Here is a 56735-nt window from a genome sequence, read left to right on the forward strand (position 1 = left end):
GGGAGTGCTATCCATTCCTCAAAAATTGAGCTGCTGTGAGACGACATGCAAAGGTTTTGCTCTTCCGCAAAAGCTTTGAGGAGTCGAATAGCAGTTCAATTTTTTAGAAATGGCTAACTCCGCCAGATACCACCAACTTCATGGCATCCGCCGCGCTCATCTTCAAAGGCTTTATCTTGTCCTTACTCACCACATACACCTGACCTGCAAAAGAATAAGAAAAAGGGAAATACACAATCGCTTCTCCAGGCAAATCAATCGCTGCCAGGTCACTTTGTGTTAAAAAACCAATCCGCTTCAGGTTACCTTCTACCTCTACCAATACCGGATGGTTAAATTTCTTTTCATCTCCAACAAAAGCTTCTGTTAAATCCTTAATGGAAGAATAAATAAACTTGATGATAGGGAGTTTATCGAGCATTTTCTGGAACCAGTTGTACATCGGTTCCGTTACAAAATTGGTTACAAAGATACCCGCAGCCAGGATGATCCCTACTACTAAAGCCAGGCCCAGTCCAGGAATATTCCTGCTGGCACCAGTTCTGGGGTCAACTCCAAGAATATTATTAACATTCAGCCAGCTGTCTACGGTAGTTACGCCCCATACGACAATAAAAATGCTTAATGCAATAGGCAAAACAATCAGCAATCCTTTAATCAGGTAATTTAATAATGCCCTTCCAATTCTGTTCATAACGTAATTCTAATCATCGTATAAACCTGCTTCCGGGTACAGATTTATTCCTGTTTATTCCTGCGGCAAAACTACTCATAAAAATAGATTCGTTTCACTCTTTGAGAAATATTCGTCAGGATCTCATAAGGGATCGTGTGGATTTGTTTGGCCAGCTCCAAAATGGGGAGTTCATGACCGAATACCATTACTTCATCACCATTTTTAACATCCATACCGGTTACATCCAGCATACACATGTCCATGCAGATGGAACCAATTGTTGGAACCAGTTTACCTTTGATCAGCATATGGCCAACACCATTTCCAAAGCCTCTGGTATAACCGTCGGCATAACCAATTTTTACGGTTGCAATTTGCCCGCCTTCCAGTAAGATGCCGTTACGACTGTAGCCTATGGTTTCCATTGGCTTAATCTGTTTCACCTGTGTAACCGTTGTTTTAAGGCTGGCCACCGTTTGCAACCGTCTGTTCTGTTCCAATCCGCCGTCATAACCATACAATCCAATGCCAAGCCTCACCATATCAAATTGAGCTTCCGGGTGTCTTGAAATCCCGGAAGTATTGGAAATATGTTTGATATAATCGTAATCCAGTTCCTGGCTGATTCTTTCTGTAATCTTTTTGAAAAGGTTGATCTGGTATCTGGTAAAATCATCATGCCGGGCTTCTTCACTGCCCACCAGATGAGAGAAAACGGACTTTATTTTGATGCCGTGAGCATGCTTCAAGGTCTGCAGTAAGTCGTCTACATCTGTTTCATCAAAACCAAGACGGTGCATACCTGTGTCTATCTTGAGGTGCACGGGATAGCCATGTTCGTGGTCAGGCAAAAAGTTCAGGAAACCTTTCAGGATATCCAGGTTGTACAGCTCCGGCTCCAGTTTGTATTTAACGATGGCTTCAAAAGCTGAGGGCTCAGGGCTCATGACCATAATTGGCATGGTAATTCCGCCCCTTCTGAGTGCAATGCCTTCATCAGCATAGGCAACAGCCAGGTAATCAATTTTATGGTACTGGAGCACATTGGCAATCTCAAAACTTCCGCTCCCATAAGAAAATGCCTTGACCATAACCATGATCTTAACTCCTGGTTTCAGCATGGATTTATAGAATTTGAGATTGCCGGCAAGGGCATTCAGGTCTACTTCCAGGACTGTATCATGTATTTTTTGGGTGAGCAGTTTACTGATCCTTTCAAACTCAAATTTTCTTGCCCCTTTCACCAGAATAGTTTCATTGCTGAAATGCAGACCAGGAAATTTTTCTATAAAATCAGGGGTACTGGCATAGAATTCTTTTTCCAGATCGAAAAGGGCTGCAAATGCAGAGATATTTGGTCCGATACCGATCAGCCGGTTCAGGTGTTTTTGCCGGATCAGGGAGGAGATCTCCTCATAAAGCACTTCATTGCTTTTTCCCGTTTCAGGAAGATCTGACAGGATCAGGGTTTTTCTGAGGTGCTGGTTCTGCAGGTTCAAAAAATCAAGGGCAATGGCGAGTGAAGAAATATCTGCACTGTAAGAATCGTCAATGACCGAACACTGATTAATGCCATTTTTTAATTCCAGACGCATTTTAACCAGTGTAAGTTTTTCCAGCCTGATATCTGCTTCGTCGGGACTGTACCCTAAGGCAAGCAGGGTAGCCCAACAGATAATGCCATTTTCCACTGATGCGCGGTCACGGAAAGGGATCAGGCATTCGATCTCTTCTCCTTTATATTTTGCCCGGATATAACTCCGGCCATCGATTGGCTCAATGAACATGACTCTAAGATCGGCTTCTGTAGTAGTGCTCCAGGAAAACTTTCTTTGTCCCGGCAGCTCTTTTGCAGATAGTCCCATGGTATACTCTGGTGCATAAATAAGGAGTTCAGCACCTGCAAACAGTTTTAATTTTTCCAGTAATTTTTCTTTCCCTGAAGAGAAACCTTCTGCATGGGCTTCCCCGATATTGGTCAGGATACCTATGGTAGGTTGTATAATTTCAGCAAGGGCTTCCATTTCTCCGCTTTTGGAGATTCCGGCTTCAAAAAGCCCCATTGTATGTTCTTTTCCCATCTGCCAAACCGATAAAGGGACACCGATCTGGGAGTTAAAACTCTTAGGGCTTCTAACGAGATTGTAATCTGTGGCCAGCAACTGGTACAACCATTCTTTGACGATGGTCTTACCGTTACTACCTGTAATCGCCAGTACAGGTACATCATACAATTTCCGGTTATAGGCCGCCAATTTTTGAAGCCCTTTGAGCACATTTTCTACCAGCAGGTAATTGGCATCAGAATAAACACCATTATAGTTCTGATCACTAATGACAAAATTCCGGATCCCATGCTCGTAAGCATCTTTAATATATTCATGCCCGTTTCTTTGTGCCGGTAAGGCAAAGAATAATGATGTTTCAGGGTCAATGACCGTTCTGCTGTCGATCAAAAGGTTCTGAATCTGGGTATCTGGCAGAGCAATAGCCGAAGTTGCATGCAGGATTTGGGAAATGTGCTGAATAGTGTAGATGAATTCCATTGTAGTCGTATAATAATGCCTTTTTGAATTGGATTATACACACGAAGGTAGCAAAAAGATGGCCAATGTTTGAGCTGCCAAACATCGGCCCTTTGTAAATAAATGGAATTAATAGGCTGCCGTGAAGCGCTGCTGAGGATGTTGATTGTTTTCCAGTTCATCGGCAATAACAACCGCTAAGTCTTCTACAGAAAGACTGCATCTGTTGTTCGCGTCGAATACAGGCTGATCTTTTCCTAAACGATATTTACCGGTGCGTCCGGTTGTAATTCCAGGATGCATTTCAATAGCGGGACTAAAGAAAGTCCATGGAAGGTCTTTTTCTTTTTTCAGGATGTCCAGGTAATCTCTCGCTGCTGTAGCGCCGGCTTTATATTCTGCAGGAAATTCAGGTCCGTCTACCAGTTGCTGGCCGTTAATTTCTAAACTTCCAGCGCCGCCGATCACGATCAATCGTGGTTTAGCCGCATCTTTAACCGCTTTCTGGATGGCCTCTGATCCTGCAAGAAAATCATTGTAAAGGTTTGGATTCGTCCAGCCCGCATTATAGGCGCTAATTACCGCATCTTCATCTTTAACGGCACTGGTTAAAGCATTTGTATCCAATACATCAATGGCTTTAACAGTCAATTTCTCATTTTTCACTGTAATTTTCTCTGGCTGACGAACCAGGGCCAGGACCTCATGTCCGCGGCTTAACAATTCTTTAAGGATACTGGTTCCGACAAAACCGCTTGCTCCTATTAATGCTACTTTCATAATCTTACTTTTATATGTAATTTAATTTGTTACAGTTATGAATAAAAAAAATCAATCGAACTTACGGCTAAAATCTGCCAGTGTCTGTACAGACAATTGTCTGATCAGCGCGTTCTCCGTATCAACATATAAGTTATCCAAATGTTTGTTAATTTGTTTACCTACCGGACATTGGGGATTAGGTGTATTTTTAAGGTTACCCAATAAGGAATTTTGTCTTACCGAGTTGTAAATCTCGCCCAAAGTAATATTCTGAGCAGATTTCGCTAAGTAACTTCCTCCATTTTTACCTTCTTTACTTAATACCATTCCGTGATTTCGAAGATTACTAAGTTCTTTTCTCACCAGTACCGGATTGATATTAATACTTCCGGCAATATAATCTGAAGACAGAACTTCTCCATTGGCTTTATCCAGCAAGGTAAGGATATGTAAGGAAATTGCAAATCTTCCGTTGTTCATTCTGTAATTTTATTTATTACAGTACAAAGGTAAGGCAATTATCCTAAAAACAAAAAAAATATCAAGAAAAATTTATCGGATCTGACCTTCTCCTCTGACAATCCATTTATAACTGCACAGTTCTTCCAGCCCCATCGGACCTCTGGCATGAAGTTTCTGTGTGGAGATGCCAATCTCTGCGCCCAAACCAAACTGACCACCATCTGTAAATGCGGTAGAGGCATTCGCATAGACCGCAGCGGCGTCTACCTGTTTCAGGAACAACTCGGTATTGAGCGGGTCATCTGAAACAATGGCTTCACTATGTTTAGAACTATGAGCGCTAATGTGGTCAAGGGCTTCGTCAATATCTTTTACTGTTTTTACAGCCATTTTATAGGAAAGAAACTCTGTACCAAAATGTGTTTCTTCTGCCAGCTTAAGCAGTTGTTCCGGATAATGGCCTTTTAAATACTGATAAGCGCTTTCATCGGCAAATATTTCTACCTGCTCCTTTTGTAAAGGCTCCACAAGTTTAGCCAGGTCCTTTAACCGGTCCTGGTGGATCAGCAAACAATCGAGGGCATTACAAACACTTACCCGTCGTGTTTTTGAATTGAAAACAATTCCTTTTCCCTTGGTCAGATCTCCTTCGAGGTCAAAATAGACATGCACAATACCAGCTCCGGTTTCAATAACCGGTATTTTACTATTTTCGCGAACGTAGTTGATCAATTGCTGGCTTCCCCTGGGAATCAACACATCTACATATCCTGTGGCATGGAGTAAGGCATGTGTTGCAGCTCTTTCCGCAGGTAATAGACTGACTACATTCATATTGATCCCCTCTGCCTCCAGCGCACTATGAATAACCTCCATAATCGCTTTATTGGAGTGTTCAGCATCGCTTCCTCCTTTAAGGATACAAACATTACCTGTTTTAAAGCATAAAGCAAATACATCCAGCGTTACATTTGGGCGGGCTTCATAGATCACGCCGATCACGCCAAGAGGTACTCTTACTTTAGAGATCAACAATCCGTTTGGCCTTGACTTTTCTTCCAGAACCTCTCCCAGCGGGCTGTTCAACGCAGAAACATTCCGTATATCGGCCGCAATATCAGCAATCCTTTCCGGGCTCAGTTTAAGTCTGTCATATTTAGGATCCTCAGGATCCATCTTGTCCAGATCCTGTTGATTGGCCTGCAGGATAAAATCTGTTTTGAGTTCAACAGCATCGGCCAGATGAAGCAGCAAGCTATTGATCTGAGTATTATTGAGACGGGATAAATCCCTGGTGGCTTTTAAACTGTTCTGAAAGTAAATCGTATAATCCATAAAATCTGGTGTATGTTCCTTAGATCAATAGCTAAAGAACGGCATAAAAATAATTGTAATGAACCAATGGCCGCTGACCTTTTTCTCCCACCCGTTCCTTCGCTTTATCTGATCCATATTCGGCAATACCCAAACCGATCAGGACATCGTGCTCATCAACCAGTTTAATGATATCTCCTTTCTGGAACTCTGACTGCACATTGATAATGCCTACCGGCAGTAAACTACTGGCCTTTCCTGAGATTAGTGCCTGTTTGGCACCTTCGTTCAGTTTAACGATCCCGGTTGCTGAATTCTCGGAATGCGCAATCCATTTCTTTTTGCCCGAAGTGATTTTTTCCGGCAGGAACTGCGTATGCACTGCCTGACCTGCAAATACGTCCAGAATGATATTCTCTTTCTTTCCGTTTGCGATATGTACAGGTATTCCCAGCTTTGCAATCTTCTGTGCCATGGAAAGCTTAGTGACCATCCCTCCTCTTCCGAATCCAGACTTGGAAGTGGTAATAAAGGAAGATATGTGGTTAGATCCTGGCTCCACCCTTTCTATTACTTTGGTGCCTGCCGCCTTTGGGTCGCCGTCATAAATACCATCTACATTTGAAAGAATGAGCAATGCATCGGCATTCAGCATAGAAGCCACCAGGCCGGCAAGTTCATCATTGTCTGTAAACATCAGCTCTGTAACAGAGACCACATCATTCTCATTGACAATGGGGACAACATGATACTGCAATAAAATCTCTAAACAGTTTTTGATATTGAGGTAATGCATCCGGTCTCTAAAATCTTCTTTAGTGACCAGTACCTGGGAACACAATAAGCCTTGCTGCTCAAACAGCTGCATATAGGTATTGATCAATTTGATCTGACCTATGGAAGCCAGAAGCTGGCGGGCAGCAACTGTATTTTGTTTTTCCTGAACTTTAATAAGACTTCTTCCGGAAGCGACTGCTCCCGAGGAAATTACAATGACTTCTACACCTTTCTTTTTCAGGCTGGACAACTGCGAAACTAAATGTTCGATCCTTTCCAGATCTGGCAAGCCATTCTCTCGCGTTAATACATTGGATCCGATTTTAATAACAACCTTCCGATAGCTGGTTTTCATGGAGGCTAATGTAGCAAATTTTGATAAAATGAGCGCGTAAGGATACTGTCATTTCAAAATAAAACGCAGTTGGCTGGGGAATAGAAAGTGTTGAGAGCGTTTTCTGTTATATTATAAGATCAATAACCTCGGGTTAATCTTCTTGGTAGAACGTACCGTAGCTTGTATCTTTTCTTTAATTTTTCCACCTAAATCTTTTGATTTTTCCAGGTCTTCTTCGTTTTTCTCTGCGGGCTGAATTTTATGTAAACTTTTCATAGGGTATAGTATTGTATTATTTTATACCCTGACAACAGCTGCTGTTATTAAAAGTTTTATTCGCTTTGTTTTCCTTACATTCTTTTTACAGAACTGTATAGAGATTCTGCAATTAATGAAAAATCGTCGTTAAAATGATGGTTCCCCGGGAGAGAAACGACCTTTATTCCCAATGCTGAAAATTTACGCTGTACTTCCTGGTCTTCTTCTGCTCCAAAGAAACAAACCGGGTTTAGGTTTTTGATCTTTTTCACTTCTGCGAGTACATTATAGGTATCCTCGTCAGAACTCATACTGAGCATATCACTGATATGGATTTCAAAATCGGCGGTCACATCTGGCGAAAGCACCGTAATTCCGGCAAGGTTTCCTTTGAGTCCCTGGGGCAAACGGGCAGCAATAAAAGGAACAACAGAGGCCCCGAAAGAATAACCTGCCAGCATAAAGGTTTTCTTATCGAACAATTGCATATAATGGACCAGTACCCTGGAAATGTCTGAAGTTACACCATCGGGTGTTTTTGCGTTCCAAAAGTATTTTTGTGCATCCAGTCCGATCACCGTAATTCCTTTCCTGGCAATAGATTCTGCAAGGGACTGATCAAAGCTCGTCCAGCCTCCATCCCCGGAGATCATCATCATCAGGGGCAGGTTGTTTTTTTGAGGAGCAGATTCTACTGTGAGCGCCATGTCTGAAGGTAAGGCTATGATGGTTTTGACTTCTGAAATCTGCAGACCTGACTTTGTGGCTTTGAGTTCATTAAAAGAAGGGGCGTTTAATATCTTTTTATAAGCCGCATTTAATTGTGTAAACCAGCCAGTTGAAGCCAGAAAGCCATGCCCTACTTTTGGAAGGGCGACCAGTTCTGTCATCGGCATATCTTTTAGAAAAGCCTCGGTAACCGCATAGGGACAGCTTTTGTCTTTCAATCCGTTTAATACGATGAAGGGCGCCGTTAAATTTTTAGTTCTTTCCAGGTAAATGGAGACACCAGGTTTTAATACGTGATAATTTAATCCACTCCCTTTGCAAAGTGGTTTTATGATGTCCATATCCGGAGAGAAGCCAATGCCAATTGCACCTTTAAAAGTATTGGCCGGTGCCTGTGCAAGAATGCCATATACATAGGTAGCTCCATAGGAATAGCCAATAAGTACCGGCTTAAAATAGGTCCTGAACTTATACTTCTTCTGGATCATGAGACTTAACTGTTCGAAATCAGCCGCCGGGTAATAACATTTGGCACCTGATCTGGCTAATGTCATATTATAGGTCTTGGCATCTATACCTAGCACCAGTGCCCCCTGGCGGGCTATGTTTTTGGCCATATTGATCACTCCGTGCTGCCATCCCCCATCACCGGATACAAAAAGCGCCACGGAGGTAGGCTCCTTGGCCGGATGATACAGAATGATCTTTCCGAATTTTCCGAAATGAATAGAATCCACAGTAATGGCAGACGCTCCCAATCTACAAATGAACAGAAAAATAAATAGCACTAAGAATTTCTTCATCAATGGTTTCATAAAAAATGTTTGGCTGATTTTTTTCACAAGGATACTAAATAATATAGGAACTGAGAAGATTTCGTACTATTGCATCTGTGGAAACAAATAAGAATAAACCTGTTGTTTTGGATAAGAAAGCTGCTTTGGCCAAAGCCGAGCATTACTGTGCTTATCAGGAACGTTCTCAATATGAAATCAGAAACAAACTTTACGACTGGGGTTTAAAAACAGCAGAGGTTGAAGAGCTGATTTCTGAATTGATCGTTACCAACTTTCTGAACGAGGAGCGTTTTGCCAAAGTATATGTATCTGGCAAATTTAACATTAAGAAGTGGGGCAAAATTAAAATTAAACAGTCCCTTAAAATAAAGCAGGTTCCGGACAAGATGATCACCAAAGCACTAAATACAATAGATTCCGGTGATTATCTGCAAACTTTGCTTGAACTGGCGGAGAAAAAAGCAAAGCTGATCACAGAGAACGATGCCTATAAAAAGAAATATAAGCTGATTACCTATCTGATGGGGAAAGGCTTTGAAAATAATTTAATCTCAGAAGTATTGAAAGACAATAACTTACCATAAATATTAAAATTTTATGAAAAAATAACTTGCAGAAAATATAATTGTAGCTATATTTGCAAACCCAAACGGAGAAACGGTCATTAAAACAACGATTTGAAGAATGGAAAAACGCATCGGAGGATGCATTAAAATGCGAAAGTAGCTCAGTTGGTAGAGCACGACCTTGCCAAGGTCGGGGTCGCGAGTTCGAATCTCGTCTTTCGCTCTAAAAGCCTTCTTCAATGGAGGCTTTTAATTTTAAAAGGTTTAACACCTGCTCAGATGGTGGAACTGGTAGACACGCAGGACTTAAAATCCTGTGACCTTAAAAGTCGTGCGGGTTCGATTCCCGCTCTGAGTACTGATATCCAAATAGGATAAAGTTTGTAAATAAAGCGTCATTCGTGTAGTCATGCTTTATTTGAATCTATAAAGGAATTGGGTTATAACTAGTTATAAAAATAGTTCGATTCCCGTACGTGGTACAAACTTCAATTACAAAACCTTTAAGAAGCCTGCAAATTAATGATTTGCAGGTTTTTTGTTTTTAGCCCACTGCTAACTTTCACAAAGATTCCCGCAATTAATTAGCGTCATTCGTGCGTCCTTAAAAATTATAAAAAAAGACGCACTAATAACTTATAACTATTTGATTTACAAGATGTTTAAACCTTAAACATCTTGTACAGTAAAGGCTCCGATCCGACATTTGTTTAACTTAAATTATTCAATCATGTTGGAAAAAAGCTTTGGCTTGCTTTTCTATTTAAAGCAACCAAAAAATCAGAAGGGTAAGGATCGTTATGTTTATTTAAGGATCACCGTTGACGGAAAATCAAAGGAACTGTCAACAAAAAGAATCTGGCAATGCGATAAGTGGAACCAGGGTATCGGAAAAGCTACAGGTAACAAAGAGGACGCACGTACTTTAAATGAATACCTCGAATCACTGACCGCAAAAGTCTACGAGGCAAAGAAAACTCTCATTGACACAGGCAGAAGGATAACTGCTGAGATTCTCCGCAACGTAATAACAGGTAGCGGACCAGAAAAGAGAACAGTGCTTAACATCTTCGCTAAACACAATAAGGTTGTAGAAAGCCTCATAGGTGTAGAGTACAAGCCCAGGACATTGCAGCGGTACGAAACTGCCTATAATCACCTTAAAAACTATATCAAGTTCAGACTAGAAACCGAGGATGATAATATTGATATGGAACTTAGGGATATCAACCATGAGTTTATAACAGAATATTACTACTGGCTCCGGGCAGAAAAAAAGCACTCTTATAATTCAGCAGTTAAATATCTCAGTCTGTTCAAGAGGATCATCATACAATGCAGAAAAAAAGGCTGGATTTATATTGACCCATTTGCTGATTTCAAGACAAGCCCTAAGGACATCCCGGTTATTCCTCTTAGACGAAGTGAGCTGGAAGCGATCCGAAGTAAAGTATTCCTGACAGATAGACTAAGTACAGTTCGAGATATTTTTGTATTCAGTTGTTACACTGGCCTGGCTTATGTGGATATTAAAAACCTGATGCGTTTCCAGATCACAGAAGATGATAATGGAAAGAAATGGATAGTTTCCAACAGGGAAAAAACAGAAGCCCCAATTAATATTCCTTTGTTGCGGGTGGCACAGGAAATTATGGATAAGTATGCAGATCACCCAAAGTGTTCTGAAAAAGGATTTGTCCTTCCCGTTGCAAGCAATCAAAGGATAAATGAATACCTCAAAGAGATAGCAGCGCTTTGCGGAATAAATCGAAGACTTACTTATCATATCGCGCGACATACTTTTGCCACAACGGTGACTTTAGCCAATGGCGTGCCAATTGAAACAGTTTCAAAGCTGTTAGGACATAGCACCATAAAGCAGACACAACACTACGCTAAGGTAGTTGATACAAAAGTATTGGAGGATATGGATAAACTCGAAAATAAATTGGAGCCTACACTAATAATAGAAGCTACCACGGTAATGGAAATAGATATTAGCGCTGCTGTGGCAGTAGCCTAACATTAAAAAATCATTGGATAATTAACTGCTTAAAACAATTCATATGAAAAAAGAAGAAGCGGATAAAATGGCCGCAAAATACAGGCACCTGGTTTACTATTTACATTACGATACCATAAATCAGATCCTAATGGATTTGTATATCGATTTTCAGGATAATAGCGACGACGCTTATGAGGACAGGATGGAATACAAGAAAGAAATATCGGCAGTTATTTCTCCATTCATTTCGACAACTATTGAGGATGGGGTCAACTACGAAGTAGTTAGCAATGCGAAAATATGGATTGACACGGAGGTTTTTATAGTAGAGAGCCTCACACGAATAGGCAAGGTATTGTCTATCGCCGAATTTTATCGACCTGGAAAATTTCCGGAATGTATACAGGAGAAACGCTATCTTCTTGAAGGATAAAATTCAATACCGGGCCTAAAACACCCACAAGTACTGAAGCAAACCTTGTTGTTCCTGGATGCACTCAAAAGGTGTGATTCCTGGGAGCAGCTAGATTACCAACCTCCTGAAAGAGAAAGCATAGATTTCGACCAACTAATAGATCAGCTATTAAAACAAAGCCTCTCTAATCAAGAGGCTTTGTTATTGCAATGATGTGCCAAAAACCTGTTGAGCGGCTTTTTAGTGTAGAGAATAGCAGTCAATTTTGTGAGATCAGTTCATCTTAACTAAAACATCATTTTTATGAAGAAGAAAATCGTAAGTGCAAAACTGTCTTTAAAGAAGAAAATTATTTCTCCCTTATCCATAGAGAGAGGAAATCAGGTTGTGGGTGGAGCGATAACAAACCAAGCGACCTGTGACGGATTAAGGACTTGCGGACCAGAAATCTGTCCCGTAACAGCTCCTATGCATACGTGTGAAATTACTTGCACTATTGTCACTACTACGCCTGGTCACCAAATATGTTAACCAAATTATAGGTGCAGAAATATTTTACAGCCGCCCTATTAAGGGTGGCTTTTTTCATTCACATTAAGATTATGGCACATATCCCCTGCGAACAGTTAGTATTATTTTAGAGGTATAGCATTTAAATTGTTTTATGTTTTCAGTATTCAGAAACTTAGAAATAGGACGGCTTCTATTTAAATTATCTTCTTTCTACACTTGCTTAAACTGTTTCAGAGGGGATATGTGCCTATTTTAATTATCTCGAAGTGGCAGGACCCTGACTTTAATAAATTCATTATTATTCTGATCACAAACTTAGAAGCACCAAACTCCCATCCTTTGGGTGATAGGAAGGGAAATACTTGATATAACCCATTTGTTCCAAATCCTTCAGGTATTTATGATAAGTTGCGAAACTGCTAATATGTGCCGTTTCCATCACCTTCCTCCTGGTAATATTTACCATCCTTTCTTTTCCCTCGTTTATAGCAATTTGCAGAATAGCAAAAACGATCGCCATATGCATTACTTTAACCTTCTTATCCCTTGACATAGATACCATATATTTTAGTACCAAATCTACCTTCACTCCCATTTTCATCCTCATTTGATTTTTATTTAAATAATGCATCTATTTCTTTCCTGTTATAATAATAGACCCCCAAAATTTTCTTGGGATTTACCTTCCCACTGATCCTTAAATTTTGCAGGGAGCTAAATGAAATCTTTAATCTTGCCTTTACCTCAGCGCTTTTCAGCCATTCCTCCGGGGCTTCTGCTTGCATCGGGACAGGCGTGTTCTTGAAAATTTGCTCTATATCGCTCAAAAGATCTTTTCGAAATTGCTCCAGGTCCTCTTTTGTAATTATTTCTACACTCATTGTCTTTTTTACATTTATTTCCGCTACACAACGGATCAAATAAATTCTACATCCCTTAGATGAAGTAGAATCTACTTCCTTTTGTCCTCTTGTAAGATCGCTCATACCCTATATAGCCAGACTCCTTCAACCCCTTTAACGCTTCATAATAAGTCTTAGGACAGGATATTTTTGCAATAGGCATCATCTCCCTGGCAAATACTATAAACTCGTCGCTACAGGACACCGATAGCCACTTATAATAAAGAGCCATAAATACAGCAATATGGACCGTTCCTATTCTGGGATTAGTATCAATTCCTTCAAAGAAATCTTTTAAAGGTTGGCTCGCTTCCATAACACAATTCAAATTAATGCGTGATTCCTTTTACCTTGGCAGTCTTTACTATTTTCATTTCGGTATTGGTCAACTCAGTTGAAACTACTTTTGCATTTTTGTCAACAGCATTCTCAATCTTCAATACACCTTTCTCATAGATATCCAGTTGTCTCCTTTGGGGATTGGCCTCAATTCCGATAAGCCGATTTTGACCCTTGGCCACATCGACTCTATCGCCGTTTTCAATAGCCTCAACAAGTTTCAGTTTTGAGATATAATCCAGCGTTTCCTGTACACCCAAATTTGTCAAACATTTGGAGAGATTAAACCCATAATCGGCGGGAAACACCTTTATTTTATAATTTCCTTCCGCATCTTTGTCGTTCAAATCCAATTGAATCCAATGGCGCTCTCCAGCCCCTTCCCCTACACGAACGGCTCTGCCTGCCAATAGGTTGTGGGCCTGCCTTGCTGTGACATCCGGTGATCCTTCATGATTAAAGGAACAGGTCCGGATTTCGTTATTGAGTGCCAGATTCTGATACCTGCCTTGATATTGTTCCAGATTGTAATTACCAGCTGCGTCTTTGACAAACTTCAACAGGAAGTCCATCTTTTCTTTTTCGTTGACGTAGTAAGAAACGGGAATCATTGACTCCTTCCTTCCGTGTCGTATCATGTGCTCAATGCGTTTGCCGCTGATCTTAAACCCGGAATCCGAAACCTTTTTTTGTAAGTTCTTAAGATTGCTTTGAACCGATTTCTCGTAAGCAAATCTTTTCCGGTCGGAAAACAAGACCTTCGACAACCGGTAAAGTAGCCTTAAGGTCGGGTTCGGATAAATCATTCGCTCCACCTTCTTCTGTTCCTGACGCAACAATATACTGCCTGTATTGCTTCCTCCTACGGCCTGAACGCCATACTTGGATTCAAGATGTTCATAGAACCGTAATTTTTCTTTCAGGTACGGGCTGCTCTCAAAATAAGAAGGCTCAAATATTCCTCTTAATCCTATTTCCATGGTTTCCCTGTCTGTAATCTCTTGAACCAGATGATCTAAACTGTTTTTCATACCCATCTCTATTTAAAACCTTAACTTCTTTAAATGCTATTCAACTTCTTTCTAAGTGACAGGGATTTCAAATTCCCTGTCACGCTGCTTCACTTTTTAGGAGACCAGTTTACCGATGGTTTTGTATCCAAGTTCATGAGCTGCGACCTGCAGATATAAGTGGTTGAAATAACCCGATTGATTAAATGATAAGCCTGCCGCAGCCTTTTTGCCAAATTGCATACCTGGTACAAAGTCCATTTGACGGGATTAAGATAGAATTCTCATTCCTTCCCGTTTTTAAATGCCTCTGGACCTTTTTTTACTTTTTTTTTCCTTTTGAACCGTAGCCCCAGGATCCCCGCCACCAGCCATGCCTTCCTTTAAAGTTTTCTTACTGTCCTGACTAGGTTGTTGTCCCGCCATCTGTATTTGTTCTGTTTGCGGTTTTACGTCAGTGGCATTATCCTTTTGTTCTGCAACGCTTAAAGTGTTGCTACCAGACAAGCTTTCATTAAAGGGAATATTACTATTGTCATTAACCTGTTGTCCTGATGTCTGTGTTTGACCTTCTTGCACTGTTACATCCTTGCTAACGTCCTGTTGTACATTTGCGTCTGAATTGTTACTAACAGACAAGCCCTCATTAACAGAACTATTGAGGTCCTGGCCGGTTTGTTGACCCGGCTGTGTTTGATCTGGTTGCGATGGTAGCCCTTCAGCAACATTTCTTTCGGCCTTGATCGAAAGAAGGATTTCATTCATATTCTTATCAAACACTTTCATTTCATTACCTCTCGGGTTAGCAAGGAAATAAACCAAATCCGTGCTGCCATCTGCATTGACATTAATAACACTTTGACAATTGCCTCTCTTAAGGGATGGTATGAAATTCTCTTCCTCATTCTTGTTAGCAAACTTAAATTGGTACCCTTCCATCTTCTTATCCATGTCAAAATCGTAAATCCTTTCAATAGGGTGCTTCCCATCTACGGCTGGCTTTGTATAATCAATGTACTCCCAGGCGTTAAACTTTCTGTTTTTTTTCGGATCATCCTTATTCTCGAAAACATAATCCTTATTAACTGCTCTACCCATCATCTGATTAAAGGCCTCCTTACGGGTAATCGTACTGTTAATCCAGTCAACCTTTTCCGAACCATCCTCATTCAAGGTATGCACCGGAAGAGATCGTTTAAATTCATAGTTCCTCGAATAAGACGGCTGACCTTCTGGATGGATGGTTAAATCGTAACTTTGCGGATAGTATTCCCCTTTCTTAGAAAGCTTTACCAGGGCATCTAGCGTCGTCATTACCTCATCAATTTTCCCCTTCAATCCAACATGAAAACTCGGTTGGCCTTCAATCAGATTTCTTTTCAGCTCCTCACGGGAAATATCCCCCATACCACTAAATTTAAAACGCTTTTCAAGGGGCAGCATTTTTTCTTCTATCGTTTTTTCTTCGGTTGTTTTTTCTATATTCTCACTCATAATACTTGCTTTTAATTTTTCTTTTAATTGATATTGTTCTACGATTAATGGGATATCAAAGGGAAAGGACACTGATCCCTCACGGCCTTCCAGCGCTGCAACAGACTGTTGCAGAACTTTTATCGCTTCCAGTACCGGAACCAGGGGCGCAATACTGCATTGATCTACATCTGTTGCTGTTTCGTAATAATACTCTCGCGCGTCGTAATCATTGCTGAACGTTTCGATCTCGTGTTTGTCAAAATGAGTATCCTCTTCGTAATAGCAGATCAGCCGGGCGCCCTCCATTTGTGCCTGTTCCAGGAAGGCTGACAGTTCATTGATAGCCCCTGAATTGATTTTCATTACCTGATTGCCTTTGCGCCAATGATGATTTTATTCTGCACCTTCAGTTCCAGGTGCCGGCCACCGTTCTGTTCCATCAGTTGGATATACAGCAGCTTCTTGTCCGGTATGGTAAACCTGGGCAGGGCTACGACAAAACTTTGTCTGGATTGTCCCCTGATAATTTCTGTATTTCCTGCCACTTGTTCCGGAGAGAGTTCAACTTCCTGGGATGCGGTACGTTTGGCTTTCTTTTTGTCTTTGATGTAAAAGCGGATGGTCTCAATTCCATAATCGACATTGGAGTTATTGGTAAGACCAAACTGAAAATAAAGTTTGTCATCCTTAATATATACCCCGTCAAGATTAATGGCCACATCAAAACGGATATCACTAATACCCCGGATCACCGGCTTTTTAACGCTGATCTGCTCGGTCAAATCGTTCACCCGCGCTTCATTTTCATTTTTGGAACTGAACAAAGCATCGGATTTAGGGAAATTGAGGTTACTGCCCATTTTGATATTGAGCACAACCGGTGTAGGTGAATAATTGAGGATATAGGAATAAAACTTTCCATCAGCGGTAACTACCGTGAGGTTGGTTTCGGAAAATCCCTGTTTGGCCGCTTTGAGCCAAAGGATGTTTTCCACATCTTTAACGATTTCCCCCAATACATCCCTGCTGCCAATGTTCACCCTTTTGATCGGGTAAGGGAAAATCAGGTTCGTCGTTTTACCAAAAGTTACCGATAAGGGTAATGAGGGTATGCTGGATTGCTGTACACCACTAAGTAGCGTTTGGGCCATAACCTGGCCGCTCATCAAAAAAAGGATAATTAACGATATCCATACTGCACTGTTCTTTTTCATCATCGTTGCTTTAAATTTATTATAGAAAGAGTATTACTGGTTCTCCATTTTTTGCTTTTCGTCCCGTAGCAGAACCTTATATCCCGCTTTTACAGTGACCTTGATCAGCTTTACCTTTTTACTAAAAAAGGTCTTTGCTGCCTCCACTCCCGCACCGGCAGCCTGTACCCCTACAGAATTGCTCATGGAGCCAAAGGAAAGATCCTGTATCGCCCTGTCGGTTGACTCCTTGGCTACATCCCTGGCAATAGCGCCGGGTATGTAAATTCCCTCCATCGCATCAATATCCATTACGGCCAGGTCTACCGGATAGATGGACTTCTTATATTTGATCCCGGTAACTTTGATCAGCAGCCGTTCCCCGGTCAGGGTTACGGTCCCGAAAACGAAATTATCCTTGGGAATCAATTTCCCATTGATAAATACATCACTCAGCAATCTTAGCTTCACCGTAGAACCGCTGACCAGGGTCTGCGTTTCATGCACCACGGCATCTATGGTATTCTGCTCATTAGTATCAGCCACTTCCCCAATAGAATAGAAACCGGTATCGCCATTACCGAGGTTACCTGCCTTGCTGTCTAAAAAGGATATGCCCTCCTTGTTCTTTGCCGTTGTTACGGCAAAAACCTGGTTACGGCGCTCAATTGAGGTCTTCCTGAGCTTTTCCTGTACCCGTTCAGGATGTTGGATGTCCAAAACCCGCTCCAGCATATCATTGAGCTGGGCTGTTTCTGGGTCTTGTTGTCCATTGCCGCTTTGCATCTGTTGCATCATCTTTTCCAGCTTTTGCACCGCGCTGCCATCCAGGTCAGGAGTAGCTTTTTGGCCTGGTAAAACGGCGTCGCCATTCTGGTTTATAGCCTGATTAAGCTGTTGCAGTTTTTGGTACACTTTCGCTTCGTTGGGATCGATATAACCGGAACCATTATAGGGTGTCGTATTCAGTCCACCGCTGCCTGATGGCGTATAAGGCGCAGGAAGCGGACCTGGTCCCGGTGCAGCAGCAACCGCCCCATTGCTTTGCTGATAATAAGGATCACTTTTGAGTTGCGCCCTCAATTGGGCGGAATCCTTTCCTGCCTGTTCATAGTAGCTCATCTTATCCAGGTCTTTGTCCTCTTTAAGGTGTGCATCGGGAAGGATATTATTAAAACCTGTCTTGGTGCCGGTACTGGCGCCCGCACTTTCCACTTTCCCACCACCTAATGACCAGAATATCATGGTCAGGAAAGGAACGATCAGGAGCGGCAGCACAGTCAAGAACCTGCGCTTCTTCTCTTTTTTTGAATTTTTAGCTGGATTTTCCATATGCTTAACTTGTTTTAAAATTCTTCTTCATTAAATAAATCAGATTGGGTGGCTTGCATGAAAGCATGGGCAACCCGTCTGCGACTGATGGAAACATAATCGACTACCTTTCCCTTATGACCAGAGGCCACATTTTTCTCAATCCCAATAAAATTCCTGCGTTCCAATATGGCCGCTACCAGGAAACTTCCGCTTCCACAGGCATTATCCAAAACCAGTTGCCCGGCTTTGGTATAGGTCCGGATCAGCCATCGTCCGAGCGACACCGGTTTTTGGGTAGGATGGTGCGCACCATCGGCCTGGCTGGCTACCTTGGTATAAACCCAATCCGCAATCTGCTCCTCTTCAAAAAAGAGGACATCGGTCGGGAACCGTTTTCCATGTATATTACGAATCGGCTGCGTCTTAAAAGCGTTATAATTCCCGGTTACATCTCCTTTTCTAACACCCTTATCATAAGGTTTCCCATTTGTTTTTTCCGGTTGGAACAAAGGTTGTTCCTGGTAAAACAGGCATACATCTTCATGCCGGCGCAGCGGCTGTTTTTGTGCATTGAGAAAGTTACCTGCACTGGCTTTGATCCAGACGATCTTATACTTAAACCAGGCCAGGTTACTCATGATCAACCTGGCTGAAAAGGCATGCTGGCCCGTCAATGCGATTACACCCCTCGGTTTGATGATTCTTTTATACTGCTCCCATAATTTTCCCAGGTCAATTACCGTATCCCACCGATTATGCGTAACTCCATATGGAAGGTCGCAAAGGATCATGTCCACACTTTGGTCTTCTATCCACGCCATCACTTCAAGGCAATCCCCCTCTATTATTTTATTCCTTAACTCCATGCCCTCTCACTTTCTATTGATATCGATAAAGTTGTTCTACCCTTGTTATACTGTCCATTAATCCGGGCCTGCTTTGCAGCAAACTATCCCGTTGCCTTCTTCCCTGTTCTGTCTGCCCCAGGCTGTCCAGCAGGGAACGGAAGGATGCAATCCGGCCTCTGATCCCTGCTGGCATTTTCCTATCCACCGCTTCTGATTGTTGCAGGATTACCTTTTGATTCCGATCATCCGGACCGGTACTCAGCCCGCCTGTTTTTCCGGACAGGCTGCTGATGATAATATAGGTACAAGCGCAAGCCATCATGACACCATAGAGAAAAAATGCAATTCCCTTTCCCCTTGGGGAAAGCCTGTTGGTCTGCCTGGTCATCCAGGCTGCCCATCCGTTTTGCATCTTATTAAGTATACCTGCCAAACCTTTAGCGATCCTATCCCTTGCTATTTCCCTGCCCGAATTGCGGGAAACCTTTCTTTTGTTGAACCACCCCATCGCTACCTGTTTTTAATACTGATGTCCTGATTTTCCAGAGTATGCCAACCCTCGAGCAGAAATCCGTGCGGATTGTTATCACTGCGGGATACACTTCTGAGTAACCCTTCGGTGACCAGGCTACGGGTAGCTATCGTAGTAGCCCTGGTAATTTCCTGCCTGCCAAAGAACCGGAAGGAATAAGGATAGGTATCTGTATTGACTTTGATGCTATCGACAAGGACAGTCTGACTGACATTGCCCGAAATCACATTGCTGTAATAGTTCTGTTCTTTTAAGTTATCATATTCGCGTTTAGCGGTGGCATCGGCCAAATAAAGGGCTTTGGTTATATTACCCGTGATCACTTTTTCATCTGGTGCGAGCGTAAAAAAGAGCTGATGAAATGTTTTTACGTGATCCTTTAATTCGATCAGTAAATTATCCGTCCGGTCAGATGTGATAGCAGAAACGACCTTCCCATTGAGCAGAATGAGTACTTTGTCCTCTGCTCGTTTCACCCGCTGCTCGCAGAAGTAAACGTAAAGGCCTACGGTGATAACATTGGCAACGATGAGTATGATGCTGAATGTTTTGATGTGCCGGAACGCCGAGTCTATATTTCTTGTTTTACTGAACATAAAAACTTTGTTTAATCTTTGTCTCCACTATTGTTTTTCTTACCTGATAATTTATCGGCCATATATGCACCGGACGAACCTATGATCCTGCCGATACCTCCAGTGACCCCGCTGCCGGACTGGCTGCCGCTCAAACCTTCGTTGAAATTCTTTTTCAAGTCGGCGATATTGCTGACGCCCTGTGCCATTCTGCCGGCAACCATACTCCCGGTACTGGTCGCCAGGCTGGTAATCCTTTGACCAAAGGCACCGCCACCACCGGAGTTGACAATAAAACCCGCCACCGATGGGACGGTGAAATAACCGATGATACCAATGATCATAAAAATCAGATAACCGGTATCTGTAGAGCTGAAAAACGTATCCCCCTTTTGATGCAGTTGGGACAAATCCAGTTTCAACATGTTTTCCTGGATCTTGCCGATGATGCTGCCGAAAATATTGGCTACAGGTAACCAAAGAAAAATATTGAGATATTTAGCAATCCAGGCTGTCAATGTATGCTGGAAACCATCAAAAACACTAATGCCGAAAACCAACGGGCCGATGATCGCAAGCACAATCAGTTGAAAAGTCCTAAGGGTATTGATGCATAAAGCTGCCGCTTCAAACAGGACATTGAGTACTTCGCTCATCCATTGCTTAACGCTGTTTCTGAAATTGTAAGAAGCCTTTGCCAAAGCAAAAGAAATATCATTACCTAAACCATCGAAGAAACCCTCTTCCGGTGCTGGGTCAGAATCTTTAAGGCCCTGAGTGTACTTGAGCCATTTATCTTTATCACCGCTTCCATTCTGGCCTATATACATCTGGTAGAATTTGCTTTCCTTTACCGCTTTTTCTTTTTCATCCAGCAAAACCTCTATAGCTTTATTGGAATCTTGCACCATTTGTGCCGTTCCCGCAACAACCGGTTGCATTACGCCATTGAGCACACCGATAACCGCGTTATTAAAAAAAAGGATACAGAATCCTAATACGAAAGGCCTGAACAATGGATAGAAGTCCACTTGTTCGGCATTGGCAATATGCTTCCATATTCGGGAGCCGATATACCAGAGGGCAGCAAAGCCGGCGATCCCTTGTCCTACACCAATTAGCTTTTCACACATCGGAAGCATTTCATCATATAATTTATCCAGCACACTTTGCATGCTTTTGATATCCTTTGCCACGCCCTGGGCATGACTCAGTAAGGGCAATACCCATCCCACTACGGTCAATAAGACCGTCCATCTCCACTTTGCCATTCTCTATTTATTTTATGTTATACAAATTTCCTATCTGCCCTATATCCTGTTGTTCCTTTTTGCGCTGGAGTGTCAACATTGAGGTGTTGCTATTGAAGCTTTTGAGAAAGGCAAGTTTGTCGGCCATTTCCTCGTAGATACCGTCAATGGCCTTTAACCGCTCGTCATCGCTCATCTGCAATTTTCCTGAAGTAATGACATTAGCCAGTTCTTCCAGGTTGCGCAGGCTATGGCCCAAAAGATTAGAATAGACGCTGCCGATATAACTTAGCTCTGATGGCCGCAGCAGGTTGCTGGCCCGGAACCGGTCATAGGCAGTCCTGTATTCCTTTACCAATACTATCTGGTACTCTATGATCTTACCAACCTTATAGTACCTTTTTACTGTTGGACTGGCTTCCATGAGGCCATCCATAAAGGTTTTATGAATGCTGAAATTCCCCTGGGACAGATCCTTGATGGTATTGTATCCTGTACTGACGATCGTATATCCTGTTTTCAGATCCTTTAAGATCTGTTTAAACTGAGCCAGCTTTTCGACATTAAGGAGCAGTTGCACTACCTCATCACTTTGCGCCCTGACCTGCAAACTACCTATGCCCGTCAGCACCAACAATGCAAAAAATATCTTTTTCATGATTCTTTATTTTATACCGTTTAGCTTTAAACTGTTTTCCGCTTCCCTTACATCAACGTTCCGATGTGTTACCAGTTCCATAGCACTGCTACTGAACTGTACTACGAAGGCATGTTTATCCAGCATATCTTCGTAAATCCTGTCAATACGCTGCAACCGTTCGTCATCTTTAAGGGTTAAAGTACCGTCAGTAGCAGTCTGGATCAGGTCGTCTATAGAATGGCCGCAATCCTCCAGCAACCGGTCAAAGACCTGTTCACAATATTGACGCTCCTTATCGGTAAGCAAGTCGCCATCCCGGAGTTGCCTCCTGGTTTTGCTTTGGATGCGGAGTATCCGCTGCTGAAGGGCCATAACTTCGGCTACCCTTGAATATTTTTTGATCTCCGGGTTGACGTTTACCAGGGATTGGAAGTAGCCCTTGTGTAAATTGAAATCACCATTTTTGATGTCCCCGATAAGGGTCAGTCCCTTCTTACCTATATCATATCCGGTTTTCACATAACCGATATATACCTGCAGCGCCGCTATCTGCTCGATCAGGTATTTCTTTTGCGTTTTCTTCTGCCGGAACCATTCCGAGAAGGTTTGTGCTTGTGTGCCCGTTGTTACCATAATCAGCAACAGCAGCAAAATCATTTTTTTCATATAAGCCATTTTAAACTGTCTGCTCAAATTCCCCTTCACTTTAACCCATAGAGCTTTCGGACCAGGTCAACCTCCTGTTCTGATTTCGCCCGCTGAAGGCTCAACATCCCGTTATCGGAATTGAAATCCCGTAAGTCGATATAGTTTTCGTTGACCTTTTCTGCGGCAGTATTGATCATTTCTATCCGTTTGGCATCTGTCATCTGTGTACGGAAGGAGTTGATCACCAGGTAGAGCTGTTCCATATTCGATACGCTCTGATCAAGGATGCCGCTATAGACCTTGCCCATGTACTCGATCTCCTGTGGCGTAAAATGTTTGTCACTACGCACAAGGGACCATGCCCGCCGGTATTCGGTGATGATGGATTCCTGCTTTTGAATGACCTCCCTGATCCGTTGGTAATAGGTGATGATAGTCCGTACCTTTTTGAGTTCGTCGAAATATACCTTGTACAGTTCCTTTTGCTTTTCCGTCCATTCCGATATCTCCCTGAGCTTTAATTTAGACATCGCGTTTTCAAGCACCTTCTGTGCGTTCTGCAACCAGATGATCTTATTTTGCTGCCGTTGGATCTGTAGGTCAACTGCCCGGATCACTTTTTTGACAGCAGCCTTTATGATATCGATTATCGGTATCTGGGCATGGCTTTGTTTTACAGGCACCAGCGTTACTGTTAATACCAGCAGTATCATCGTCAGTATCTTTTTCATGGCCTTCTATATTTGGGTATAGGTTTCCAGTGTCTTGATGTCTGCATGATTGTAGTCTTCGAGATATAATGTCTTTTGCAGCGGATCGAAGATGCAGTAGCGGTACCCCCCGATCTCGATAAGATGCCCGTTGGAGTGCCAGCCATAAGTAGCCAGCCAACAGTGTTCCTCTTGCAGTGTATTTCTCAGACAAACCACCTGTGTTACCTTATAGATACTGCCATAGGGGCTGATCTTCAAAGTAATATAATGGCCCTGTTCGGGTTTTTTTTCATCAAACAATCTCCTGATATAAGTTGCTTCCATTGCTTCCAAACTGGAAGTGTGCTGATCCGCGAACCTGGATGCCATACGCAGGATCATTTTTATCCTACTCCATAAACCCTGTTTTTTCATAATGCTTTTTTTTATCGTGTTATGTTATTTATCTTTTGCAAGCATTTTGATGCCTTCTTCCATGCTTCCGTACAGCTCTGCATATTCAGCTACCTTGACCCGTTCTTTACCTTCTGTAGTGAATGCGTAATACTCTTCGGGACAGAGTTCATTTTTATACACCTTCTGGATCTGGCCGCCCAGGTCAATAAAAATTTCCCGATGATCTTTATTGACGGAAAGGAGGATGGTTTTCGCCTTTTCGGACAGTCCGAGCGCATCCTGAAGTTTGTCGAATTTGTTGATGAACTTGCGCATGTCCATCAGGATCTTGATATCTGCATTATTGATAATGGCATCCTTGATCACAGGGGAGCTGATCAGGTCATCAAGTTCCTGGGTGATCACGATCGGCACCCCGTTGAATTTCCGGATGGTCTTGAAGGCATACTTTAAAAACTCCGCCATACCGGATTTGGCGATGGCCTTCCAGGCTTCGTCGATACAAAGGACTTTTCGCAACCCTTTTAGCTTTCTCATTTTAGAGATAAAAAGTTCTACAACGATGAGGGTTACTACAGGAAAAAGAATGGGGTGATCCTTGATATTGTCCAACTCGAAAACAATGAATTGCTGATTCAACAGGTCAAGATTCTCTGTTGCATTCAGTAAATAATCGAATTCACCGTTTTTATAATAAGGCCGGAGCACATACAGGAAGTTGTCTACATCAAAATCGCGTTCCTTAACCTTATGCTCGCGGAGCAGGGCGACATAGATATTTTGGAGGTACTCATAAAATGTGTTGAAGCAGGGGAACACATCGGCGCGCTGATCCAGATAGCCGTAATAACCGCTCAGTGCATTGGACAAAGCCACATACTCGCTACGGTTAAAGCTTTCATTCTCCTGTTTCCACAGGGAAACCAAAAGTGATTTAAGGCTCTCTTTTTTTTCGGTATCGAGCTGTTGCCCATCCGGGAGGTAAAAGGGATTGAAACGAATGGGGTTCTTTTCCTCATACGTGAAATAGTATCCCTTTAATAATTTACAAAGGCTTTTATAACTCCCACCAATATCAACTATAAGACAGTGTGAATCTTGTATATATAAAGAATTTAAAATATGATTTACTGTCATCGATTTTCCGCCACCACTGGTACCGCAAACCAGCATGCCCATATTACTAGTTACCCCAGTCTGACGTGGCTGATCGAACATGTCGAAATATAATGGACGGGAAGACAACCGGTCGCAGAACCGGATACCCTGATGGGGCAATACACTTTTGGGTTCGCCTTCCAGGTTCAGGAAGCACGTAGCCTGTTCAAGAAAGGTATCAAAGGAGTCATTAACAGGAAAGTCGGCCGCATTGCCCGGAATACCCGCCCAAAAGATCTGTCCTGCTCCAGCGGTTTCCTCTTTGGCAACCGCATCCATCTGTGCCAACGCCGAACTCACCTTGTTTTTCAGGTCTTTTAAATCCTTTTTATCCGTAGACCACAAAAGCACATTGAAATGGGCTTTTACAGGAAGCCTTTGCTGGCTGATCGTTTCATTTAAAAAGTCATCCACTGCGTCCCTGGAAATGGCATTCTCGCGGCTGTAAGCCGATAAGGATTGAAGCCGGAGCTTTTTACTTTCCAGCTTTTTGATCGTGGCCCGATCATCTTCAATAAAAATATACTGGTTGTACAGGTGGTCACAATCGAGTAGCTGCCCCAGCGAACTGGCAAAACCCATACTGAATTTGGTCCTGTCGGTACTGTATTTGTCATAATTGATACGGCTACCGCACAAGGCAGGCAGGTCAACAACATCGGCAAGCGTATAGAGCTGACATTGTTTATTGCCCACACGTATCCCTTCTTTGAGTTCTATATCCCGAACCAGGAAGTTATCCTGCTCATCGGCCAGGTAACAGTACTGTTCTATCACGCCATTCTTTCGCTGAAAACTGCTCAGGTCGCCGTCGCCCAACCGGGTCAGTGTTACAAAACCGGAATCTTCCATGATCTTCTTGAACTGGCCGCAGGCGTCCAGAAAACGTTGCAGCATATCCGGCCGGATCGTCTGTTCGGGAACAATACTGCTCCTAAGCAGGTTAGAGAACAAAGACGTACTCAGTTTCCTGCCTTCCGGTTTTTTAGTCAAATAGATATAACAGGTATGCTTCAGGTAAGGCCGTCCCTTAAAATGTTCGCCTGCTGCATGAGCCAGGAAGCTGTCATCTGCAGATGTCTCCGGTTGATAAGTCCTTGAAGCGTACCAATCCTGTTTATGGAACACGGTAAATTTAGGCAGGAGCTTGATCGCTTTGATCCAGGCCTGGTGAAACCCCTCGTATTCATCATTCGATAGGGTAAATATTTCCGGCAGTTCCGCTTTGTATGCTACAGTTATATCCCCCTGTTTACTCAGGATACAATCGTGCTCTATACCCATTATGGGCAGTATATCATCCATCCACTTTTCCATCTCACTGTTCTTTATGATGATTAATTATTGAAACTTACTTCAGTCTTTTGCCATGCCTTTTGGCAGGCTTTTCAAACCCATACTTGATATTGAGGTCTCTTGCTACCTTGGTCATCTTCCTGCTAATGGCCAACATATTTTTCATTTGCGGAGCGGAGAGTATTTCTGCTGTTTGATGTTTTGGTGAGATTGAATAATATTTCAGAAAACCGAGATCCGTTTTATACTCTTTCCTGGATGCGCCAACAGAATCAAGATTCATTGCATAGGGGATCTTAATGGGCAATACCTCAACTGGCAAGAGTGAACAATCCTCAGGTATTTTCACAAGTTGCTTACCAGTTTTATGGTAATATCCCAAAAGATAAAAGCCAGTTACATCCCGTTCCAGAAGGTTTAATGAAGTGCTTCCCGCTCTGGTCTCAGCGACCAACAGTCTATTCCCCTCCAGGTCAATCTCAAACCGGTCACCTGCAAGATCAATTGTCGGCAATGTGCCGCCTAGTAGCTGCCTTAGCCAGATGTAATCCTCTGCACCTATCAGAAAAGACAGATCATCACGTTGCATGACTTCGTTTAACGGAACACCATACTTAAGGCTCATGCCTTCAGGGTCCAGCACGTTCAAAGGTGGAATCTTAACGACTTTTACATTTTCTCTGTCCTGCTGCAATTCCAAGGGCATTGCCTTCCTGTCAGTATCATATTCAAAACGGTAATGCGTGCCCATGTTCTCCATATTTGAAAAATAAATGACGTTAAGGGGACTTCGCTGTTGATACAACAACATCCGCATAACATCGACCACGAACTTTGTCCCCAGAATATCGATCATTGGTTCTTCGCCCCTCATACTTCCTTATTTTATTTCTCTCAGTAATCTATTGTACATTTCTTTTTCCCGCTAGCCAACCCGAAACCATTCTTTAAAACTTAACCTTACAATCCTGGTCTAAGCTTCTTTTTCGTGATTCTATGTTCCATCCTATTCTCTTTCAACTGATTGCCTTGTGCCAGATTCCGTTCTATGATTTTGGGTAATTCGGTCTGAGATAAAGGAAACGCCCTTGCCTCCAGGTGAAACTGGAAATGGTAGACATCAAGCAGCAGCATGGGATCTGTTGAATACCGTTTAGCTGTGGCAACTGGATCTAACCAGGCTTCGTTAGGAATGGCCAACTGGACTATTTGTTTGGGAAGCTCGGTAATCGTATCAGGGATGTCGACTACTTTCTTTGTCCCAGTGTGGTAGTAATACAGGTATTTCAATCCATCAGGCGTCATTTTCTTTCTTTCGAGCTTAATGACCTTTCTGATATTACCGACCGCCCTCAACTCCATAGTGTTTACAATGATGTGATAGTTCTCATTGACCAGTTTTATGATTGGCAATTCATTTTGAAGTCTTTTTGCCAATAATTCTTGCGGGCATTTCAAAAGCATATCTTTCGGTGGAAGCCTTGAAAGTGGCAGGCCATACTTCATGCCGACGCCTACAGGGTCCAGATCAACCATCTGTGGTATCTTTAATTTCAGACTATGGGCGCTGCTGCTAAAAGAAGTAACAATATTTTTTCTGTCCCTGTCATAATGCAACATGTAATGGCTTCCCATATCAAGCATATCAAAGAAGCGGATCAGGTTCTGGGGCACGCCCTTTTCTCTCAGTTCAGCGAAAGCTACGTCCACATAGAATACCGTAGCATCAAGCGTTATTTCGGGTAGTTTCTTTTCCATCTTTTTCCTCCTTTTTTATAAATACCTTCCTGCTGTTTGATTTTACAACATGAGGGATGCTGCGCCGGGCAATCGCTTTCATCATACCATGTTCTCCGTATTTGTTGCTGAGTGCATAAACCTTGATCACCAGGCCTGTTCCGGCAAGCAGGATGATCAATACACATAGAATAGAATTTACGCCTAACATATACATGGCTGCAAAAAGGATCAGCAGTACCAACACACCAGCAGCGAAATACCAGATGTATTGTGCCCTAAGCCCTTTGAACTCTATACTTTTATTAATCCCTTTGTTGATTTGATATATGCTGTTTGCCATAATCAGATGCTTTTGCCTTTCTTGTGTTTCGCAATGTGTTTTTCACCTGGACGCTCAATCAGGTATTCGTTCTGTGCCGTGATCACATCCCGGAGCATAGTTTTAATCTCCATGCCAGAGGGTAGCCTTTCCACGGAGATATGGTCGGGTAGTTTACCTGGCGGATTCCGAATGTCGAATTCATGAGGGAATGGGACATTGCGGGCATTCTTATCAAAGTAAACCGTCCATGGATCATCACAATTCGTGTCGGTATAAAGGAGGACGTTCCATTTGTTGTCAACCTCCCTGAAGCCTTTACGGATCTCATCTATATAAAATTCAGTGCCGCCGATGTGTATAGTCGGAAGTGGTGTTAAGTAATGCTCGGCCCATTGGTATTTCCCTTGCTCAATAAGTAGTTCCATACCACCTGGGTCCAGGGCGGATATGGGACGCACCCATACATATTGTACATCTGCATCTGGTCCAACGTCCGAATAAAGGTCCTGATAGGCATTTTTTGTTTTGTGGTCAAACAGAAATTCCGAATGATCGGGGAAATGCATCATCTCCACAATAGGTATCCTGTTGTTGGTATTGCCAACCTCAATGAATTCTTGTGAAGCAGCGTCGGCGTAAAATTTTATCCCTGCTATATCGATTACCGGTTGTCCCCTGTTGATAAATTCTTCCATAACTTTTACATTTTTATTCTCTTGGTTTTGCGTGTAATTTCATTTCCTGTATCGTTAGTATGAATTGGGCGCAGTGGTATAATATTACCCTGCTCCTCTGTTGTTAAAGCAGGAAGGTTCAACACCAACGCCGATTGCGGAAGCGTTGCATCATCAGCTACTTCAGCAAAAGCAGTAAAGGTTTCCTGGCCCTGCACCTGTTTTTGCTTTTCGATCAGGTTGCTGTTGATCTCCTTCTCCAAAATGGAAAGCGTACTTTTCAGTTCCAGGATCTCGGCCTCTTTCAAAAAAGGTTTTTCAAGGATCTGTTTGACCTGCGGGATCTGTTCTTTGAGTTGGGCTAATTCTTTGCGATGTGTATCTTCCAATTGCCCCACCTGGTCAATGGCATTAAGCAGGTTCCTGGCGGCCAATTTGGGATTGTCCATATTGACGTACCCGTTATTATAGGTATACATGATGCCGTTATGACCTCTTTGCGCAAAAAAAGAATTGGATACGGCTTTTACCCCTTTGTTATCCCAATAGGTGTGTGGTTCCAGGAATAACTCAAAGCCGTAGAGCGTACCGATTGCAATAGACTCGTATCCCTTTTGTTCCGTCGCTTGAAGGTGGATCAGGTAGTTACCAATCTCTTCGGGGGCCTTACCTTCACAACCTGTCAGGTGGATAGGATTGGCTTTTACCCCATCCTTATCATGCCGGAGCTGAAGGTTGTAATGTGTATGATCGCCTGCCAGCTTTGCCACTGTTTCTTCCTTTTTTAGGCATTCCCTTTCCATAGCTTCCAGCCGACTGCGGCCCGCACCGATCTCCCGGAAATGTGCGGTTTTTAAATGCTCGAGCACGGCCAGCTTTTTTTCTACTTTGCTTTTTTCCAGCAGGGTCGTATCACCGGAAAGAATGGCAATGTATTCACTGAAATTCATCCCGCTTTTCTCATCCATAGACCCCTCATCGATATTTCTTACACTGAGTTGACTGTTTTTCATCTGGGAGATAAAGAGCTGTTTGTTTTTAAGCAGGTTGAACTTGTAATTGTCCAGGCTCTGCTCGACAGCGTAGATATAGTTCATCACGTTATTGCCATAGTACATCTTAGCAATATTATTCCCTTGCCTTGCTCCGCGATTTCTTTGTGTGAGGTCCGATGGTCGCCAGGGAATGTCCATATGGTGCATAGCAACCACACGTTCCTGTATGTTAACCCCGGTACCGGCTTTGTCTGTGCTGCCGATCAGTATCCTGATCTGGCCGCTGTTCATTTTCTTAAATAACCGGGAGCGTTTTAACCCTTTCCAGTCGTTGTCGTGGATAAAAGTGATCTCATGGGCAGGAATATTAAAGTCACGCACCAGTTTTTCTTTCAGGGCATCGTATATATTAAACTGTCCGGGCTTTGGTGTGCCGATATCGGAAAAGATGATCTGCGTTCCTTTTTGTTCCATGCTCTTTTCATACCACTCGGCCACCTTCCTGGCGCAAACGTTGACCTTATTGTCCGGATGGTCCCCATAACGGCCCGGATGGATCAGCCGCATATCGGCTGACATCTTTTTGGCATAATTGGTAGCGATCAGCATCCTGGCCTTATCTTCCTCGCGACTGAGTCTGTGCCTGCCGATCAGGCTGGCGTCACCGGTTTTGGCAAAGGCCATCAGCCGCCGGATAAAATCCTGCTGGTCTTCAGTAGGTTTGATGTTGACCAATACTTCTTGGAGTCCCGGCTTGTCAAGGCTGATATGCTCGGCTGTTTTATAGTCCGTAATCTCATTGTAAAACATGGCAAGCTCCGGCACTTTGATGAAGTGGCGAAACCGCTCCTTAGCAATGATCTCATTGGTGACACTGAATTCAAAGTCCGTTGTCTTTTTGGCAAATACGGCGGCCCATCCGTCAAAGTTTTGTATCCCCTGACGTTCCATCTCTTTCGGCCGCAGGTACTTAAAGATCAGGTACAGTTCAGTCAGGCTGTTGCTGATCGGCGTACCGCTCAAAAAAGTGGCACAGAGATCCGAATCAAATTTTTGCTGCAGCGTACGGATCGCAAAAAGCATATTGAGCGCCTTTTGGCTGCCTTCTGTATTGCCCAGCCCCGCGACACGGTTGTGCCGGGTGGTGAAGGTCAGGTTCTTGAACTTGTGCGATTCATCAATAAATAGATGATCTATACCCATTTGCTTGAAATCGATGCCGTCGTCTTTTTTGCCTTCTATCCTGGACTTAATCCCGCGAAGCTTACCGATCAGGTTATTTTTCCTGACTTCCAATCCCTTAAGCATGGCTTTGGAAAGCTCATCCGTACCGGACTTGAGCGTATCCAAATCTCTTTCCACGTCATCGAGTTCATTATTCAAAATCACCTGTTGTACTTCCTGAGATTGCGGGATCTTGATAAACTGGTCATGGGTCAGGATCACGCAGTCCCAGTTATTGCTTTTGATTTCATGAAAGAGACGAAGTCTTTTTTCCGGGGTATAGTCATCCTCATCCGGCGCAAGGATCTTAGCCTTGGGATAAGCCAGACGGTAGGTATCTGCGATCTCTCCTGCATTGGCTTTAAGCGCCAGGATCATCGGCTTCTGCACAATACCCAGCCGCTTCATTTCCTGAGAAGCGATGATCATCGTCAGGGTCTTACCCAAACCTACTTCATGGTCAATAAGAGCACCCCGGTTTTGAATGATACGCCAGGCGGCGTCTTTTTGCGAGGCGTACAGATCAGATATGCCAAGAGCCGCCTTATTCAGGCCTGGAAAAGTTAAATGGCTTCCATCATATTGCCTGAGCCGGTAACAATTGAATGTTTCGTTGTACAAGGTTTCCAGCGCCTTCTTTTCCACCTCCGGTAATTCCCCTAACCAGGAGATAAATGCCGTACGGATGGATTCGATCTTCTGATGGGCAAGCTGGGTAGCATCATTGTCGGGCAGACGGATTTTTTTTCCTTCAAACTCCGACTCATAGGTAAAATACGGAGCCGTATTTTCCAGGGCATGTTCGAGTAAAGTATTACCGTAAACATTTTTACCGCTTAGGGGCCTGATGGCATACTCCTGTTCGATCCTGGCGTTTCGTTTTCCTTTAATCTGTACCCTGAATGAATCCAGGGACGCCAGGTAATTTACCGTTGCCGGTAGTTCAAAAAGTTTCGATGCGAATTGCTCATAATAGTTAATAGGAATCCACCGCTCACCAAGATTAAAATCCAGCAACTCAAACGGGATCTTTTCCGGTTGCACCTTTTCGAGTGCCTCAATACTTCTACGGAATTGTCGATGGTCCGGCTCTTTATCGACGGCGCTTCTGCTGCGCTGCAGTTTATCTACCACATTGCCACTTAAAAAAGCATCTGCCGTTTCCCATCTGACCTGATCCGGGTTCAGATAGATATGGTCTCCCAGTTGCGCTATCGCTTCCTGCTGCGATTTGCCAAGGATACCGGAAATAAAATCAAGATCGACAAAGCCCCTTATGTTCAGGCAGTGCGCCAGCGCCTCGGCCGCATCTTCAGTTTGGAATTGTTCTGCCGGCTGGTTGAGGTTGACACTGAAAATATCAGACTTTACATACTGCTCCTTATCCCTGCGTTCCAGGGATGCCAGTACATTGATGCCAAAGCCTTCATCGGCCATAACCAGCTTCCGGCTCTTATTACTATTGAGCTGCCCGTAAGTAGCGGTCAGCGTATCATAAGCATCATTAAGTGATACCCGTAATATCGAATTGGTTTGCTGCTCATTGGCCTCGTAAGAAAACAATTCCAGGTAGGTATCCCGGACCTGGACATATTGCCGGTAGAAGTCGCCATTTCCCTGATCGGCCAATGGATCAAATAATGGATGCTCCTTTTTGTGATCCTCAAAAGCAATGAGTCCCACCCGGTCCCCCTGAATGACCAAAGTCCCTGTCTTGTAGTAGGGTTTCATTGCCTGGAAAGGCAATAAACCAGCGGCTTTTAGACCGAAGGAGGATTCTAAACTCTGTTCTCCTTCAAATATATAATTGTAAGCATATTCCTTTAATGCAGCGCCAATCCTGCTCTGCTCCTGGCTTAACTGGTAGGCATTCATCCAGAGGGAAGAAGCGGACACTTCACCCAGGTTAGAGATCAGTTTGTAATTATAGAACTTGCCTTTTACCGAACGCGCAGCCAGCAGCAGGATACTTTCATGTTCGGGCTTTTGCGTCGTTTTTATGGTACTTATGATCCGTACGGTATCTTTTTTGATCAAACTGTAATCCAGGTCCGTTAAGTAGGCATGTGCGCGATTGATACTTTCAGCAGGAGCAATATCAAAAAGTCCCAATTGTACGCTTACATCAATTGGTTTTGTTTCCGGTAAAGGCAGGAACGTAAGCTCTTGGGTTCCCGGTGATAGCGGGCTATTGAAAGTAATACCATCAAAAGCGGCCCTATTAAAATCATGTTTTATACGAACTGATAGCTCGGCACTAAGTGGCTCAGCTATACCGTTAAGGTCGCCTTCCTGCCAGATGACCTCCGTTGGTTGGCCGTATTGATTCTTGCCGGGGCGTACTACATTACCAGTTATGAAATCATGTTCCCTGCCTGCAATCAGGCTATTGACCGGATACCGGCCAAACTCGTTTTCTCTTTCCTGCGTTTCCAGGATAAAATACTCATCCCCCTTGATGCTGCTTTTTCCGGTATTCTTTTGTACAATGAGTAAATGGGAAGGGGCCTCTGTATTCCCCGTCTCTTTCATCAGGTTATCTGGAAGAAGGTGAAGGCTAACAAAATCCGCGCGATCAAAAAGATACTGCCTGGCTTCCTTATTAGACGGGTTGTTTAAAAAGGCACTGGTGGTAATATAGGCCATCAGCCCGCCATCGGCCAGTTTGTCCAGTCCTTTGGCAAAAAAGTAGTTGTGTATTTTGCCGGATAGTGCCCTCTGCGGGAATTCAGGATCATAAACAGTAAAATTCCCGAAGGGAATATTACTGACAATAAGATCATAACCACCGTTATCATCTGTTGGCGCTTGTTCCAGGCCACATACATGTACTGCTGTAGGTATTAGCGTATCTGAAGTAAGTGCCTGAAGGACCTTGCCGGTCAGGATATCCTTTTCTACAGCGGTAACCTGCTGTAGTGAAGGAAATACACGATAAGCTTCTGTGATAAATATTCCCGCCCCAGCCGAAGGTTCGTATAAGCGCCTGGGCTGAATACCGTTTTCTACAAGCACTTTATAGAGGGTTTGGGGAACAATTCCGGGCGTGTAAAAAGAAGTCAGCACGCTGTTCTTCAAAGAATTCAGCACGGCAGTATACTCTTTATCGCCAAACGACTTCCGGAGCAGCCCATGCAATTCCTTTATGTCGTCATAGAGCCTGAAGTCCGCATCAGTAGCGCCTAGTGAGGCCCATTCTTCCCGGGAGCCATCACCCAACAACACTGCCTTTATCCCGCCGAAACCACTGTACTGTTCCAGGGATTGCAGTTCTTCCATGCGCAGCGCCGTACCTTTGTCGTAAGCCAATGCGATGCGAAGCGCCGCTATATTATCCCTTAGTTTGTGTAATTGATTGTATGCCATTTCCCGTCTTTTCCTGCTGCACTGTTCTGTAATGGATTAATTGAGGTACTCCTGTATGGCTGCGATCACAGCGTATCTTAAAAACCGGTTGTCTTCATTGTCCTCGTTGAAGGAAAAGTTTTCAAAAACCTCGTTACAGGCTTCAATGAGATTGATACTTTCATAGGTCAGTACCCCAGCCGTTTTGAACTGCTGATAGGATTGCGAAAACTCTGTTTCCAACACTTCCTTTATGTAGTTGAACCTGGAAGGCCGCAAAGGCGCTGTCATCTGGAAAAGTGCCAGCTCCTCTATACTATAGCCCGGTTTCCCTTGTTCCAACAGGTTCATCACAAAAGGCATCACAGCACTGATGCGGTCTTCAAGGTATTCACTGACAGAAAGATCCGCCTGCAGGCGGAGCATGAGTTCCGGGTTATTTTGTATGATATAAGCCAGAAGCTTTTCTTTCAATATGGTCTGCATCGGATATAGGTTTATACTTTGAAAAAAGCCTTGATGATCGTGGCTACAAGTACCAAAAAGATGCAGCTTCCGAACCAGGCACTGGCCACTTTGCTGGTATCTGGGTCTCCGCCATTCCACTTCTGGTATACTTTTATAGCCCCGATAAGACCGACGCAGGCGCCTACGGCATACATTAGGTTTGTCCCGGTGACGAAATAGGTCCGCACCTGCTCATCTGCTTTTTTAATACCGTCATTGCCGTCCTGGGCCTCGGCATAGATCGCAAGCCCGGTAAGGATTAGGACCATAAGCCCTGTCCTGATTTTATTAGGGGAGAATCGTATCATTCCCTTCTTCACATTTCTCATCTTCACATGATTTAATTCTAACTCCTCATCAAAAAAGCCGGGAAACGACAGCCAACCTCACTCACCCTTTAGCTGCGTTCCCGGCCGTTAATAGCTTTCCCGGGCCACCCTGTGCTTCAATTCAGGGGGCGGGGAAAGCAGCCACCGGTTTCTATCCTCAAACCAAAACCAAGCAAAACACCGCCGGTGGCAATTTTCAGCAGGACAACATTCTTTGCCAATCACAACAACCATCCCCTCACAGAATGCTGCCCTGCAATTTCTTTTGGTAAAGGCTTATTCCCTGATATCGCGTTCGACGATCCTGCCGCGATAGTTTACCTTGAAATGAAAGTTGAAATGGTCGAGCCAAATTTCATTAAAGAGTCCGGTAGCGGTCCATTTCATCGTTTTCTCAAAATTATTTTCCGCATACCTGGCAAACATCGGCCAGCCTGGGCTGGTCTGTTCATTGAAAGGGATGAGTGGAAAACCCGGGATAATTACCTTTCCTTTACAGCATGCCTCGATCAGCATCTCATCAGCATAAGTGACCGACTGCCAGCCAGCAAAACGGGTATGCTTCCACATTTTTACCCTCACTCCTGCCGATGCATAGAAAATATAACCTACGCGCCATCTGTGGTAGTTAAGCTTTACCTGGCGGCCATTGTGTTCCGGAAAGACAATGCCGTTATTGCTTGCATAGACATCCTTTCCTTTTTGTCCCCACCAGTTAGGCATGAACCCCGATGGGTACTGACAGATCGGTAGTCCCGTTGGACCGGGGATAGGCTCTTCATCAGGCCACCGAAACATCGGCCCCCAACGAAAGGAGGTCTCGTGTAACACTGCTCCTTGTAAGGAAGAGAAGTCCCCGCCTCTGACAATCACACCCGCATGGCGTGCCGGAATAGCAATGCCGTCTCCTTTTTCTTTCCCTGGCTTAAAGCTGTAAACGGTATCGGCGATCTGAATAAGACCATCTTTGCTGAGCACCGTAGCAAACCAGCTATCAGGACAGTCCAGTATCTTGCCCGTTTTTATCAGTGAATCCACTGTAGGCATTCTCCTGTACTCCGTTGTGTCGGCATCGATCTGTTCATAAAGCTTTCTTAGCGAGGTAAAGCCTCTTTTTGAATACTGGGATTCCCAGCCGGCCAGCTTTTCTCCGTTAGCATACTGTCCATGCAGTACTTTCATTACAGAGGCAAAGGCATCTTTGGAAGGAAAACGCAGCCATCCATTGAGTACCGATACCTCATCGGCTGCTATCTTGGTGCTCAGTGCTGCACTTGCTGAAGGCGGTCCCTGAAAATCAGAGTCCATACTTTCCGCCCGCTTGCAGCTATAGAGCAGCATTACTGCCGCCGCCGCTACGGTCATCGTTTTTACATACATTTTCTTCATGTGATTTTTGGTTTAAATGAATAATTAAGTACTCTTTTTTACAAGCAGGTTCGGATCATCTCCTGCGGCAATAATTTAGCGGGGCAACCGTTTCCAAACCGCCTCAAGCTCACCCTCACTGATGGTTACCCCGCAAATGTCCTCTGACTGTTGTTTGATGAAATTCGTTAAGGCAATCCTGTAGGCGGGCTGACGTAACCCGTCATAGCCTGCAACCCTCTCGCTGATCTGCCGGATCAGATCTTCTTTGTTTGCCTCTTTGCCCGCCTTCTCCAGGATGCCATGCTTTATGTCCTCGACAATTTCTTCCAGCTCATCAAAAGAAGAAACACTTTCCTCTTCGTAGGCAGCCGCTCCAAAGTCATCGGCTCCACGTCCTTTAATGAGTTTTTTAATTTCCCCCCGATAATAGAGGCATCCGATAATGATGTAGTAGATGACTATTGCTATTCCCACCACCAACAGATATGCTTTCCAAGTAATTCCTTCCAACATTGCTTTTTACTTTTTTGGTTTACGCTACGGGACCTTTTATCGTCCCTTTGATTACAGCACCAAAATTGCAGTTACGTGGAAGCCTTTTTTCACAAGTTGATCCAAGTTGGAATGAATTTATTTTGTGTTAAAATCTGCCCTTGTTGAGCGCAAAAAAAGCCCTGCGCTTATGGCAGGGCTTTGTAAAACATCAAACAATCGGCATCCAGGATAAAAAGCCATGGATAGCTTACTCCTATTTCCGCAATATTTATCCCAACTTCCTCCAACTGGGAAAGCTGGTTTATGCAATCTTCTTTTGTACAAAAAATCATTTATTATCTTGAAGCTTGCGGTACTAACGGTCCCCTTCGAGCATATACCGGTTCAGGTACTCTTTCAAATCGTCGAGAAACGGTGTCCGTCCGTTTTTTCGTAGCGACATATCGCTGAAGGAGCGGTAGAAATTACCAACCTTCACATTAAATGCCTTTTCTAAAGTGGAGATCAGCTTTTTAATATCCGCCTTACCGGAATTGACTGCGCCTCTGGCGTGCAGGGCATAGGCCAACTCTACCAGGGCTACTTTACTTTCTGTCCAATTGGTGGTCTCCTTCGCCCGGTCAGTGGAGTCAAGCGGTTGAACGGCATGCAGTTCATAGAGTGCATTCCTGAGATAATCACTGTACCGCTCATATGCCCTGATCTTGGAGCACTTTAAACTATGCACAGTCGAAAACCGGGGATCAATTTCCAGAACATATTCGGGCATAGGATCAGTATCGTTTTTATCTCTGGTATAATATAGATGGTCATTATAGGTTTTATTGGTCTTGTTATAGGTATAAAAGGATTGGTTACGATCGAAGTAGGAACCAATTCCGTTCAAAGCATTCGTAAGATAAGACTCGATAATTGCATCACTTCCGGTTGGTTTTTGACATTCTAAATAGAAAACCTTCAAATGGTAAATGAGGTCTTCCATAAACGCGGGTTTAATTTCTTTGAAGAAATGGATTTCTTCGGCCTCGTCTTTAAAGGAATAATCCTGAAGGAAGAGCTTCAGGTCTTTTAAAGCCGCTTCTGAAACATAGAAGGATTGTTCCGATTTCTGAATGATGTTCTGCGACACCAGGTCAACTTGTAACAGGGCAGCATCGAGCTTTTGTCTTAATTGTCTTGTAAATCTGATCATGGTATTTGTTAGGGTTTAGAATTAGGTTCAGCCTTAAAAAATGACTGAAACAAATCTATCTGGCTATTATGCTTCAAATGAAAGGGATGGCACATTATGATACTGAATCCACCGTATTAGCCAATGAATCCACTGGTACCCAAAATGGGTACACCCGGTCAAATAGTGACCGGGTGTATTTTAATAATGAACGTGCTGATAGAGCGAATGAATGCCCTGGTAAGAATTGATAAGACTACAACCAGCGCAAGACTATGAATGAAGTGTCAGGGACGGAGCAAGTATTTGCCACCCTTCTTTTTTGTACACGCATTTAAAGACACTGGTATTAGGGACTTCAAATCCCAACATTTTATCCCGGAACACGTCCATTTCAAGCGCTTGATCTCCCGTAGCGAGGTATTGCCAGATGGCCCTTATGACCTGTCCATGTACAAACAACACGATAAATTGTTCCTTACGGTTTTGTAGGTCACTTAAACCATTGATCACACGCTGGCTAAAACCATTGAACGATTCTGCCCCCTTTCCATGGATAAAGTCCGGATCACATTTGTCCCAATACTCCGACACCCAGGGGCGGCGTTGCTCTGCGGTAGTGTTTACGCATTGGGCCACTGCTAAGTAATCGTACTCGTGCAAGGGCCATATTTCTACGCGGACCTTGGGAAACTTAACCAGTGACGGCATTGCAGTCTGCTGTGTGCGCAGGTAAGGTGTCATGATAAAAAGGTCGGGGCATTTTTCTAACTGATCCCTTAATGCAAAAGCCTGCTGGTGCCCCCACTGCGTCAGCGGAATGGATGCAGGCTCCATAGTGGCTATCCCTGCATTGGCAATACTCTCACCATGTCTAATAAACCAAATTTCTTTCATGTCTGTCTTTTATAGAAATCTCTTTAATGATATGCTGTTCCTGTATTATCCCTGTCAATCCCTATAGTTTTCAGAATATAATTCAGGTAATGGGTCTGACTGCCAGAAACCTTTGGTATCAACGTCCATAATAGTTAGCTTACCAGAATGTCCGGCGCCTGTATCCAGGTTAATAATGTTGAAAACCTTTTTGGGTTTACCCGTTGTGGAAGTGTGGCCGATATAAATTTCCTTAAACTTTGTTACAATTTTGAATTCCTTCTTCCTTTCGGGAGTGATGCTATAGTCGAGGGCATCAGCCCACAGTGTCCTATCCCAATAATACATACTCTGTGCCTGGCCCTGAAACGCTAATATGCGATTGAATCCTGCATGGACGAAACACCGGTTTTTATCATCGATGTGAAATAGCTTTTGATTCTTAAAAAATTGCTTGTGCGTTTGTGGAATATCCTTTGCTTCCAGGGCTGTTTTATAGCCACTTCCTGTAGCAAAATACTTATCCTTTTTGCCCGCATGGTCCAGATAGGAAATAAGTGTTCCCTTACCGCCATAGGTCCAGAAATAGGGATGAAAATCTGTCTCAATAAATTCCCGCAGCCATTCATCGTGGTTGCCCTTAATGGCTATAAGATGCTTTATCTTTAACAACTCCTCCACACATTCATATACGTCTGAATAACCATCTGCAATGTCTCCCAGTTGGATCAGTACATCATTTTCATAATCGAAGCCCGACCTTTCCAGGCATTGCTCCAATGCTTTGTAAGCACCGTGAAGGTCTCCCATAACCATTATCCTCATAAACAATCTAACTTTTCTCTTTGTTTAGCCGCACGCTCCAGATAATAATATGCTATGGTAAGCACTGCCTTATCTAACTGATTGGCTTTACTAATATAAGGAAAGATTACGAAATGACGTATGTTCATACGTCATTTATTTTCAATAAAAATTTGACATTGGCAGCGATGGACAAAAACAACGAAATACAGATGCGATTTGCTAAGGCATTGCTGAAAGTTATCGAACAAAAGAATTTAAGTCTTCGCAAGTTGGCTCTGGCATCAGAACTGGAATATGCCCATGTGCAGAGAATAACCAAAGGCAAAGTAAATCCAGAGCTTGGTACTATTATAAAATTATGCAAAGGTCTTGGCATCAGTACCGCAGAACTGTTTGCCTGTTTTGACAATACGTTATAAACGTATCTATGCCTGCAAATCGAAGTTTTATAGATAGCTTGCCAGACAAAAGCAAGTAACCACGTCAACAGATAGCAGTATATTACAGATAGAAGAAAAGGCTTATCCTAATGGAAAAGCCTTTTTTGACTGGTTTGTTTGGAATTTTCATTAGCCGTTAACGGATACCCATAAAAAGAATTTCGCCATTCTTATCCATTTGCCACCCAGTATCATAACGGACAAAGTAAGCCTTATGTAATTCCTCCTTATTAAGGTCTCTTTTGATCAGTTTGATAAAGGGAGTAAGATTTTTATACAAAAGGCTATACTGCACCATAGCAACCTTACCATCCTTGCCCATGACAATTCCTTTGATCTCACCGAAGGTCAAATCGGCAAGTTTAACGGGCTGACCTTTATACTTTAGGTCCTGTTCAGAACGGGGTAACAAATACGGCTTGGATTTTTCTGTAAAGGTGATCCAGGGCATACTCAGTTGGCTCATTGTTTGAGATTTCATAATCGTAACCAGCCCTTGTTCTTCCAGACCGAGATCCAGAAATTCTTTCGCAACGGTCATGTCACCACAGGACACATCATAATCAAAGACTCGAGGATACTTCTCCTTTTCAAGGATTAATTTCTTTGCTGTTGCTGCGTCGAGGTTATCGTTACCACATCCGCAGAAAACGATTGTTGCTAAAAAGGATAGCATTAGTACTATAGTTTTCATCATAGGGGTTTAGTTTTTGAATCCCCAAAAGTACCTTAATCGTTATTTCCGGTGCCGTAAAAGCGCCTCAAAATAGATAGAACCACCATATTGCAGCATGAATCCACCAAAAATTGAAATGAATCCGCTAAAAAAACAGAGGAACCCGGCTAAAAATCAGGATGATTTTGATTACCGATCCATCCAGGCCTTGAAGGCTTGTACTCTATCCTCGCTAACAGTAACAAATGGAAGCACCCTCATTTTATCTTCCGTGTCCACATGGGCAGGGTTCAGGACCAGTTCCAATGTTTTGCCTTTACCTTGCCGGTAAGAAACACATGAGCTAAAGCTGACGATCATCTTTCGGTTGATCCTGAAGAAGAGCAACGGATCAAGCACTTTCTCTACATCTTTGAGGATTTGAGGTATAATGTAGGCATCATTTACCGATTGATCTACGGTTCTTAGGTAGTAGCATCCATTCGCCCGGTAAAAGCTGGCGATATCTTTGATCTTTACCGGAATACTTCTCATGGTAGTATGAACAATAAAAATCTCCCGGTAAGTTGCCTCGGTAGCCGGCTCTGTTTGTTCCATAGATTCCCGCTCCTGGATTTCAGGCAATAGAGTGGGCTTTTCAGGATATTCAGTTAAACTATCTGGCGTTTGATCCTTACCTGGTGAATAAAGGCCCAGTTTTTCATATTGTACCAGTTCATTTTCGGCAGCTCTCCATTGTTTATAAAAGTAATATGCGATATAATAGAGGTTGATGAATCCCAGTTGCATTAAAATGATGTGGAAGTCATAGCGCAGATAACTTGTTTCCAAAATGTTGACATCGCGCACGAAAAAATAGGCCGCTGCCAAAAGAAAGGCAAATACAGCAGGGATTACGAAGGACCAAAAAGTTTGCATGCCCGTCCGCTGCATTGGGTAATCTCGCCAACTGAATTTTTTATCCAGTCTGATATTAATAGCCCTGATTGCCGAAAAAAGTACCAGTGCGATAATCGTACTACCCACTAATGCATAATAGTATTCGGCCATCAGCATCATCTCAAATGTAGGCATGGTTTCTCCATACACGATCAGAAAATGAGAGGCTACCAAACAGGCTGCGAGCCTGAAGTAAAAATCCTTGTATTCTACCTTTGTTTCTTTACGGGGGAAAACGGTTTGCTCCATAGTGATTACCAGTTCTAATATTCTTTCTAATTTAAAACATATTCATTTACAATTATTTAATATTATACAAAAAATTATATTAGCAGTAAAGTTAATACCTAACCTAACTTAAAACTGTTATGAATGTTCAACCCTTCACCGCCGATAGTGTCACGGCAAAGATTTGGGAGTTGCAAAAGCTCCCGGATCAGGCACTTAAAATGGAAACGCAATTCATGCGCATGGATTTTAGATCATGGATGTTTGCAAACTTTACACTTGATGATGAGCAAAGCCTATACCTTCAGAAAATGGATAGCAGGTTACTGGCTACCCTTTCCGCAGACCTTGCAGATTGTATGGACTTTCGGCTACCGCTCTATATTACTTTCGGTCCAAAGATACCGATAGGTAGCAAATTTGTAAAACCCAATCGCAAGGACCTTGTACGGATGTATGATCCCATAAAAGGTTATGTGGTCGGTGGGCATTTCAGTATTGAAATTGTCTACGAAGTATAATGCAACTAATAATTCTCCCTGGTCTTTTTAAACCCGCCCGATTTTGAGTATATTAGTATCGGCAATGCCCGGCCTGGCCGGGGAGAATTAAAGTGGACAGTTATAAAGCTCTTTCTGACGGTGAACTGGTACATCTGCTACGGCAGGATGATGATCGCGCTTTGTCCGAGCTATACCTGCGCTATTGGGATAAAATGCTTGTGGTCGCCTTTAATCGGCTGGGTGAACCAGAGGAAGCAGAAGAGATTGTTCAGGATATATTTTTTTGGTTATGGCAGAACCGGAAAAAACTTGAAATTAGACACTCTTTTGCCACCTATATTTCCGTGGCTGTTCAATACCGGGTGATAGATAAACTCGATAAATTGTACCGTCTGCATCGCCGGGGAGAAAATGCCGCCCTCTATAGTGATCAGCATAGCCCCTCTCCGGAACAGTATCTATTAGCAAAGGAATTGCGCGATCAATTGGAGGCCGCTGTAATAAACCTTCCGGAAAAATGCCAGATCATTTTCCGCATGAGCCGGGAACAAGGACAAACCTATAAACAAATTGCCACAGAACTGGGTGTTGCTGAAAAAACCGTCGAAGCGCATATGTCAAAAGCATTAAGGGATATTAGAAGTAACCTCACCAGCACTCTTCCCGCATTGATTTTCTATTTGATAGAAAAGGATCACTTCTGATCATGTGATTTACATCTTTTAGTGGGGGATACATCGTTTAATGGCGGGGCTAATACGTTCATTTTGCCTTAAACAAGGTTTTTGCTTTTTCGCCTGATTTGTAACATATCTTATACAATAATGCTTTTTTTAATAGATTTCGGCTCTTGTCAGTATTCCATCAATCAATCTTGAATATAGACCAAATTGGCTGGTGAGGATTGAACAGGGAGAACCGCATAAAAGCTTCAGGTTCATTTAAATTATTGAGCCTGTCAGCAATATTAAATGAGCCATACAATAATACTTTGCTTTGAGCTAATGATTATTTTTGCTATGCATTAATTCTAATTGGCAGGAACTATGGAACAAGCAGATAAATTAAAGACCATAAACTATTCAGGGATATTTCTTTCCTGTTTTTCAGATTATAGTGAGAAATGTATACATGCGACACCCGAACACGTATTGCTATACTTGTATTCCGGTGAACAGGTGATAGAGGACAGAAACAAAAAAATCACGATAAAGGCAGGAGAATGTGCATTTATCCGGAGGAACCACCGGTTAATGATGTATAAAAACAGTAAAGGCAATGAGCTTTATAAAGGTATCTCATTGACCTTCAATCGCAGCCTGTTACGCGAGTTTTACGGTAAATTACACAAATCCGACTTACCTGAAAAAGTAGCAGCGTCGGATAAAAACGTATTCAGGATTGAGCCACGTGCAGATATCACCAGCCTGTTTCAATCACTCGTACCTTATTTTGAGGACAATATAAAGCCTACCGAAGGGGTGGCCCATCTGAAACTGCTGGAAGGCATTTATGCATTGCTGAACAATTCCGACATTTTCTTTCCAATCCTGTTCGATTTTACAGAACCCTGGAAAATAGATTTAATGGAATTTATGAATGATAACTTTATGGACGATCTTAGCATGGAACAGATCGCCGCTTACACCGGACGGAGCCTCGCCACATTCAAACGGGATTTTCAAAAAATCAGTAACCTCAGTCCGCAAAAATGGCTGATTAAAAAACGCCTGGAAGCCGCCTATGTTAAGTTGAAAGAAGAGGGCAAAAAAGTGCAGGAAGTATGTGTAGAAGTGGGATTTAAAAACCCCTCTCATTTTTCTACCGCCTTTAAAAAGCAATACGGATTTCCACCCACCGAAGTATAAAATTGAGCTTATCAGAAAGGTTATTTGAGCCTCGCAGTAATGTCACTGCGAGGCTTTCTTTTTAATTTTGCAGTATAATCAATAAGAGAATGGGAAATGCAGTAAAAGATATATTTGAGCGATTGAGAGACGGTGAAACCGTAGCGCCGGGCGATCCTGAAGCGTATCAATTACGGGCGGCTGCTTATGCCACGAAAACATTACTGGTACAAATGAACAATTCCTTAGTTCCTAAGGAAACACTGGAACTGTTAAGCCGGATAACAGGCACTGATATTGACGAAAGCGTAGCTGTATTTACCCCCTTGTATATCAACTACGGAAAGAACCTCAAAATCGGAAAAAACGTTTTTATCAACTTTGACTGCACTTTCCTCGATTTGGGTGGGATCACCATAGAGGATAACGTGCTAATAGCACCGAAAGTCAGCTTGCTGTCAGAGGGACATCCGGTATCGCCCGCGCAAAGACAATCACTCCTTCCGGGGCATATCCATATTAAAAAGAATGCCTGGGTTGGTGCCGGTGCTACCATACTACCAGGAGTAACCGTGGGCGAAAATGCAATCGTAGCGGCAGGCGCAGTAGTTTCAAAAGACGTACCCGATAATACTATTGTAGGTGGTGTTCCGGCAAAAATTATTAAATCAATTTAAAAAGAAATAACAATGAACAAATTAACAATAATAATGGCAGCAGTCTTAATGATATTAGGGTCTTGCCAGGAATCAAAAAAATCAGAGGAACAAACACAAAAAACAGCAGCAATGAATACAGCAGAAGATAAATATACCTTTGAACTGAGTGATAAGGTAAAACGGGAAAAGGTAACTTTTAAAAACCGTTACGGAATTGAGATAACAGGAGATTTGTATACACCTAAAAACATCGGGAATCAGAAACTTGCTGCGTTGGTGGTAAGTGGTCCGTTTGGTGCAGTCAAAGAACAGTCATCCGGTCTTTATGCAAACGAACTGGCTTCACGAGGCTTTGTGAGCCTGGCTTTTGACCCTTCATTCACAGGCGAAAGTGGCGGGAAAGTTCGTAATGTCGCTTCGCCTGATATTTTTACAGAGGACTTTAGCGCAGCAGTCGATTACATCGGTTTGTTGCCAACAGTTGACCGTAACAGGATAGGCGTAGTAGGAATTTGCGGTTTGGGTGGTATGGCAATTACTGCCGCTTCCAGTGACAGCAGGATTAAAGCAGTAGCAACTGCTTCGATGTATGATATGTCCCGAAGTATCAGCCGTAGCTACAAAGACGGCTATACAAGAGAGCAACGTCAAAAGGTCATTGACTACATAAGTCAGCAACGTTGGGCAGATGCAGAAAAAGGTAGTTATGCCATCGGTTTACACGAAGTACCTTTTGACGAAAATGGTAATCTTATAAAGGGGGAACGTGTACTTCCTGAAACCTTACCTGCAAATTCAAATCCGGTTGTTGCTGCATTCTTTGATTATTACAGAACACCTCGCGGCTTTCATCCAAGGTCTATCAATTCCACAACAGCGTGGACGGCCACAACACCGATGTCATTTTTTAGTTTTCCGATGATGACCAATGTTGATATGATTTCCCCTCGTCCGATTATGCTGATTGCAGGAGAAAACGCACATTCACGTTACTATTCTGAAGATGTTTACAAACAGGCTCGTGAGCCAAAAGAATTGGTAATCGTTCCCGGTGCTAACCATGTGGATTTGTACGATAAAAAAGATAAAATTCCTTTTGGCAAGCTGGAAACATTTTTCAACGAGCATTTAAAATAGCAGCTATGAAACACTCTTTTTGCTTGTTACTTTTTCGATGTGAAGGAAGATAATACATTCAGGGAGCAAAAAGAGCAGTAAAGCAGGAACCACATTCCTGCTTTCTTTTCTTTATGTTGAAACAATTGCAAAACGGCATTTCTTTTAGGGCTTGGAAGATCCCGAAGTCACCATATCATTTTTTATCTTCTCCCTGTGCTGCATGCCCCACTTGGTCATTGCCCCAACAACTTCTTCAAGTGTATGGCTGTATGGCAACAGCTCGTATTCAATGATTACGGGATAACCTACGGATACCTTTTTTACAATAAAACCATTCATTTCCAGCTCTTTTAATTCACTTGATAATACTCTCGCAGAAATCCCTTTAACCTGTCGCTGAAGTTCGGTAAACCTGCTGTTTCCCCTTGCCATAGCTATGATTATCATCAATTTCCACTTACCTCCTATAGCATAAAGAGCATCACTTACCGCAGCTAATACCTTATTACATTCACCTGTAAACTCCTTGTTTACAGCTTGTTTATCACTTGCTTTCATAAATATATCATTTTGGTTAGTCACTAACCTTTAGGTAACAACTAATAAATTGTTATCAAATATACTCTACTTTTGTCGAACAGAAGAAATGTAACCAAGAGATTTTACCATTATTAATTAAAAAACGAAAATCATGACATTAGAAATTTTGAAAAGTAAAGAGGAATTAAGGGATTTGATAGATGCTTATGCAAGTTTAGGTGATGAGAAGAAAATCACAGAAGTAATGGCGTTATTCAGACCAGATGCGAACTATACGGTTTACATGAACGGAGCCGAGGTCGCAAACACGACCGGAACAGATAAGCTGCAACCGGAATTTACAGCACACGCCTCTCTTGTAAAAACCTATTTCACATTGAACGGACAGCATACGGTAAAAATAGACGGCGATACCGCTACGGGTGTTTCATTTACACAAATTAAGATGATAAGGGAAACTGATGGAAAAGACATCCTCACAGATTACAGCGTCAGATATGATGATGAGTATGTGCGCCAGGACGGTAAATGGTTGATAAAAAACCGCGTTGGTCATTTTCTAATTATAGAAGCAAGGGCATTAAATCAATAATCAGAAAAATGGGAACAAAAAAAATCATTACCGTTACGCTTACCTATGTGATAACAGGAATAATCTTTATCAGTGGGCTGATGAAAGTTATCCATCTACCGTGGTCGGTGGCAGGCTTGGAGAATTATAATCCAACCATTTTGGGACTAATGGAGATGGCATTTATAATTTTATTTTTTATCCCTAAAACGATGAGAATAGGCTTTATCCTTCTTTGCTGCTATTTTGCGGGAGCTATGGCAACAGAGTTGGCTAGAAATGCGCCAATGCTTAATCCCGGGATTCCATTGGCCTTGATTTGGATTGTAGCGTTTATGCGGGACAGACATTTATTTTTAGGCACGGGCAATTCCTAATTGTATGCTGTTCGAAAAAATAAAGGAAAAAATATGGGGGCTTTCTGTTTCGGCAGGAAGTTCTCCGTATACCTTTTTATTATTTAAAGTAGATGAAGAATTGAAAGCTTCTACTGGTAGTAACTATTTTGTTGAATACAGACAGGGCATCGCATTTTTCCTTTGGGAAGACTATACACTGGAGGACTATAAGGACTGCATAATATATAGTAAAGAGTATTTACTGATTACTGATCACAATCAAAGGGAACAATTCCTACATCAACAAATAGCAAAAAATGTGGGGCAGAAAGATTTCCTGCAATGGCAACATAACCAAATGTATATCGCTTTGGGTTTTGCTCTAAATGAAATACGTGGAACAACCGCAAGACATAAGGTGATAGAACCTGATAATCTTGACAGTTTTAGGCCGTCTGTTAGTATTGCAAATGGTGTTTTGAAGGAGGTTATCCTATTCTGACAGCATTTATTGATGCAGTATAATAATATCTATTGATCAAATATTGGTCTATTATAGCCAACCGTCTAGGTAAACAGGCTACTTTCTTCCTTTTCAAAAAAACTGAAACGAAATTCCAAACTCCATTCAAGTATAATATTTAATACTTTTTGAAAAGAATATTCGATTTTTCGTGAACTCACAAAGGTTCCTAGGTGCAAGTTAAAATTATATTGCCCTAAGTTATTCCTTGGGAGTCATATTAGGCCACAGATCACAATCACCGCCATTAAACGATGTAAAAAACCGCCATCAAAAGGAATAAATCACAGATCAGGTAATAAAAAATCAAACCCACTAAGGGTGTCTTTATTATTTTCCGACTATATAAGAAAAGTCAGCAATAATGAATGAGCAACCCAACTCCGAGTACCTTCAACTATTAGCACATAAAATAAAAGAAGGTACCTTGACCCAGGATGAACTTTCTTATTTTAAGAAATGGTACAATAGTCAGCAGGATACCCAAGCAGTATTCCCGGAGGATTATGCCTCTAGTCCTATTGTGGTCCGGGAGCGGATGCTGACGGAGATACAGGCAAGAATTCAACAATCAAAAGCTAAAGAGAAGTCTGCATTTAATCGTATCCCCCTTTGGATTAAAATACTATCTGCAGCTATCTTATTTCTGATTTCCTTCCTTTTTGTCTATAAGTTCAGACAGGGAGATAAAGGCGCTATACAAAATCAAAGCACTCAGCAGATCATCAATGTTGCTCCGGGCGGAAATGCAGCAGTATTGACGTTGGCCAATGGCAATACCATTAATCTTAATGAACTGGCAAATGGAAATGTCGCGACACAGACAGGAGCCAGTATAAGCAAGATGGACGGAGGCCAGCTTATTTATACCCCAACACAAAACGCAGGTATTAACGGAGAAATGAACATGATCCAAACCCCTTCAGGGGGACAATACAGGCTGCGTTTGCCTGATAATACCGAAGTATGGCTGAACGCCGCTTCTTCACTTAAATATCCTGTTTCATTTAATGGGCGTGGTGAAAGGAGGGTCGAGGTAAGCGGCGAAGCCTACTTCCAGGTGGCTAAGGACAAAGCGCATCCTTTTGTCGTAAAAACATCAGGCCAGGAAGTAACCGTTTTAGGAACACATTTCAATGTCAACAGTTATCCAGATGAAGGAGGCACAAAAACAACGCTTGAGGAAGGTTCTGTAAGAGTCCATCACGGAGCGCAGACGGTAGTCTTACGACCGGGCCAAGAAGCAAGAAATACAACAGATGGCAAAACCATCACAACGCAAGCGGATCTGGAAACAGTATTAGGCTGGAAAAACGGATTGCTGGTGTTTAACGACGCAGATATAGAAAGTGTGATGCGCCAGGTTTCCAGATGGTACAATATTGACATCGAGTTTAAAGGAGAAATTACTAAGGAAGTCTTTTCCGGAGGTATTTCCCGTGATTCTGACCTCGGTACCGTATTGAAAATATTTGAATCCAGCCATATCCGGTTTAACCTGGTGCAAGGCAGGGATAGAAAAAAGCTGATCATAAACCCTTAACGATAATGTACAATTAACCCAATGTTTCACCAAAACCAAACCGTATGAAGTAACAGTAAAATTTAGATTTAGGTAGTAACTCCCCAGATAAAAAAGCCGGAAGTGTGGTCAAGACACCTCCGGCAAAGTCTGGGGTTTACATAAACCGTTGAGCAGTTTTATCAATTAAACCCAAACCAAAGTAAAAGTATGAAATTTTTCACATGCTATGGAAATTCCTGTAGCAAAGAAAAGCTGTGGATTCAAGTCTGGTTCAGTCGTCTTGATCCCGCAATAAAAAGGATAATCATTATGCGCATGAACCTGGTCGCATTTCTTGTCACCTTCACCATAATGAATGTTTGCGCCTCGGCGCACGCACAAAGTATTACTTTATCCGAAAAGCAAAGCAGCCTCAAAGAGGTATTAAATAAAATAAAGAAACAAAGCGGATTTCAGTTCTGGTATAACAAAACGGATATACAAAAGGCCAAACCGGTGACTGTGAATCTTAAAAATGTGAGTTTAAAGGAAGCCTTGGATCAGTGTTTTGAAGGCCAGGACTTGACCTATGAGATCATAGGCAAGACCATTGCTGTTAAGGCAAAAGTTGAACCGGCCAAAGAAAAGCGCGGTGGCGTTCTTAAAAAGAATATTACAGGTAAGGTAACCGATGAGGATGGAGTAGGACTTGCTGGGGTAACCGTAAAGGTCAAGGGGACTAATACGCAAACGCAGACCAGTGTCAAAGGCGACTATTCTATTGAGGTCGGGGACGGCCGTCCCGTATTGCTATTTTCCTCTGTTGGTTACCAAACCCAGGAAAGAGCGGTACTACAAGATGGAACTATAAACATTATCCTTAGTGCCAATAGTTCCGTCCTGGACGAATTGAAAGTCATAGGTTATGGTACTACTACGCAACGGCTTACTACAGGTTCGGTAAGCAAGGTATCTGCGAGCGAAATAGAACGGCAGCCCGTTTCTAATCCTATTATTGCCCTTCAAGGCAGGGTTCCAGGTCTTTTCATCACGCAGACCAACGGTCTTCCCGGAGGTGGTATAAACATCCTGATCCGGGGAAAGAACAGTATCTCCCAGGGTACTTTACCCTTGTATATTGTCGATGGGGTACCTTTTGATAGCCGTAATCCGACCCAACTGGTTGCCACTGGCTCGATGAATGTCAATAACCCCTTCAACTCCATCAACCCAGGTGATATCGAAAGCATAGAGGTACTTAAAGATGCGGATGCTACGTCGATATATGGTTCCAGGGGAGCTAACGGTGTCATTCTTATAACCACTAAAAAACCGAGGATAGGAAATCTTAATGTAAGCATGGATACCTATACCGGTTGGGGAAGGGTCGCACGTTCCTTGCATTTAATGGATGGACAGCAGTTCCGGGACCTGCGCAGGGAGGCCTTGCGAAACGATGGCCTGCCCGTTGATATCAATACCGCCCCGGACTTGGTGGTACTGGATAGTAATATTGTAAACGACTGGCAAAAAATGCTTATAGGAGGTACCGCAGCGACCACCAACATTCAATTGCGTATGTCCGGGGGCAGTGCTAATACACAGTTTACGGCAGGAGCGAACTACAATTACCAGGGAACTGTTTTTCCCGGCGATTATTCCAATACCCGTAAAGGGTTGAACCTGGCGATCAACCACAGCTCCATGGACAAGAAATTCACCGCTGCCTTTACCTCTTCTTATGCATATACCAGCAGCAAGCTGCTGACTAACGATATGACACAATATCTAGCCTATCCACCTTATGGTTTTACACCCGTGGACGCCAACGGCAAACTGGTTTATAACGAGGTCAGCAATTACTTTGGCAATCCCTACATGTGGCTCTTTAGTAAATACAATGGTTATACCGACCTGCTGAATACCAGTGCAGCATTGAGCTATAACATACTAGGTGACATAAAGATCAAGTTCAATGGAGGATATAATTTAATAGGTTATAATGAAGACAGCAGCTTTCCGATCAGTGCGCAGGACCCGGCACAAAACCCTTTAGGGAGTGCTGGTTTCGGGCACAATACGGTACGCAGTTGGAGCGCAGAACCCCAGTTAGAGTATAACCGCACATTTATAGATAAGCTGAAGGTCAATGTACTGGGAGGGGCCAGTTGGCAATCGATGGAAGGCAAAAAGAATCTGTTGTCCGGCTCAGGCTATACCAGCGATGCGCTGCTCTCTTCCATATCCGGCGCTTCTTCGATTACGGCAACGACCGGCTATGACCTTTACCATTACAATGCCATTTTTGGGCGGGCCTCACTGAACTGGGATAATCAATACCTGCTTAATATTACGGCCAGGAGAGATGCATCATCTCGCTTCGGCCCAGGCAAACAGTTTGCAAATTTCGGGTCCATTGGTGCGGGCTGGATCTTCTCGGAAAATAAAGCCTTCAAATCCCTTTTGCCGGTAGTCACTTACGGGAAGCTGAGGTTTAGTTATGGTACCTCCGGAAATGATCAGATCGGTAACTATGCCTATTTGGACAGTTACACACCGGCCACCAATCTGTACCAGGGATCACTTAGCTTGCAACCTACCCGGCTGTACAACAAAAACTACAGTTGGGAGCAGTTTAAAAAGATCGATGCTGCGCTGGAACTGGGATTTGTTAATGACCGGTTCTTTTTGACCGTCGATTATTTCCGCAATCGCAGCGACAATCAATTGGTGCCTTATTCGCTACCGACACAAACAGGATTTAGCACTGTGCTCCTGAATTTTCCCGGGAAAGTCCAAAATTCGGGATGGGAAATTGAAGCAAGGGCGGATATCCTTAAATCGGAGCAATTCAGGTGGTCAGCATCTGCCAATATAACCATAGCAAGAAATAAGCTTTTGTCTTACCCCAATCTTGAAAACTCCAGTTCAGCTAGCTTGTTGGTTATTGGCCAATCCCTTAGCGTTATCCGTGGCTATGAGTATCTTGGTGTCGATCCGCAGACAGGTATTTATACCTTTAAAGACCAGAATGGCGATGGCAAGCTGACCACTGCCGATTATATAACCCTTGGCAATACGGACCCCAAATTTTACGGAGGGCTGCAAAATACCTTGCGTCTTGGCCGCTTGTCACTGGACTTTCTTTTCCAGTTTGTTAAGCAGACTAGCCGCGATCCGGTCCTATCGCAGTCGAATCCGATCGGTGCAGGGAACAATTTACCTACTTACGTAAGTAATCATTGGAAAACGCCAGGAGATCAGGCTACCTATGGTAAATCGGGTCAGACCTTTGGTACAGCGGTTTACACCTCTGCTACCAATGTATTCAATTCTGGCGGGGCTTTTACAGACGCTTCTTATATCCGGTTGAAAAATGCTTCCCTGAATTTCAATTTTCCTGGAAAATGGCTTAGTAGCGTTCGCCTGAAATCGCTGAGCGTGTACCTCGAAGGACAGAACCTGCTTACCATTACCAAGTATCCCGGCGCTGATCCAGAGATGCAATCCATTTATATCCTGCCGCCGTTGCGTGTTATTGCAACCGGTATAAAAGCAACCTTTTAATCATGGAAACAAAACTAACCTTCTATAGCAAAAGCGTTATCCTGCTCTCTTTGCTGCTACTGGCGGCCTGTAAAAAGTTCGCGGAAATCCCTCCACCAGCCAACCAAATTGTGAGTAGTACGGCCTTTGCCGATGATAAAAGCGCGGTGGCTACCTTAAACGGCATCTATAGTAAAATGTCGGGTACTTCACTTTCCATCTGCTCTTCTGCGGCTTGCCTATACCCGGCCATGTCCGCCGATGAATTAGCCTACTATACCGCTTCCTCCAGGGACAACTTTATAAAAAACACCCTTGATCCCATAGCCAATAATGTCGAACTGGCCACTTATTTATGGACACCGGCTTATAATTTTATTTACGGGGCAAACAGTTGCCTGGAAGGTGTGGCGCAATCGGAAAGTTTATCCTCTGATACTAAAAATATGGTAATGGGTGAAGCCTACCTGATGCGGGCTTTTATGTATTTTAACCTGGTCAATCTTTTCGGGGATGTGCCTATGGTTACCACAACTGACTATGAGATAAACAAAAGCCTGGCCCGGACACCACAAGAACAGATCTACCAATTGATCATGAGCGATCTTCAAAAAGCCATCTCCTTGCTGCAAACAGCTTACCCTTCACCGGGACGGGCGAGGCCCAATAAAGTCACGGCACAGGCTTTACTGGCTAAAGTCTATTTATATCAAAACAAATGGCCAGAGGCTGCAGCTCTCTGCGACGCCGTGATCGGGGATAGCCGTTATGCATTGGAACAGGACCTGAGCAAAGTATTTCTTTCCAGCAGTCAGGAAGCCATCTGGCAGCTTGCCCCCGTTATTGCCAATATCAATACATATATCGGTAACCTTATCCTTCCTTCTTCTTCCTCTGCTGCGCCTACCTATTTGCTGACCGGTAGCTTGCTCAATGATTTTGAGGCGGGGGATAAGAGAAAAACTACCTGGGTGCAATCCAGGGTGTACCGGAATGAAACGCTTTATTACCCTTTTAAATATAGGATAAGGACGGGAACCTCTGTTACGGAATATATGATGGTGTTGAGGCTTGGAGAAATCTATCTTATCCGGGCAGAAGCCAGGGCGAAGCTCGGCAACCTGGAAGGCGCACGCAGTGACCTGAATGTAATCCGGCGGCGTGCCGGCTTAGGTGATCTTTCTGAGAACTTGGACCAGACAGGGGTGACAAAAGCATTATGGCATGAACGCAGGATCGAATTGTTTTCTGAGTGGGGTAACCGCTGGTTTGATCTGAAAAGAATTGGCCTTGCCAATGCCGTGATTGGCGGCTTAAAACCCGACACCTGGAAAACAACGGCCCAGTTTTACCCTATACCCAATTCACAGATGATCACTAACCCTCAATTGCAACAGAACAATGGCTATTAAATTATCTGGACCTTATCGTTTCCGCTCTTTTCTTTGGGTACTGTTTCTTGTGGCATCGCAGTACGGGTTTGCCCAGCAACAGGTACAGGCACTGGATACGGGCCAATACGTGCCTAATGTTGTTATTACTAATTTCTTTGAGCAACCAGGCAAGCAACTGGCTTTAGGCGATCTGAAAGGCAAATTGGTGATCCTCGATTTTTGGAATATACATTGCAGCGCCTGTTTGGACGGAATGCCGGAAATGGATTCTTTGCAAAAATTATTTGGCGATAAAATTAAGATATTACTCGTTACAAAGGATAAATCATCGGACGTTAAAAAGTTGTTTGACAGGATCGGGATGCACCAGAAAATAAAAAGTCTCGAGGTCGTTACCAATGATACCATATTAAGCATATTATTTCCACATCAAGCAGACCCTCATCATGTCTGGATTGATCAACATGGGACTTACCGTTATGGCACATTTATCTATAACACTACCAAAGAAAATATAGATAAGATGTTCCGCGCCCAACAACTTAAGGTGACGCAAAGGGAAAACCTTAAGTCAATCGAAACAGAAAAACCGATGTTAAATCAACTCAATAAAAAGATGAATAAGCATCTTGACCAATACAGTATTTTTCTAAAAGAATTAAGCGGTGTTATTGCCTTGGGAGCGTCGTGGTTTTCAATTGATAGTACAAGTAAGGTCCGTAATGGATTTACGAGTTACAATATTATGCCCAATCAATTAATTGATGCCGCTTTTAATCATGATATATATGGTTATGATCCGGGCATATATAACTTAATTAAGAATAAGCGGATAATCTTAGCAGTAAAAGATAGTTCAGACTTTATAACGCCGACAAAATTTTCAAAGATAGATGCATGGTATAAGAAAAACTTTATAACATATGAGGTGAGAGTAGCAAACCCAAATAATCTATACCGGCAAATGCAAGCCGATCTGAATAATTACTTGTCATATCGTTTCAGCATGGAAAAAAGGAAAATGTCCTGTTATGTCATCAGCATTCATGGTAATACAGATTCGATGAAAACTCTTTTGGGAAGCAAGTCAATGTATAAAGTTATCAACGGGCAGATGATACTACGAAATCAGCCTTTAGGTACCATGCTTAGAATTTTTGAAGAGTCCCAGAAGGCAGGTAATCCCTTTTTTGTTGATCAAACCGGATATAAAGGAAACATCAATGTAACCTTTTCTTTTAATGCCATTAATAATCCCGTTGCATTGAACAAAGAGCTAAAAAAATACGGAATGAAGATAGAAAAGAAAAATGTTGCAATACCAATGCTGGTCGTGTACGATAAGTAAAGGAAAAGCAGTAGCCTTTTGGGCTACTGCTTTTTGAATTTAAAGCTTGTCTATTGTGCATTATTGAGTGGTGCTCGACCTTTTCCGCTCTTGCTGAATAGGCTGGCTCAGGTCAGGCATGGAGTCATCATTGGGGTCTACCTGGATCAGAATATCGCAGCGATAGGTATTAGGTGTGGTAGGGCATACTGGGGTGCTTTCCTCCGCATACAACGATGCATTTTGAAGATCGCCGGGAATAGATGCGTTGCCTGTAAAATGGAACCATTTGGTAACGA

The 56735-nt window shown here is 43.0% G+C and carries 59 protein-coding genes and 2 tRNA genes (1 of these 61 running past the window's edge); 20 read left to right on the top strand and 41 right to left on the bottom strand.

The window, feature by feature from the left end; genetic code table 11:
• Positions 1–103: 103 nt before the first annotated feature.
• From R2S08_RS09540 to R2S08_RS09575, 8 genes are all read right to left on the bottom strand, one after another.
• Positions 104–694: a DUF502 domain-containing protein gene (locus R2S08_RS09540; protein ID WP_108550761.1), complete on the bottom strand. Its 591-nt coding sequence runs from the start codon at positions 692–694 to the stop codon at positions 104–106.
• A 71-nt stretch (positions 695–765) separates the two neighbouring features.
• On the bottom strand, positions 766–3222 hold the full coding sequence (locus tag R2S08_RS09545; RefSeq protein ID WP_316834958.1) for a bifunctional UDP-N-acetylmuramoyl-tripeptide:D-alanyl-D-alanine ligase/alanine racemase: 2457 nt from the start codon (positions 3220–3222) through the stop codon (positions 766–768).
• A 108-nt stretch (positions 3223–3330) separates the two neighbouring features.
• Entirely contained in the window at positions 3331–3981 is a 651-nt protein-coding gene (locus R2S08_RS09550) for an NAD(P)-dependent oxidoreductase (protein WP_316834959.1), read from the bottom strand.
• Between the two features lie 51 nt (positions 3982–4032).
• Entirely contained in the window at positions 4033–4443 is a 411-nt protein-coding gene (locus R2S08_RS09555; protein WP_316834960.1) for an Rrf2 family transcriptional regulator, read from the bottom strand.
• Positions 4444–4515: 72 nt separating this feature from the next.
• Entirely contained in the window at positions 4516–5760 is a 1245-nt protein-coding gene (locus R2S08_RS09560) for a glutamate-5-semialdehyde dehydrogenase (protein ID WP_316834961.1), read from the bottom strand.
• Positions 5761–5791: 31 nt separating this feature from the next.
• Positions 5792–6871 (bottom strand): glutamate 5-kinase, encoded by a 1080-nt coding sequence (proB, locus tag R2S08_RS09565; protein ID WP_316834962.1) that lies wholly within the window; start codon positions 6869–6871, stop codon positions 5792–5794.
• Between the two features lie 111 nt (positions 6872–6982).
• A complete protein-coding gene (locus R2S08_RS09570) occupies positions 6983–7129 on the bottom strand; it encodes a hypothetical protein (protein ID WP_316834963.1) in 147 nt (48 codons plus the stop codon).
• 74 nt (positions 7130–7203) lie between these two features.
• The gene (locus R2S08_RS09575; protein WP_316834964.1) at positions 7204–8643 is read right to left on the bottom strand and encodes an AcvB/VirJ family lysyl-phosphatidylglycerol hydrolase; all 1440 of its coding nucleotides are present in this window, start codon (positions 8641–8643) and stop codon (positions 7204–7206) included.
• A gap of 119 nt (positions 8644–8762) precedes the next feature.
• Here R2S08_RS09575 and R2S08_RS09580 point away from each other — a divergent pair, with 119 nt between their 5' ends.
• From R2S08_RS09580 to R2S08_RS28880, 6 genes are all read left to right on the top strand, one after another.
• A complete protein-coding gene (locus R2S08_RS09580) occupies positions 8763–9221 on the top strand; it encodes a regulatory protein RecX (protein WP_316834965.1) in 459 nt (152 codons plus the stop codon).
• A 132-nt stretch (positions 9222–9353) separates the two neighbouring features.
• Positions 9354–9426: transfer RNA gene (locus tag R2S08_RS09585), tRNA-Gly, on the top strand.
• A gap of 50 nt (positions 9427–9476) precedes the next feature.
• Positions 9477–9561 (top strand) — tRNA-Leu (locus tag R2S08_RS09590).
• 372 nt (positions 9562–9933) lie between these two features.
• Entirely contained in the window at positions 9934–11226 is a 1293-nt protein-coding gene (locus R2S08_RS09595; RefSeq protein WP_316834966.1) for a site-specific integrase, read from the top strand.
• Positions 11227–11269: 43 nt separating this feature from the next.
• Entirely contained in the window at positions 11270–11641 is a 372-nt protein-coding gene (locus R2S08_RS09600) for a hypothetical protein (protein ID WP_316834967.1), read from the top strand.
• Positions 11642–11926: 285 nt separating this feature from the next.
• The gene (locus tag R2S08_RS28880) at positions 11927–12154 is read left to right on the top strand and encodes a class I lanthipeptide (protein WP_410479521.1); all 228 of its coding nucleotides are present in this window, start codon (positions 11927–11929) and stop codon (positions 12152–12154) included.
• 289 nt (positions 12155–12443) lie between these two features.
• Here the strand turns inward: R2S08_RS28880 and R2S08_RS09605 are convergent, their stop codons facing one another.
• From R2S08_RS09605 to R2S08_RS09735, 27 genes are all read right to left on the bottom strand, one after another.
• Positions 12444–12743, bottom strand: a complete 300-nt coding sequence (locus R2S08_RS09605) for a hypothetical protein (protein ID WP_316834968.1) — start codon at positions 12741–12743, stop codon at positions 12444–12446.
• Positions 12744–12750: 7 nt separating this feature from the next.
• Positions 12751–13017: a helix-turn-helix domain-containing protein gene (locus R2S08_RS09610; protein WP_316834969.1), complete on the bottom strand. Its 267-nt coding sequence runs from the start codon at positions 13015–13017 to the stop codon at positions 12751–12753.
• A gap of 55 nt (positions 13018–13072) precedes the next feature.
• Positions 13073–13354, bottom strand: a complete 282-nt coding sequence (locus R2S08_RS09615; protein ID WP_316834970.1) for a hypothetical protein — start codon at positions 13352–13354, stop codon at positions 13073–13075.
• A 13-nt stretch (positions 13355–13367) separates the two neighbouring features.
• Positions 13368–14408 (bottom strand): hypothetical protein, encoded by a 1041-nt coding sequence (locus tag R2S08_RS09620; protein WP_316834971.1) that lies wholly within the window; start codon positions 14406–14408, stop codon positions 13368–13370.
• Positions 14409–14504: 96 nt separating this feature from the next.
• Positions 14505–14648 (bottom strand): hypothetical protein, encoded by a 144-nt coding sequence (locus R2S08_RS09625; protein WP_316834972.1) that lies wholly within the window; start codon positions 14646–14648, stop codon positions 14505–14507.
• Positions 14649–14687: 39 nt separating this feature from the next.
• Positions 14688–16226, bottom strand: coding sequence for a hypothetical protein (locus R2S08_RS09630; RefSeq protein WP_316834973.1), 1539 nt, complete (start codon positions 16224–16226; stop codon positions 14688–14690).
• A complete protein-coding gene (traN, locus tag R2S08_RS09635) occupies positions 16226–17080 on the bottom strand; it encodes a conjugative transposon protein TraN (protein WP_316834974.1) in 855 nt (284 codons plus the stop codon). Before traN ends, R2S08_RS09630 begins: the two co-directional genes overlap by 1 nt.
• 30 nt (positions 17081–17110) lie before the next feature.
• Positions 17111–18388 carry a conjugative transposon protein TraM gene (gene traM, locus R2S08_RS09640; protein WP_316834975.1) on the bottom strand — a complete coding sequence of 426 codons (1278 nt, stop codon included), beginning with the start codon at positions 18386–18388 and terminating at the stop codon, positions 17111–17113.
• A gap of 14 nt (positions 18389–18402) precedes the next feature.
• Complete coding sequence (locus tag R2S08_RS09645) at positions 18403–19236, bottom strand: site-specific DNA-methyltransferase (protein WP_316834976.1); 834 nt, start codon at positions 19234–19236, stop codon at positions 18403–18405.
• A gap of 13 nt (positions 19237–19249) precedes the next feature.
• A complete protein-coding gene (locus R2S08_RS09650; protein ID WP_316834977.1) occupies positions 19250–19726 on the bottom strand; it encodes a hypothetical protein in 477 nt (158 codons plus the stop codon).
• 2 nt (positions 19727–19728) lie between these two features.
• Positions 19729–20346 carry a conjugative transposon protein TraK gene (gene traK / locus R2S08_RS09655; RefSeq protein ID WP_316834978.1) on the bottom strand — a complete coding sequence of 206 codons (618 nt, stop codon included), beginning with the start codon at positions 20344–20346 and terminating at the stop codon, positions 19729–19731.
• Positions 20347–20357: 11 nt separating this feature from the next.
• Positions 20358–21596 (bottom strand): conjugative transposon protein TraJ, encoded by a 1239-nt coding sequence (gene traJ, locus R2S08_RS09660; RefSeq protein ID WP_316834979.1) that lies wholly within the window; start codon positions 21594–21596, stop codon positions 20358–20360.
• Positions 21597–21603: 7 nt separating this feature from the next.
• Positions 21604–22233 carry a TerB family tellurite resistance protein gene (locus tag R2S08_RS09665; protein ID WP_316834980.1) on the bottom strand — a complete coding sequence of 210 codons (630 nt, stop codon included), beginning with the start codon at positions 22231–22233 and terminating at the stop codon, positions 21604–21606.
• Positions 22234–22239: 6 nt separating this feature from the next.
• Positions 22240–22881, bottom strand: coding sequence for a hypothetical protein (locus R2S08_RS09670; RefSeq protein WP_316834981.1), 642 nt, complete (start codon positions 22879–22881; stop codon positions 22240–22242).
• Positions 22882–22916: 35 nt separating this feature from the next.
• On the bottom strand, positions 22917–23594 hold the full coding sequence (locus R2S08_RS09675) for a conjugal transfer protein TraI (RefSeq protein ID WP_316834982.1): 678 nt from the start codon (positions 23592–23594) through the stop codon (positions 22917–22919).
• 6 nt (positions 23595–23600) lie between these two features.
• On the bottom strand, positions 23601–23990 hold the full coding sequence (locus tag R2S08_RS09680) for a hypothetical protein (protein WP_316834983.1): 390 nt from the start codon (positions 23988–23990) through the stop codon (positions 23601–23603).
• Positions 23991–24014: 24 nt separating this feature from the next.
• Positions 24015–26447 (bottom strand): TraG family conjugative transposon ATPase, encoded by a 2433-nt coding sequence (locus R2S08_RS09685; RefSeq protein WP_316834984.1) that lies wholly within the window; start codon positions 26445–26447, stop codon positions 24015–24017.
• Positions 26448–26481: 34 nt separating this feature from the next.
• On the bottom strand, positions 26482–27300 hold the full coding sequence (locus R2S08_RS09690) for a hypothetical protein (protein WP_316834985.1): 819 nt from the start codon (positions 27298–27300) through the stop codon (positions 26482–26484).
• Between the two features lie 86 nt (positions 27301–27386).
• Entirely contained in the window at positions 27387–28184 is a 798-nt protein-coding gene (locus tag R2S08_RS09695; protein ID WP_316834986.1) for a hypothetical protein, read from the bottom strand.
• On the bottom strand, positions 28153–28506 hold the full coding sequence (locus R2S08_RS09700; protein WP_316834987.1) for a DUF4133 domain-containing protein: 354 nt from the start codon (positions 28504–28506) through the stop codon (positions 28153–28155). Before R2S08_RS09700 ends, R2S08_RS09695 begins: the two co-directional genes overlap by 32 nt.
• Positions 28507–28508: 2 nt before the next feature.
• Positions 28509–29183 carry a hypothetical protein gene (locus tag R2S08_RS09705; RefSeq protein ID WP_316834988.1) on the bottom strand — a complete coding sequence of 225 codons (675 nt, stop codon included), beginning with the start codon at positions 29181–29183 and terminating at the stop codon, positions 28509–28511.
• Between the two features lie 5 nt (positions 29184–29188).
• Positions 29189–34747: an Eco57I restriction-modification methylase domain-containing protein gene (locus tag R2S08_RS09710; protein ID WP_316834989.1), complete on the bottom strand. Its 5559-nt coding sequence runs from the start codon at positions 34745–34747 to the stop codon at positions 29189–29191.
• Positions 34748–34783: 36 nt separating this feature from the next.
• Positions 34784–35212, bottom strand: coding sequence for a hypothetical protein (locus R2S08_RS09715; protein WP_316834990.1), 429 nt, complete (start codon positions 35210–35212; stop codon positions 34784–34786).
• Between the two features lie 11 nt (positions 35213–35223).
• Complete coding sequence (locus tag R2S08_RS09720; protein WP_316835322.1) at positions 35224–35502, bottom strand: DUF4134 domain-containing protein; 279 nt, start codon at positions 35500–35502, stop codon at positions 35224–35226.
• Between the two features lie 336 nt (positions 35503–35838).
• Complete coding sequence (locus R2S08_RS09725; protein ID WP_316834991.1) at positions 35839–36927, bottom strand: hypothetical protein; 1089 nt, start codon at positions 36925–36927, stop codon at positions 35839–35841.
• 99 nt (positions 36928–37026) lie between these two features.
• Positions 37027–37446: a hypothetical protein gene (locus R2S08_RS09730; protein WP_316834992.1), complete on the bottom strand. Its 420-nt coding sequence runs from the start codon at positions 37444–37446 to the stop codon at positions 37027–37029.
• Positions 37447–37783: 337 nt separating this feature from the next.
• On the bottom strand, positions 37784–38620 hold the full coding sequence (locus R2S08_RS09735; RefSeq protein ID WP_316834993.1) for an RteC domain-containing protein: 837 nt from the start codon (positions 38618–38620) through the stop codon (positions 37784–37786).
• Between the two features lie 68 nt (positions 38621–38688).
• Between R2S08_RS09735 and R2S08_RS09740 the strand changes: the two genes are divergently transcribed.
• A complete protein-coding gene (locus tag R2S08_RS09740) occupies positions 38689–38850 on the top strand; it encodes a hypothetical protein (protein WP_316834994.1) in 162 nt (53 codons plus the stop codon).
• 22 nt (positions 38851–38872) lie between these two features.
• On the opposite strand, the gene R2S08_RS09745 is transcribed toward R2S08_RS09740, so the two are convergent.
• Together R2S08_RS09745 and R2S08_RS09750 are read right to left on the bottom strand one after the other, a co-directional pair.
• Positions 38873–39496 (bottom strand): histidine phosphatase family protein, encoded by a 624-nt coding sequence (locus R2S08_RS09745; protein WP_316834995.1) that lies wholly within the window; start codon positions 39494–39496, stop codon positions 38873–38875.
• Between the two features lie 54 nt (positions 39497–39550).
• Positions 39551–40300 (bottom strand): metallophosphoesterase, encoded by a 750-nt coding sequence (locus R2S08_RS09750; protein WP_316834996.1) that lies wholly within the window; start codon positions 40298–40300, stop codon positions 39551–39553.
• Positions 40301–40467: 167 nt separating this feature from the next.
• Here R2S08_RS09750 and R2S08_RS09755 point away from each other — a divergent pair, with 167 nt between their 5' ends.
• The gene (locus R2S08_RS09755; RefSeq protein WP_316834997.1) at positions 40468–40701 is read left to right on the top strand and encodes a helix-turn-helix transcriptional regulator; all 234 of its coding nucleotides are present in this window, start codon (positions 40468–40470) and stop codon (positions 40699–40701) included.
• A gap of 157 nt (positions 40702–40858) precedes the next feature.
• Here the strand turns inward: R2S08_RS09755 and R2S08_RS09760 are convergent, their stop codons facing one another.
• Positions 40859–41419 carry a hypothetical protein gene (locus tag R2S08_RS09760; protein WP_316834998.1) on the bottom strand — a complete coding sequence of 187 codons (561 nt, stop codon included), beginning with the start codon at positions 41417–41419 and terminating at the stop codon, positions 40859–40861.
• A 168-nt stretch (positions 41420–41587) separates the two neighbouring features.
• Complete coding sequence (locus R2S08_RS09765; protein ID WP_316834999.1) at positions 41588–42586, bottom strand: LytTR family DNA-binding domain-containing protein; 999 nt, start codon at positions 42584–42586, stop codon at positions 41588–41590.
• A 119-nt stretch (positions 42587–42705) separates the two neighbouring features.
• Between R2S08_RS09765 and R2S08_RS09770 the strand changes: the two genes are divergently transcribed.
• From R2S08_RS09770 to R2S08_RS09790, 5 genes are all read left to right on the top strand, one after another.
• Positions 42706–43086 carry a hypothetical protein gene (locus R2S08_RS09770; protein ID WP_316835000.1) on the top strand — a complete coding sequence of 127 codons (381 nt, stop codon included), beginning with the start codon at positions 42706–42708 and terminating at the stop codon, positions 43084–43086.
• A 92-nt stretch (positions 43087–43178) separates the two neighbouring features.
• The gene (locus R2S08_RS09775) at positions 43179–43772 is read left to right on the top strand and encodes an RNA polymerase sigma-70 factor (RefSeq protein ID WP_316835001.1); all 594 of its coding nucleotides are present in this window, start codon (positions 43179–43181) and stop codon (positions 43770–43772) included.
• Between the two features lie 342 nt (positions 43773–44114).
• Positions 44115–44936: an AraC family transcriptional regulator gene (locus tag R2S08_RS09780; RefSeq protein ID WP_316835002.1), complete on the top strand. Its 822-nt coding sequence runs from the start codon at positions 44115–44117 to the stop codon at positions 44934–44936.
• 89 nt (positions 44937–45025) lie between these two features.
• Entirely contained in the window at positions 45026–45592 is a 567-nt protein-coding gene (locus R2S08_RS09785; RefSeq protein WP_316835003.1) for a sugar O-acetyltransferase, read from the top strand.
• A 111-nt stretch (positions 45593–45703) separates the two neighbouring features.
• Positions 45704–46711 (top strand): alpha/beta hydrolase, encoded by a 1008-nt coding sequence (locus tag R2S08_RS09790; RefSeq protein WP_316835004.1) that lies wholly within the window; start codon positions 45704–45706, stop codon positions 46709–46711.
• A gap of 144 nt (positions 46712–46855) precedes the next feature.
• On the opposite strand, the gene R2S08_RS09795 is transcribed toward R2S08_RS09790, so the two are convergent.
• Entirely contained in the window at positions 46856–47251 is a 396-nt protein-coding gene (locus R2S08_RS09795) for a helix-turn-helix domain-containing protein (RefSeq protein ID WP_316835005.1), read from the bottom strand.
• Between the two features lie 133 nt (positions 47252–47384).
• Between R2S08_RS09795 and R2S08_RS09800 the strand changes: the two genes are divergently transcribed.
• The 7 genes from R2S08_RS09800 to R2S08_RS09830 all read left to right on the top strand — a co-directional run bounded on the left by R2S08_RS09800 (position 47385) and on the right by R2S08_RS09830 (position 56457).
• Complete coding sequence (locus R2S08_RS09800) at positions 47385–47825, top strand: nuclear transport factor 2 family protein (RefSeq protein WP_316835006.1); 441 nt, start codon at positions 47385–47387, stop codon at positions 47823–47825.
• Between the two features lie 8 nt (positions 47826–47833).
• The gene (locus tag R2S08_RS09805; protein WP_316835007.1) at positions 47834–48181 is read left to right on the top strand and encodes a hypothetical protein; all 348 of its coding nucleotides are present in this window, start codon (positions 47834–47836) and stop codon (positions 48179–48181) included.
• A gap of 4 nt (positions 48182–48185) precedes the next feature.
• On the top strand, positions 48186–48644 hold the full coding sequence (locus R2S08_RS09810) for a hypothetical protein (RefSeq protein ID WP_316835008.1): 459 nt from the start codon (positions 48186–48188) through the stop codon (positions 48642–48644).
• Positions 48645–49029: 385 nt separating this feature from the next.
• The gene (locus tag R2S08_RS09815) at positions 49030–50208 is read left to right on the top strand and encodes a FecR family protein (RefSeq protein ID WP_316835009.1); all 1179 of its coding nucleotides are present in this window, start codon (positions 49030–49032) and stop codon (positions 50206–50208) included.
• 189 nt (positions 50209–50397) lie between these two features.
• A complete protein-coding gene (locus tag R2S08_RS09820; RefSeq protein ID WP_316835010.1) occupies positions 50398–53736 on the top strand; it encodes a SusC/RagA family TonB-linked outer membrane protein in 3339 nt (1112 codons plus the stop codon).
• Between the two features lie 2 nt (positions 53737–53738).
• On the top strand, positions 53739–55127 hold the full coding sequence (locus R2S08_RS09825) for a RagB/SusD family nutrient uptake outer membrane protein (RefSeq protein ID WP_316835011.1): 1389 nt from the start codon (positions 53739–53741) through the stop codon (positions 55125–55127).
• On the top strand, positions 55117–56457 hold the full coding sequence (locus tag R2S08_RS09830) for a redoxin domain-containing protein (protein ID WP_316835012.1): 1341 nt from the start codon (positions 55117–55119) through the stop codon (positions 56455–56457). The genes R2S08_RS09825 and R2S08_RS09830 overlap by 11 nt, the downstream gene beginning before the upstream one ends.
• Before the next feature lie 60 nt (positions 56458–56517).
• Here R2S08_RS09830 and R2S08_RS09835 read toward each other — a convergent pair whose 3' ends face one another.
• On the bottom strand, positions 56518–56735 hold the 3' portion of the coding sequence (locus tag R2S08_RS09835) for a hypothetical protein (RefSeq protein WP_316835013.1). It continues 121 nt past the right edge of the window; the window shows 218 of its 339 coding nt (coding positions 122–339); the start codon falls outside the window, past its right edge — the gene reads right to left on this strand; the stop codon is at positions 56518–56520.

It is taken from the genome of Pedobacter nutrimenti (assembly GCF_032678445.1).
GTDB classification, from domain to species: domain Bacteria; phylum Bacteroidota; class Bacteroidia; order Sphingobacteriales; family Sphingobacteriaceae; genus Pedobacter; species Pedobacter nutrimenti_A.

What these genes read in the sequence shown, in the direction of transcription:
- R2S08_RS09730 (WP_316834992.1), bottom strand. Translation starts at nt 37,446, where the DNA reads ATGTTGGAAGGAATTACTTGGAAAGCATATCTGTTGGTGGTGGGAATA.
- R2S08_RS09675 (WP_316834982.1), bottom strand. Translation starts at nt 23,594, where the DNA reads ATGAAAAAGATACTGACGATGATACTGCTGGTATTAACAGTAACGCTG.
- R2S08_RS09570 (WP_316834963.1), bottom strand. Translation starts at nt 7,129, where the DNA reads ATGAAAAGTTTACATAAAATTCAGCCCGCAGAGAAAAACGAAGAAGAC.
- R2S08_RS09680 (WP_316834983.1), bottom strand. Translation starts at nt 23,990, where the DNA reads ATGAAAAAACAGGGTTTATGGAGTAGGATAAAAATGATCCTGCGTATG.
- R2S08_RS09815 (WP_316835009.1), top strand. Translation starts at nt 49,030, where the DNA reads ATGAATGAGCAACCCAACTCCGAGTACCTTCAACTATTAGCACATAAA.
- R2S08_RS09540 (WP_108550761.1), bottom strand. Translation starts at nt 694, where the DNA reads ATGAACAGAATTGGAAGGGCATTATTAAATTACCTGATTAAAGGATTG.
- R2S08_RS09545 (WP_316834958.1), bottom strand. Translation starts at nt 3,222, where the DNA reads ATGGAATTCATCTACACTATTCAGCACATTTCCCAAATCCTGCATGCA.
- R2S08_RS09720 (WP_316835322.1), bottom strand. Translation starts at nt 35,502, where the DNA reads ATGGTCCTAATCCTTACCGGGCTTGCGATCTATGCCGAGGCCCAGGAC.
- R2S08_RS09820 (WP_316835010.1), top strand. Translation starts at nt 50,398, where the DNA reads ATGAAATTTTTCACATGCTATGGAAATTCCTGTAGCAAAGAAAAGCTG.
- R2S08_RS09740 (WP_316834994.1), top strand. Translation starts at nt 38,689, where the DNA reads ATGCTTCAAATGAAAGGGATGGCACATTATGATACTGAATCCACCGTA.
- R2S08_RS09625 (WP_316834972.1), bottom strand. Translation starts at nt 14,648, where the DNA reads ATGGACTTTGTACCAGGTATGCAATTTGGCAAAAAGGCTGCGGCAGGC.
- R2S08_RS09615 (WP_316834970.1), bottom strand. Translation starts at nt 13,354, where the DNA reads ATGGAAGCGAGCCAACCTTTAAAAGATTTCTTTGAAGGAATTGATACT.
- R2S08_RS09560 (WP_316834961.1), bottom strand. Translation starts at nt 5,760, where the DNA reads ATGGATTATACGATTTACTTTCAGAACAGTTTAAAAGCCACCAGGGAT.
- R2S08_RS09695 (WP_316834986.1), bottom strand. Translation starts at nt 28,184, where the DNA reads ATGGAAAAGAAACTACCCGAAATAACGCTTGATGCTACGGTATTCTAT.
- R2S08_RS09715 (WP_316834990.1), bottom strand. Translation starts at nt 35,212, where the DNA reads ATGCAGACCATATTGAAAGAAAAGCTTCTGGCTTATATCATACAAAAT.
- R2S08_RS09795 (WP_316835005.1), bottom strand. Translation starts at nt 47,251, where the DNA reads ATGAAAGCAAGTGATAAACAAGCTGTAAACAAGGAGTTTACAGGTGAA.
- R2S08_RS09770 (WP_316835000.1), top strand. Translation starts at nt 42,706, where the DNA reads ATGAATGTTCAACCCTTCACCGCCGATAGTGTCACGGCAAAGATTTGG.
- R2S08_RS09595 (WP_316834966.1), top strand. Translation starts at nt 9,934, where the DNA reads ATGTTGGAAAAAAGCTTTGGCTTGCTTTTCTATTTAAAGCAACCAAAA.
- R2S08_RS09735 (WP_316834993.1), bottom strand. Translation starts at nt 38,620, where the DNA reads ATGATCAGATTTACAAGACAATTAAGACAAAAGCTCGATGCTGCCCTG.
- R2S08_RS09605 (WP_316834968.1), bottom strand. Translation starts at nt 12,743, where the DNA reads ATGAGGATGAAAATGGGAGTGAAGGTAGATTTGGTACTAAAATATATG.
- R2S08_RS09665 (WP_316834980.1), bottom strand. Translation starts at nt 22,233, where the DNA reads ATGAAAAAGATATTTTTTGCATTGTTGGTGCTGACGGGCATAGGTAGT.
- R2S08_RS09800 (WP_316835006.1), top strand. Translation starts at nt 47,385, where the DNA reads ATGACATTAGAAATTTTGAAAAGTAAAGAGGAATTAAGGGATTTGATA.
- R2S08_RS09725 (WP_316834991.1), bottom strand. Translation starts at nt 36,927, where the DNA reads ATGACCGTAGCGGCGGCGGCAGTAATGCTGCTCTATAGCTGCAAGCGG.
- R2S08_RS09550 (WP_316834959.1), bottom strand. Translation starts at nt 3,981, where the DNA reads ATGAAAGTAGCATTAATAGGAGCAAGCGGTTTTGTCGGAACCAGTATC.
- R2S08_RS09710 (WP_316834989.1), bottom strand. Translation starts at nt 34,747, where the DNA reads ATGGCATACAATCAATTACACAAACTAAGGGATAATATAGCGGCGCTT.
- traK (WP_316834978.1), bottom strand. Translation starts at nt 20,346, where the DNA reads ATGTTCAGTAAAACAAGAAATATAGACTCGGCGTTCCGGCACATCAAA.
- R2S08_RS09765 (WP_316834999.1), bottom strand. Translation starts at nt 42,586, where the DNA reads ATGGAGCAAACCGTTTTCCCCCGTAAAGAAACAAAGGTAGAATACAAG.
- R2S08_RS09685 (WP_316834984.1), bottom strand. Translation starts at nt 26,447, where the DNA reads ATGGAAAAGTGGATGGATGATATACTGCCCATAATGGGTATAGAGCAC.
- R2S08_RS09645 (WP_316834976.1), bottom strand. Translation starts at nt 19,236, where the DNA reads ATGGAGTTAAGGAATAAAATAATAGAGGGGGATTGCCTTGAAGTGATG.
- traN (WP_316834974.1), bottom strand. Translation starts at nt 17,080, where the DNA reads ATGATGAAAAAGAACAGTGCAGTATGGATATCGTTAATTATCCTTTTT.
- R2S08_RS09805 (WP_316835007.1), top strand. Translation starts at nt 47,834, where the DNA reads ATGGGAACAAAAAAAATCATTACCGTTACGCTTACCTATGTGATAACA.
- R2S08_RS09755 (WP_316834997.1), top strand. Translation starts at nt 40,468, where the DNA reads ATGGACAAAAACAACGAAATACAGATGCGATTTGCTAAGGCATTGCTG.
- R2S08_RS09760 (WP_316834998.1), bottom strand. Translation starts at nt 41,419, where the DNA reads ATGATGAAAACTATAGTACTAATGCTATCCTTTTTAGCAACAATCGTT.
- R2S08_RS09830 (WP_316835012.1), top strand. Translation starts at nt 55,117, where the DNA reads ATGGCTATTAAATTATCTGGACCTTATCGTTTCCGCTCTTTTCTTTGG.
- traJ (WP_316834979.1), bottom strand. Translation starts at nt 21,596, where the DNA reads ATGGCAAAGTGGAGATGGACGGTCTTATTGACCGTAGTGGGATGGGTA.
- R2S08_RS09790 (WP_316835004.1), top strand. Translation starts at nt 45,704, where the DNA reads ATGAATACAGCAGAAGATAAATATACCTTTGAACTGAGTGATAAGGTA.
- R2S08_RS09575 (WP_316834964.1), bottom strand. Translation starts at nt 8,643, where the DNA reads ATGAAGAAATTCTTAGTGCTATTTATTTTTCTGTTCATTTGTAGATTG.
- R2S08_RS09610 (WP_316834969.1), bottom strand. Translation starts at nt 13,017, where the DNA reads ATGAGTGTAGAAATAATTACAAAAGAGGACCTGGAGCAATTTCGAAAA.
- R2S08_RS09825 (WP_316835011.1), top strand. Translation starts at nt 53,739, where the DNA reads ATGGAAACAAAACTAACCTTCTATAGCAAAAGCGTTATCCTGCTCTCT.
- R2S08_RS09780 (WP_316835002.1), top strand. Translation starts at nt 44,115, where the DNA reads ATGGAACAAGCAGATAAATTAAAGACCATAAACTATTCAGGGATATTT.
- R2S08_RS09810 (WP_316835008.1), top strand. Translation starts at nt 48,186, where the DNA reads ATGCTGTTCGAAAAAATAAAGGAAAAAATATGGGGGCTTTCTGTTTCG.
- traM (WP_316834975.1), bottom strand. Translation starts at nt 18,388, where the DNA reads ATGGAAAATCCAGCTAAAAATTCAAAAAAAGAGAAGAAGCGCAGGTTC.
- R2S08_RS28880 (WP_410479521.1), top strand. Translation starts at nt 11,927, where the DNA reads ATGAAGAAGAAAATCGTAAGTGCAAAACTGTCTTTAAAGAAGAAAATT.
- R2S08_RS09750 (WP_316834996.1), bottom strand. Translation starts at nt 40,300, where the DNA reads ATGAGGATAATGGTTATGGGAGACCTTCACGGTGCTTACAAAGCATTG.
- proB (WP_316834962.1), bottom strand. Translation starts at nt 6,871, where the DNA reads ATGAAAACCAGCTATCGGAAGGTTGTTATTAAAATCGGATCCAATGTA.
- R2S08_RS09630 (WP_316834973.1), bottom strand. Translation starts at nt 16,226, where the DNA reads ATGAAAATCAATTCAGGGGCTATCAATGAACTGTCAGCCTTCCTGGAA.
- R2S08_RS09620 (WP_316834971.1), bottom strand. Translation starts at nt 14,408, where the DNA reads ATGAAAAACAGTTTAGATCATCTGGTTCAAGAGATTACAGACAGGGAA.
- R2S08_RS09785 (WP_316835003.1), top strand. Translation starts at nt 45,026, where the DNA reads ATGGGAAATGCAGTAAAAGATATATTTGAGCGATTGAGAGACGGTGAA.
- R2S08_RS09670 (WP_316834981.1), bottom strand. Translation starts at nt 22,881, where the DNA reads ATGAAAAAAATGATTTTGCTGCTGTTGCTGATTATGGTAACAACGGGC.
- R2S08_RS09555 (WP_316834960.1), bottom strand. Translation starts at nt 4,443, where the DNA reads ATGAACAACGGAAGATTTGCAATTTCCTTACATATCCTTACCTTGCTG.
- R2S08_RS09690 (WP_316834985.1), bottom strand. Translation starts at nt 27,300, where the DNA reads ATGAGGGGCGAAGAACCAATGATCGATATTCTGGGGACAAAGTTCGTG.
- R2S08_RS09705 (WP_316834988.1), bottom strand. Translation starts at nt 29,183, where the DNA reads ATGGAAGAATTTATCAACAGGGGACAACCGGTAATCGATATAGCAGGG.
- R2S08_RS09745 (WP_316834995.1), bottom strand. Translation starts at nt 39,496, where the DNA reads ATGAAAGAAATTTGGTTTATTAGACATGGTGAGAGTATTGCCAATGCA.
- R2S08_RS09600 (WP_316834967.1), top strand. Translation starts at nt 11,270, where the DNA reads ATGAAAAAAGAAGAAGCGGATAAAATGGCCGCAAAATACAGGCACCTG.
- R2S08_RS09650 (WP_316834977.1), bottom strand. Translation starts at nt 19,726, where the DNA reads ATGGGGTGGTTCAACAAAAGAAAGGTTTCCCGCAATTCGGGCAGGGAA.
- R2S08_RS09700 (WP_316834987.1), bottom strand. Translation starts at nt 28,506, where the DNA reads ATGGCAAACAGCATATATCAAATCAACAAAGGGATTAATAAAAGTATA.